The 41,087-nt window shown below is 42.1% G+C and carries 35 protein-coding genes, 1 tRNA gene and 1 rRNA gene (1 of these 37 only partly in view); 30 read left to right on the top strand and 7 right to left on the bottom strand.

The features are described from left to right. Positions 1–219, top strand: a 23S ribosomal RNA gene (locus tag G613_RS0113815); the annotation flags it as partial. 122 nt (positions 220–341) lie between these two features. Beyond that, a tRNA-Asp gene (locus G613_RS0113810) sits at positions 342–415 on the top strand. Between the two features lie 49 nt (positions 416–464). Here G613_RS0113810 and G613_RS0113805 read toward each other — a convergent pair. Beyond that, complete coding sequence (locus G613_RS0113805) at positions 465–1,382, bottom strand: magnesium transporter CorA family protein (RefSeq protein ID WP_029233180.1); 918 nt, start codon at positions 1,380–1,382, stop codon at positions 465–467. 164 nt (positions 1,383–1,546) lie between these two features. On the opposite strand from G613_RS0113805, the gene G613_RS0113800 reads away from it, so the two are divergent. Together G613_RS0113800 and G613_RS0113795 are read left to right on the top strand one after the other, a co-directional pair. Beyond that, positions 1,547–3,280, top strand: a complete 1,734-nt coding sequence (locus G613_RS0113800; protein WP_155828094.1) for a GGDEF domain-containing protein — start codon at positions 1,547–1,549, stop codon at positions 3,278–3,280. 121 nt (positions 3,281–3,401) lie between these two features. Beyond that, positions 3,402–4,880: an alpha-L-fucosidase gene (locus G613_RS0113795; RefSeq protein ID WP_029233178.1), complete on the top strand. Its 1,479-nt coding sequence runs from the start codon at positions 3,402–3,404 to the stop codon at positions 4,878–4,880. Positions 4,881–4,946: 66 nt separating this feature from the next. On the opposite strand, the gene G613_RS0113790 is transcribed toward G613_RS0113795, so the two are convergent. Beyond that, positions 4,947–5,516, bottom strand: a complete 570-nt coding sequence (locus G613_RS0113790) for a hypothetical protein (protein ID WP_029233177.1) — start codon at positions 5,514–5,516, stop codon at positions 4,947–4,949. A 76-nt stretch (positions 5,517–5,592) separates the two neighbouring features. On the opposite strand from G613_RS0113790, the gene G613_RS18790 reads away from it, so the two are divergent. The 3 genes from G613_RS18790 (at position 5,593) to G613_RS0113775 (ending at position 11,307) form a co-directional block, all read left to right on the top strand. Then, entirely contained in the window at positions 5,593–6,294 is a 702-nt protein-coding gene (locus G613_RS18790; protein ID WP_029233176.1) for a hypothetical protein, read from the top strand. Then, entirely contained in the window at positions 6,287–9,382 is a 3,096-nt protein-coding gene (locus G613_RS0113780) for an alpha-mannosidase (RefSeq protein ID WP_029233175.1), read from the top strand. The genes G613_RS18790 and G613_RS0113780 overlap by 8 nt, the downstream gene beginning before the upstream one ends. Before the next feature lie 197 nt (positions 9,383–9,579). Beyond that, on the top strand, positions 9,580–11,307 hold the full coding sequence (locus G613_RS0113775; protein WP_029233174.1) for a CehA/McbA family metallohydrolase: 1,728 nt from the start codon (positions 9,580–9,582) through the stop codon (positions 11,305–11,307). 19 nt (positions 11,308–11,326) lie between these two features. On the opposite strand, the gene G613_RS0113770 is transcribed toward G613_RS0113775, so the two are convergent. After that, positions 11,327–12,229 (bottom strand): helix-turn-helix domain-containing protein, encoded by a 903-nt coding sequence (locus tag G613_RS0113770; protein ID WP_029233173.1) that lies wholly within the window; start codon positions 12,227–12,229, stop codon positions 11,327–11,329. Positions 12,230–12,264: 35 nt separating this feature from the next. On the opposite strand from G613_RS0113770, the gene bglB reads away from it, so the two are divergent. The 12 genes from bglB to G613_RS0113710 all read left to right on the top strand — a co-directional run bounded on the left by bglB (position 12,265) and on the right by G613_RS0113710 (position 24,808). Next, positions 12,265–13,356, top strand: a complete 1,092-nt coding sequence (gene bglB / locus G613_RS0113765; RefSeq protein WP_029233172.1) for a beta-galactosidase BglB — start codon at positions 12,265–12,267, stop codon at positions 13,354–13,356. Positions 13,357–13,365: 9 nt separating this feature from the next. Next, positions 13,366–14,337, top strand: a complete 972-nt coding sequence (locus tag G613_RS0113760) for an ROK family protein (protein WP_029233171.1) — start codon at positions 13,366–13,368, stop codon at positions 14,335–14,337. A gap of 12 nt (positions 14,338–14,349) precedes the next feature. Further along, entirely contained in the window at positions 14,350–16,020 is a 1,671-nt protein-coding gene (locus tag G613_RS0113755; RefSeq protein WP_029233170.1) for a hypothetical protein, read from the top strand. Positions 16,021–16,134: 114 nt separating this feature from the next. Continuing rightward, complete coding sequence (locus G613_RS0113750) at positions 16,135–18,222, top strand: ABC transporter substrate-binding protein (RefSeq protein WP_029233169.1); 2,088 nt, start codon at positions 16,135–16,137, stop codon at positions 18,220–18,222. A gap of 136 nt (positions 18,223–18,358) precedes the next feature. Continuing rightward, positions 18,359–19,459, top strand: a complete 1,101-nt coding sequence (locus G613_RS0113745) for an ABC transporter permease (protein WP_029233168.1) — start codon at positions 18,359–18,361, stop codon at positions 19,457–19,459. Continuing rightward, positions 19,459–20,577, top strand: coding sequence for an ABC transporter permease (locus G613_RS0113740; RefSeq protein ID WP_029233167.1), 1,119 nt, complete (start codon positions 19,459–19,461; stop codon positions 20,575–20,577). Before G613_RS0113745 ends, G613_RS0113740 begins: the two co-directional genes overlap by 1 nt. Positions 20,578–20,596: 19 nt before the next feature. Next, complete coding sequence (locus G613_RS0113735) at positions 20,597–21,691, top strand: ABC transporter ATP-binding protein (RefSeq protein ID WP_029233166.1); 1,095 nt, start codon at positions 20,597–20,599, stop codon at positions 21,689–21,691. Continuing rightward, the gene (locus G613_RS0113730) at positions 21,678–22,679 is read left to right on the top strand and encodes an ABC transporter ATP-binding protein (RefSeq protein WP_029233165.1); all 1,002 of its coding nucleotides are present in this window, start codon (positions 21,678–21,680) and stop codon (positions 22,677–22,679) included. Before G613_RS0113735 ends, G613_RS0113730 begins: the two co-directional genes overlap by 14 nt. A gap of 86 nt (positions 22,680–22,765) precedes the next feature. Then, entirely contained in the window at positions 22,766–23,491 is a 726-nt protein-coding gene (gene nagB, locus G613_RS0113725; RefSeq protein ID WP_029233164.1) for a glucosamine-6-phosphate deaminase, read from the top strand. 111 nt (positions 23,492–23,602) lie between these two features. Beyond that, positions 23,603–23,827: a hypothetical protein gene (locus G613_RS0113720; RefSeq protein ID WP_029233163.1), complete on the top strand. Its 225-nt coding sequence runs from the start codon at positions 23,603–23,605 to the stop codon at positions 23,825–23,827. Then, positions 23,824–24,099, top strand: a complete 276-nt coding sequence (locus G613_RS0113715) for a beta-L-arabinofuranosidase domain-containing protein (protein ID WP_029233162.1) — start codon at positions 23,824–23,826, stop codon at positions 24,097–24,099. The genes G613_RS0113720 and G613_RS0113715 overlap by 4 nt, the downstream gene beginning before the upstream one ends. Positions 24,100–24,112: 13 nt before the next feature. Next, positions 24,113–24,808 carry a biotin operon repressor gene (locus tag G613_RS0113710; protein ID WP_029233161.1) on the top strand — a complete coding sequence of 232 codons (696 nt, stop codon included), beginning with the start codon at positions 24,113–24,115 and terminating at the stop codon, positions 24,806–24,808. A 1-nt stretch (position 24,809) separates the two neighbouring features. On the opposite strand, the gene G613_RS0113705 is transcribed toward G613_RS0113710, so the two are convergent. Continuing rightward, a complete protein-coding gene (locus G613_RS0113705; RefSeq protein ID WP_029233160.1) occupies positions 24,810–25,370 on the bottom strand; it encodes a biotin transporter BioY in 561 nt (186 codons plus the stop codon). 142 nt (positions 25,371–25,512) lie between these two features. Next, positions 25,513–27,270 carry a penicillin binding protein PBP4B gene (gene pbp4b, locus G613_RS0113700; protein ID WP_029233159.1) on the bottom strand — a complete coding sequence of 586 codons (1,758 nt, stop codon included), beginning with the start codon at positions 27,268–27,270 and terminating at the stop codon, positions 25,513–25,515. A 119-nt stretch (positions 27,271–27,389) separates the two neighbouring features. Here pbp4b and G613_RS0113695 point away from each other — a divergent pair, with 119 nt between their 5' ends. Together G613_RS0113695 and G613_RS0113690 are read left to right on the top strand one after the other, a co-directional pair. After that, entirely contained in the window at positions 27,390–28,082 is a 693-nt protein-coding gene (locus G613_RS0113695) for an anaerobic ribonucleoside-triphosphate reductase activating protein (RefSeq protein ID WP_029233158.1), read from the top strand. Between the two features lie 160 nt (positions 28,083–28,242). Next, complete coding sequence (locus G613_RS0113690; protein ID WP_029233157.1) at positions 28,243–30,639, top strand: ribonucleoside triphosphate reductase; 2,397 nt, start codon at positions 28,243–28,245, stop codon at positions 30,637–30,639. 113 nt (positions 30,640–30,752) lie between these two features. Here the strand turns inward: G613_RS0113690 and G613_RS18785 are convergent, their stop codons facing one another. Continuing rightward, the gene (locus G613_RS18785; RefSeq protein ID WP_029233156.1) at positions 30,753–31,967 is read right to left on the bottom strand and encodes a GGDEF domain-containing protein; all 1,215 of its coding nucleotides are present in this window, start codon (positions 31,965–31,967) and stop codon (positions 30,753–30,755) included. A 158-nt stretch (positions 31,968–32,125) separates the two neighbouring features. Between G613_RS18785 and G613_RS0113680 the strand changes: the two genes are divergently transcribed. The 8 genes from G613_RS0113680 (at position 32,126) to G613_RS0113645 (ending at position 40,296) form a co-directional block, all read left to right on the top strand. Further along, a complete protein-coding gene (locus G613_RS0113680) occupies positions 32,126–32,635 on the top strand; it encodes a gamma carbonic anhydrase family protein (RefSeq protein ID WP_029233155.1) in 510 nt (169 codons plus the stop codon). 127 nt (positions 32,636–32,762) lie between these two features. Beyond that, positions 32,763–33,635, top strand: a complete 873-nt coding sequence (locus tag G613_RS0113675) for a hypothetical protein (RefSeq protein WP_029233154.1) — start codon at positions 32,763–32,765, stop codon at positions 33,633–33,635. Further along, positions 33,610–34,446, top strand: coding sequence for a response regulator (locus G613_RS0113670; protein WP_081647903.1), 837 nt, complete (start codon positions 33,610–33,612; stop codon positions 34,444–34,446). The genes G613_RS0113675 and G613_RS0113670 overlap by 26 nt, the downstream gene beginning before the upstream one ends. A gap of 15 nt (positions 34,447–34,461) precedes the next feature. Beyond that, on the top strand, positions 34,462–35,766 hold the full coding sequence (locus tag G613_RS0113665) for a GGDEF domain-containing response regulator (RefSeq protein ID WP_029233152.1): 1,305 nt from the start codon (positions 34,462–34,464) through the stop codon (positions 35,764–35,766). 80 nt (positions 35,767–35,846) lie between these two features. After that, a complete protein-coding gene (gene glmS, locus G613_RS0113660; protein ID WP_029233151.1) occupies positions 35,847–37,718 on the top strand; it encodes a glutamine--fructose-6-phosphate transaminase (isomerizing) in 1,872 nt (623 codons plus the stop codon). Between the two features lie 191 nt (positions 37,719–37,909). Next, entirely contained in the window at positions 37,910–38,890 is a 981-nt protein-coding gene (locus G613_RS0113655) for an NAD-dependent epimerase/dehydratase family protein (protein WP_029233150.1), read from the top strand. 12 nt (positions 38,891–38,902) lie between these two features. Further along, complete coding sequence (locus tag G613_RS0113650; RefSeq protein ID WP_029233149.1) at positions 38,903–39,628, top strand: polyphosphate polymerase domain-containing protein; 726 nt, start codon at positions 38,903–38,905, stop codon at positions 39,626–39,628. Further along, complete coding sequence (locus tag G613_RS0113645; RefSeq protein ID WP_029233148.1) at positions 39,625–40,296, top strand: DUF4956 domain-containing protein; 672 nt, start codon at positions 39,625–39,627, stop codon at positions 40,294–40,296. Before G613_RS0113650 ends, G613_RS0113645 begins: the two co-directional genes overlap by 4 nt. 40 nt (positions 40,297–40,336) lie before the next feature. Here the strand turns inward: G613_RS0113645 and G613_RS0113640 are convergent, their stop codons facing one another. Next, on the bottom strand, positions 40,337–40,522 hold the full coding sequence (locus G613_RS0113640) for a bacteriocin (RefSeq protein ID WP_029233147.1): 186 nt from the start codon (positions 40,520–40,522) through the stop codon (positions 40,337–40,339). Between the two features lie 157 nt (positions 40,523–40,679). On the opposite strand from G613_RS0113640, the gene pnuC reads away from it, so the two are divergent. Further along, positions 40,680–41,087, top strand: the 5' portion of a protein-coding gene (pnuC, locus tag G613_RS0113635; protein ID WP_029233146.1) for a nicotinamide riboside transporter PnuC. The gene runs 303 nt beyond the window's last position; only the first 408 of its 711 coding nucleotides appear in the window; the start codon lies at positions 40,680–40,682; its stop codon lies off the right edge, out of view.

Here is a 41,087-nt window from a genome sequence, read left to right as displayed (position 1 = left end):
GCTGGTGTATCAGCTGCATCGCCAGATGCATAAGGCTGGGTAGCCACGTCCGGAAGGGATAAACGCTGAAGGCATCTAAGCGTGAAGCCCCCCTCAAGATGAGATATCCCTGGCTTGTCCAGTAAGACCCCTTAGAGAGTATGAGGTTAGATAGGCACAAGGTGTAAGCACGGTAACGTGTTCAGCTGATGTGTACTAATAGGTCGAGGGCTTATCCAAAAAGGTTAGGAACAAAAGAAGAGGTTAGGATTTAGATAATCAGTGTTCGGTTTTGAAGGCACAAAGAAAATAGAACCCATGCATTTGACAGTGCATGGTTTTTATGTATAATGATATATGTTGGCCCGGTGGCTCAGCTGGTTAGAGCGCCGCCCTGTCACGGCGGAGGTCAGGGGTTCGAACCCCCTTCGGGTCGCTTTTATATTAAGAAAGCTCGCGTTTAACATGCGAGCTTTTTTCTTGTATTATAGAATTTTCTTGATTTTAAAGAAGATGAGGCTTCCTACAACTATGAAAATACTAAGTATTATTACGATAGGATAGCCTATGCGGGATTCAAGTTCCGGCATATATTTGAAGTTCATTCCATACCAGCCAACTATCAGTGTCAAAGGCATGAAGATTGTTGTTACCACTGTAAGGACTGTCATAATTCTGTTTTGCTTAACATCAAGCTGTGATTGATATAGGTCATTAAGCTGAATGGTGTAATCTCTAAGGTGTGTAGCAGAGTTGTAGAGTCTGTCTACGCGGCTTGAGAACATATGGAAATATCTAAGGTTCTCCTCTTTAAAGAAGCCGTTTTCATTCTCCTCAAGCTCCTGGCCAAGATCAAGAAGCTGCTCGTAATGGATACGAAGATCTCTGATGTCACCACGGATTTCGTTGTTGCGTCCCATGTGAGCGGTTTCTGCATTTGTCATTATCTCTTTTTCCAAGCTATCAAGTTCTAATTCGTAGCCTTGCATAAGGCGCAGATCATTATGAATAATTAATTCAAGGAAATCATATAAAAAGCGCTCCAAACAGGGCTTTTTCCACTTTTTGTAGTGCTGAATCCGCTTTACAAGCCTAAGAGCGGCATCGCCTTCATCGATAAAAACAATTCCGGTTTCATCCAGAACAAATGAAAATTTTGGGGGCTCAGAGTCATGAGATGACTGAGTTGGAATATAAAATGTGCCTGTCAGGGAATCATAGTTAACTTCAGCCTTTGTAGTATAAATTTCTTCACTGCTTAGATCGAAGTCTATTCCCATATCAAAGTTCTCATTCTGTGCAGCCCATTGTGATGGTGTAAGTACGGCTACATAAGGCTCTGCCGCATCGTGACACTGCTCTGCGCTACATTCTTCAAGTGAGTTTTTTATCAGGAAAAACATTTGATACCTCCAACGACAATAACTACTAGTGACATGATAGCACAGTTGTGGGCTCTCTGCAGAATTTATTTCTTTTTATAGGAAGGAAAAGAAAACTTTCATACATAGAAGCGAAAGAATATGATAGCATTAAATGGGATGCTATAAAAAGAGAGGAAAAACTTATGAAAGATGTAAGCTTTTATGAAATAATCCTGTCTAAAGAAGATCAGAGGATAGTATCAGCAGATGCTTCTGTTTATGATGCGTTGGGTATTAATGCTTCCAAGCCAATGAATGAGCTGATTGCTATCGAAGATATAGATATCTACGAAAATAATATCAAAAATTGTGATGGTAAGTGGTATCCAAGCAAGATAATAAGCCCGGATACAATGTACTACACTTATATTAGTGCGCAAAATTATAATGATAAATTGATAAGAATCACAGTAGTAAATGCTCGAGATCTTTTGAATGCGCATTCTTCGCTGATGAAGACGATAAGCGCATCTAATGCTCAACTTAGTCTGTATGAAGATGTCTTTTTTGAATATACCCCTAAGACGGATATTGTAAACGTATATAACACGGAAATTGCTGATTTTGAGGCCGGAAACTATTCTCTTTCTGAATTTGAAGAGCTTCTTTTGGCAAGGACTGATGATGAGCAGAAACAGTCAGTCAGAAGCTTTATTGCACAGGTAAAGTCGGGTGTTGGAAGAAGTACGACGATACTTGAAGGAAATATTTTAAATGATGATGATGGTGTAACAAGCACGGTACTTGAAGAGACCTTTGTTTTCTACGACAGGGAAAGTGAAGGCGTAGTTGGTCATATACAGCTTCAAAGAGGCGGAGAATCGATAAAGTCGAATTTTATCAAGCATGATTCACTTACCGGTCTTATCGATAAGACAGATATCATTAAGATGGGAAGGGAAAGAATAGATGATAAGAGACTCTCGGGAACAGCTCTGGTTATCATCGATGTAGACTTTTTTAAGAACATAAACGACAGCTTTGGCCATCAGTTTGGTGATGATGTCATTAAAAAGGTCGCTGATATTATTTCGGGTGAAGTGGGCAAAAACGGAGTGGCCGGTAGATTTGGCGGCGATGAATTCTTCCTTGTACTCTATAATATTCAATCTGAGGGGCAGATAAGGCCTATCCTGAAGGGAATAAAGAACAAGGTAAGTGCCACATTTCCGGATAAGGGACCGGATAAAGGCAATCCGCTTTCAGTATCTATCGGAGCTGCAGTTTTCCCGAATGATGCGGATAGCTTTGATGATCTGTTTATGTTGGCAGACCATTGTCTGTATCTTGCTAAGGAAAAGGGCAGGAACAGGTACATCATTTATACGAAAAATAAGCATGGTGACCCAGAAGATATTAGACGTAAGCATAAGACTTCCAAGATGATAAATGAAAGGGAGAACTCTTACGGAGATGTTATTGTAAAGCTACTAGATCAGGCACTCCATGAAAAAGACACTACGGTAGAAGATTATATTAGTGAGTTTGCTGAGGCTTTTTCGCTTCAGACTGTAAATCTATACGTGGGCTCACCATTTGAGTTTAGATTTGCTGCAGGAAGCAATGTAATAAAGGATAAGGTTGCCGTAGATTTTGTAGTAAATGTTTTTAACAGTGATGTCAAAGAACGGTATTTTACACTGGGAGATTTTGTGGTTATCAACAGGCTTGAGATGTTGCCGCCATATGCCCATCATATAAAAGAATTTCTGGCTAAAAGAGATGTGTATTCTTTCATAATCATAAGATTTTATGATAAGGATCATAAGGAATGCATACTAACTTTTGGTAGCGTAGGCAAGCAAAATCAATGGAATCAGTCTCATTTTAAGTACTACAGAGCCTTTATAGATATTCTATCTCTCTTGTCTTTATAAAATATGCAATAGACAGACGCATATGACAAAAAATGCGAGGTAATTGGCATATTTGTGCGAGATATGAAATGAAACATTGGCAGTGGTCTGTATAATTAGATAGAGACGGAGGTTTGAGCACATGACGAGAGAAGAATACTTAAAGGAAATAGAGAAGGTTAACGAAAACGGATTTTACAAGGAGGATTGGGGATCATTATCTTCCCACGAGACTCCAAAGTGGTTTAAAGAGGCGAAGTTTGGAATTTTCATCCATTATGGAGTGTACAGTGTTCCTGCGTTTGGAAATGAGTGGTACTCAAGAAATATGTACAACAGGGATGAAAGAGAGTATAAACACCATGTAGAAACCTATGGACCTCAGAGTAAGTTTGGTTACAAGGATTTTATTCCTATGTTCAAGGCTGAAAACTTTGATGCCCACAGATGGATTGAAACATTCAAGAAGGCCGGAGCTAAATATGTTGTTCCTGTAATGGAGCATCATGACGGCTTTGCAATGTATGATACTGAGTTTAATAAGTGGAATGCGGCAAACATGGGACCTAAGAAGAATATTGTAGGTGAACTTAGAGAAGAGTGTGGCAAGCAGGGACTTACTTTCTGCGGATCATCTCATAGAGCAGAGCATTACTTCTTCATGAATCTTGGTCGCGAGTTTGACAGTGATGTTAATGATGATAATTACCGTGATTTCTACGGCCCGGCAGTTCTTTGCCCGGAGTGGCAGAATGAGCAGTTTACAAATAGTACGGAGAATCCTGATTCAAAGGGACCTGATCAGGATTGGCTTGAGGATTGGACAGTACGTACCGCTGAGATAATCGACAGATATCAGCCTGGAATGCTTTATTTTGACTGGTGGATCCAGAACAAGGCATTTAAGCCATATCTTAAGAAAATCTGCGCATATTACTATAATCGCGCCAAAGAGTGGGGAAGGGAAGTAACTATTTGTTACAAGCATCACGCATTCCCACCGGATGTTGCTACTTTTGATGTAGAAAGAGGAGCACTTTCAGAGATTTCCCCAAGATACTGGCAGACAGATACAGCAATAGGTAACAGATCCTGGTGCTATATTCAGGATAATGAGTATAAGAGCGGATATAAGCTGGTTTGCGATCTTGTGGATGCAGTTAGTAAGAACGGTAATTTCCTTCTAAATCTTGGACCTAAGTCAGACGGAACCTTCACTCCACAGGATGAAAAGGCACTTTCAGAGATTGGACAGTGGTTATCTGTTAACGGAGAGGGAATTTATGGCTCAACTTATTGGAGCCAGTACAAAGAGGGCGATACAGTAATTGCCAGCGGATCCTTTAATGATGGTGCAGAGGTTGCTTATACTGCATCAGATTTCAGATTTACCTATAAGGCCGGCTATGTATATGCTTACTGGATGCGTCCAAACGGACAGGATGTCAAGATCAAGGCTCTTAAGACAGAGCCAATCAGAGAGCTTTTGGTTGATAAGGTATCATTATTATCAACTGGAGAAGATCTTGAATTTACCAGAAACGAAGAGGGAATGACCATTAAGGCCAAGGATTCTTTTAAATCCGATATGCCTCTTTGCTTTAAGATTAAGCTTTTGTAATTTTTAATAAATAAAAACGGGTGCTATCTTATAACAGTAGCACCCGTGCTGTTTTTTATGTAGTAATTAGTCGAATTCTGTACCAAGACGGAAGATGTTGAACAGGAAAATTGAGAAGGAAATAAGTATTCCTATCAGCGGCAGTATTGATAAAAGGACGGTGCTTCTCATACCAGGGAATCCAAAGAAGAAAACCAAATAGAGAAGGGTTTCCAAGCTTACCAAAGCCATTGCGATGTAAACTGATCTTCTTTCATCAAGGTGCTGTGCTAAGAAAACGCTGTTGCAGGCCAGGATTGCAAGAAGTGCCTTAGCTGTAATTGAGGCCCAAGGCTGGATTCCGTTGGTTCCAAGAAGTGCAACCCTCATAACTTCAAGCATGGCGTAGGAGTATACGACTCGTTTGAAGTGAACCGCTTCATGCTTGTGAAAATGCATGATCGCGTAGATTATTATTGATATACAAGCAAAGGCCTGACAGATATAAACTACAAGTCTGAGAGGTGCCTTGATTGATGTATAGATTCCTACGCAGGATATGATCAGGGCCAATATATTAAGGCACACAAGGATAATAACGAGAAATCTGGTTCTTGCTCTAAATCCTGTACTAACATTTGACTCATTTTCACTCATAAATTAACACCTCCATGACAATATTATACAGTAATAGTTATTAATGTTTCCATTAATTTTTTCAGAGGAAGTTTCTATGGATAATGAAGTATATAAATATGCCCCAATTATCATGATGGATAAAAAAGAGCCTTTCGGTATAAAGAAGATTGGCTTTGCGGAGTATACAGAAAATGGCTGCAAAAGCACCTCTTTTAACAGGGTATTTGATTTGGAAAACTATCCAGGAGCAGTAAAAGTACTGGAGTACGTATACTATCTGGACTACGACATTCAGCATTTGTATGACCTTGAACACATCTGGGTTTATCTGGATGATAAGGGCGTTATTGTTGGCGCTGAGGGAAGTTTTCATGGAAGACTTTTAAATGCCTACAGACCGTGGAAAAGAGAAACCGACGGTGCTGCAGATTTTACCTGCGCGGAAATATGCGATGGGACTCATGTTGTGATGTTTTCGCAGCCGGGAAAGCACGCGATGGTTGCTTCCAAGGGACTTATGTATATATATTCGGAACTATTTGCTGCCTGTGACAGGCTTGCAGGTATTCATGGGTTGGATGCGCCGGACAGATACCTGGAGGATATTCATATTTCCGAGGAGGATAACCAAAGAATAGCGAGTTTTATTAAGGATAACTACAGCTTTGAGCCTTCCATGGAATTTACTAAGTGTGAGATCCCGGAGCAGGCTTACGTGGAGCTTGATGAATTACATGGGATGATACCTCAGTTTCTTAAGGCTGAGCTCGATAGATTGGGGATTGTTTATGGATAAAAGATTAGAGAGAATTGGCATAGTAATAGAGGATCTGAAAAATCAGATGTTTGGTGAAAAAGTTGATATTACCGAAGTAGCGACAGCCGATGGCATCAGATGCAAGAAGGTTCCCTATGGCCATAGAGATGAGCTTTTGTCAGACTGCTCAAAATGGGATAAATTCGAGGCTGGGGGCCTTTGGGGCGAGCCTGACGGACATGAGCTTTTCAGAGTGACGGTAGAGGTGCCTGAGAGATTTAGAGGCAAAGAGGTTTTCTTTTTCATGTCTACGGGTGCGGATGATATCTGGAATACGGATAATCCGCAGATGTTGGTGTACATAAACGGAGTAAGGCGCAGCGGAATGGATATGAACCACAATTGTGTCAGCATTTACACCCCTTCAGACTGGGAAAAAGAAACTGACAGGACGGTAGACATTGCAATCTACGCTTATTCTAATCTTTCGGAGAACGGAAACTACCTTAAAATGGAGCTGGCGGCCTGTGATGAGGCAGCTAAAGTGGCTTATTTCGATATGTGCGTTCCTTTTGATGGGGGCAGGGCTATGCTGGGGCAGGATTCCAGAAAGAATGCCATTGATCTATTGAGCGACAAGAAGGCAGTGAGCAGCGCAAAGCCTGTGGATGCAGAGAATGCGGAGATTATTCTTAATGTGCTGGATGCGGCGTGTGATATTCATGAAGCTTCTGAGATATCTTCTTATCTTGCAGAGAACCTGTATGGCAAGTACGATACAGGATTAACTGTAGCCAGCACAGGCCATACTCACATTGATGTTGCCTGGAAGTGGCCTGTAAGGCAGACAAGAGAGAAGGTAATCCGCAGCTATTCAACAGTTATGGAGCTTATGAAGCGCTATCCGGAATATCTTTTCATGGCAAGTACTCCACAGATGTACGAATTTGTAAGAGAGGATGAGCCGGAGCTATTTGAGGAAATACTTGAAAGAGTTAAAGAGGGCAGATTTGAGCCGGAAGGAGCCATGTGGCTGGAGGCAGACTGCAATCTTACAAGCGGAGAGAGTCTTGTTCGTCAGATTTTATATGGAAAAAGATATTTCAAGGAAACCTTCGGAGTAGACAGCGATATTCTCTGGCTTCCGGACGTGTTTGGATACAGCGGAGCGATGCCGCAGATTCTTAAAAAGAGCGGAATCAGGGCCTTTGTTACTACTAAGCTTGCCTGGAACGATACTAACAGGCTCCCTCATGATCTTTTTATGTGGCAGGGAATAGACGGAACCAGAATTCCCACATATCTGATCACAACCTGTGATCTCCCTAAGGCAGACGAAGTCATGAGGGAGGGCGGAATCCTGAACTACACCTACAATGGTAGACAGGATGCAAGCCAGATCATGGGGACATGGCGTGCTTTCAGGGAAAAAGACATAACAAAGGAGACACTGACTGTTTATGGCTTTGGAGATGGTGGCGGCGGTCCAACCTGGGAAATGCTGGAAATGGATAGACGGCTCAGACGTGGAATCCCGGGATGCCCTAAGACTGTGCAGAAGTCAGTTTCTGGATTTATGGATGAACTTCTTGAGAAGATATCGGGAAATAGCGATGTTCCTGTTTGGGATGATGAGCTGTACCTTGAGTTCCACAGAGGAACCTATACTTCCATGGGCATGAACAAGCGCTATAACAGGAAACTAGAGATTCTTATGCAGGAGGCGGAGGCTATCCGAACCTATGCATTTATAAACTATGGCCTTCCTTACCCGAGAAAAGAACTACTTGATGCATGGAAGATAATCATGCTAAATCAGTTCCACGATATTTTGCCGGGATCTTCTATTGAGGAAGTATATAAAGTCTCCGAAGAGGATTATAAAAAAGCAATTGATATTGTAAAAGATATTATAGATACTGGAGCCAAGGCGATTGCTAATTCGGGATCATGGGAGCATATTGTGGGCATTTCTTCCTGTGTGGTTAATAGTTCGGCTGATGGAATCCGGATTGAGACGGAAGTTTATAAAATCTCTTTTGATAAGAACGGTGAGATTGTAAGCCTATATGATAAAGAAGCAGGGCGGGAACTTCGTGATATGTCACAGGTGCCTCTTAACAGGCTCATTGCATTTAAGGATACGCCACAGGAGTACGATGCCTGGAATATTGATGCGGACTTTGCTGATGTTAGCTGGGATATCACGGACCTTAAGGAATTATCCGTATGTGGATACGATGAAAAAGGAAAATTATTATACGAGGGCGATGGCAAGCTAAAGAAGGTTTGCGTTAACATTGTAAGGGGATTTAGGAACTCCCAGATTAAGCAGAGCATTATTATCAGCTGTGATTCAAGACGCATAGATTTTAGAACTACCACAGATTGGCATGAGCACCAGGTTCTTCTGAAGGCAGCATTCCCTGTTGATATTGATGCCAAAGAGATTACCGCTGAGATTCAGCTTGGCAATATAAAGAGAAAGCTGAAAAAGGAAAACAGCTGGGATAAGGCCAAGTTCGAGTGCTGCATGCACAGATGGATTGATATTTCCGCTGATGATGGAAGCTATGGCTGTGCTGTTTTGAATGATTCCAAGTACGGCTACGATTCTGATCCAAAGCTCATGCGTATAACACTGATTAAATCAGGAATCTTCCCTAACCCTAACGCTGATCAGGGCTTACATGAATTTACGTATTCTCTTTTACCCCATAAGGGCGATTATAGGGAGGGTAGAGTAATAGAAGAAGCGCAAAAACTCAACCTGCGGGAGCATATGTACAATCCGGAAACAGTATTGGATATCTTCAATTCCATTATTGATGTTTGCAGTAGTGGGGTATATGTCAGTGCAATCAAGATGGCAGAAGATTCCGACGATATCATAATAAGACTTTATGAAGGCCATGGTCTGGAAAAAGATGTAGAAGTTTCTATATTAAAAGACCTTTCACTACCCGAGGGCAAGCAGATTAAGATCAGGGAATGTGATTTGCTTGAGAATGTCATTAGAGATGACGAAGATATCGAAGCAGAGACTCATAAACTCAGCGGCGAAAGAAAGCTGTCAATGCATTTTAAAGCCTTTGAAATTAAGTCACTCATAGTGTCTGTGATATAAAAACGCAATAGAAGGCACTTTTGCAAAAAATGCAATATTTTTACTGATTTGACATAAAAACCGCGTAGATAATGCATGTATAACAAAATAGAATGTATGATATAGGGTTATGTTCCTATGCTATGCATTCTTTTTGTTTGGAAAGAATCATAAATGATAATTTAAGTTGGTTTCATTATAAAAAGGAGAAAACTAGTATGAGTAAAGAAACCAAGTTTTTGAGTATAGCTATAGGTCTTTTGCAGGGAATTTATAAGGATGAAGGCATATCCGATAAGAGTGTAGCCTCCATGGATGCAGACAGACTCTATAAATATGTAAGAGTGGTGAATGAAAGTTATATTGATCCTGCCCATAAGAGAACTAATGAAGTGGACTTTGCAGGCAAAAACGATAGAAACAGATTCCACAATAACGGAATTATAGGCCCTGACGTGCCTCTTGGAAATGTATTTGTGGAAACACATTTTAGCGGCGCCGGAACACCGGCCCAGGTTAAGTTTTTTAAGCTCCTGGAGGGAGAAGATACAGGAAACTTTGACAGAGTAAATGGAAAGATCACCATGATCCGCGAAATGACGGGTTTTGATGGATGTCTTTTCAGAAAACTTCCGGTGGGAAGATATGTTGTTGAGGTTTCGAAGGGCTGCGAATGCGAAATAATAACAGATGATATGGAAATAGCAGAGGGTGGATTGACCCGTAAATCATATGAACTGAACCGATTTGTAAATCTTGAGGGTGAGGGCTGGATATCAGGAGAACTTCATCACCACTGCGTTTATTCAAGCCCTGTGTTTGGGGGAGATGACGATGTGGTTGAGACACCGGAGCAGGTTGCTAATTCCATGATGGCTATGGGCCTTGCCTATGGAGCTCTTTCCGATCACCATATCATTTTAAGCCATCCGGCATGGAAGGCCAATAAGAGATCCAACTTTGTTCCTATTATTTCCAAAGAGATATCTACAACCCGCGGACATGTTATGGCCATGGGAGTACCGATAGATGTGATATTCGACATTCCTGATGAAGATAAGCGTACAGATGAATACATGAGGAATGAGTTTGTAAGAATTACCGATGAGATCAAGGAAAATGGCGGCCTTGCTCAGATAAATCATCCAAGGGATCTGCAGAAATCAATCTCCTGGAATCCTGATTTTGAGGATATGCTTGATATCTTTGAAACCATGGAAATTTGGAATGGCTCCAATCCAATGATGACCGGATCTACCAATGATGCGGCTTTTGAACTTTGGAACAGATGCCTTCAAAGAGGCCTTTTCCTTCCGGCAACAACAGGAAGTGATACCCATAATATCTGTGCTGATGATTATCACATTCTATTTGATGAGATCATGGATGTTTTGGATGCCATTAAGGCCAATGAAAAAGAACTTTCCGAGAAGTTTGCCGATGAAACAAAGGTTATGTTGGAAATTGGAGACAAACTTCTTCCTATTCTTGAAAAGTGGGCAGAGACCAACCTCACGAGTGGCTGTGTTAGAACTTATATCAATTTTGATGTGGCAGAGCCAAGGGAAAACACCCACAATCCTGAATACATCATGGAAAGACTTCGCAAGGGCAGAAGCTTTTTGACCAACGGACCGATTCTTTTAACCAAGGTAAATGGCAAGATTCCTGGACATAATGTAAGACTTAGCGAGGGAAAAAAGAAAGTAGATAAGCTCAATATTGAGGTTAGACTTCTTGCGAACAGAAAGCTTAAGACCTTTGAAATCCGCACAGAAAACGGTCTGGTTAAAGAATTGCCGCTTCGCGGAAGCAAAAAGAATGGCTTCTATGACTATAGTATGGACATAGAGGAAACCATTCCTGATGGTAATTATCTGTATTTTATTGCTAAGGATGACTGTACAAACCTTGCAATTACTAATCCGGTGATACTGAATCGCTGATGGAGCCGGGCTTTACAGATTACTTGTTAATTACAGCGGAATGTCTGTACTCTCTCGGAGAAGTGCCGGAGATCTTGTTAAAGATCCTGTTGAACTGAGAGAAAGAGGAGAATCCGCATTCCTGGGCAATCGCAGAGATCTTTTTATTGCTGGATACCAGCTGATACTGAGCATTCTTGATCCTGGTGAGCTGGATGTAATTGGACAGGTTAAAGCCTGTAACCTGCTTAAACTCTCTGGAAAGGTAGCTTGAGCTGATAAAGAACTGCTCAGACAGTACATCCAGAGAAATATCTTCATCGTAGTGAGTATGAATATATGAAGAAACTTCGTACATCTTCTGCTCGATGGAATTGTAGCTCTGATCGTTGGTATAGGTGTTTTTATCCTTTAGCTCATAAAGAGTGTATAGGAACTCCTGAAATTTGCTGTGAATATAAAATTCATCTGCAGGATTTCCGTAGTATTTATGCTCTTTAGAAAAGATAAATAGGTTATTTAGAATATCAATTAGTTTCTGTTGATCCTGGAAACCGAAGCGGTAGATAGGATTGTCTACATGGAAAGGAGCCAAAATCTCCTTGTAGGCATCGGCGCTTTCAGGTTTATCCAAGGGGTACATGAAGTCTATAATAAGGCGCCTTGATGGATCGCCTTTGTAGTAAACGGATTTGTGCATAACAGAAGGCGCCAGCAGCACGAAATCACCCATGTGAATATTGTAGGGAACACCCTCAATAAGGTGAGTTGCACTTGGCGCAAGCAAAAACAAGATCTCATAATATGGATGCAAATGCTGGAATTCCATATTAACCGAGGCATCCCTCTTATCATAATCAAAATAATAATAGATGTTGTTAGGGATGTTGTTGATGATTATATAGTGGTTGTCTTCATAGTAAATGTTGTCATTTATCAGCATAAGACAAGTATAAATGAAATAGAAAGAGGTAGCAAATGTTAGTAAAAAAAAATCAGATCATGCCCATGCTTGAGGTTCTTGCAGAGAGCTTTCAGAAATTTCTGTATGAGGATGATGAACAGTTCCTTGAGAATATGAAAACCAAGAACCTGGCCGGGGATGATGTTTCGAGATATCAGCATTGGGAGTGGACTCAGGGCGTTGGATTATACGGCCTTTATCAGCTTGCCTATGAGCTCGACAGAAAAGACTATCTGGACTTCCTTAAGTCTTTTTATGACAAGGAAATATCCCTTGGGCTCCCAGCCAAGAATGTTAACACCTGCGCACCTCTTCTTACATTGGGATTTCTTTTAAGGGATACAGGAGATGCTAAATATAAGGAAGTATGTCATGAGTGGGCTGAGGCCATCATGCACGAATTTGCCAGAACAGAAGAGGGCGGAATTCAGCATAGAACTTCAGATAGCGAGAATACCGGAGAACTCTGGGATGACACTCTTTTCATGACAGTTATGTTCCTTGCTCTTATGGGTGAGATTGAGGATAACGACGAATACAGACAGGAAGCCAGATATCAGTTCCTTCTTCATATTAAATATCTTGTGGATCACAAGACAGGTCTTTTGTACCATGGATGGACCTTTGAGGGACATCACAACTTTGCAGAGGCGCTTTGGGGAAGAGGAAACTGCTGGTTTACAATAGCAATTCCTGAATACATCGAGATTTCAGGCGTTACAGGCGCTGACAGAAAGTTCCTTACAGAGGCTTTCCTTCAGCAGGTTAAGGCTCTTGAAAAATTCCAGGATAAGGGCGGAATGTGGCACACACTGGTGGATGATGAGTCATCTTATCTTGAGGCTTCAGCAACTTGTGGTTTTGCATATGGAATTCTAAAGGGTGTTCGCCTTGGCCTTATTGATGAGAAGTACAGAGAAGTTGGTACGAAGGCCTTAGGGCCAATGATGAAGCTCATTGATCCTGACGGAACAGTTAATCAGGTATCCTACGGAACACCAATGGGCAGAGAGTCCAAGGACTTCTATAAGGGAATTGAAATCAAGCCAATGCCTTACGGACAGGCCCTGGCTATGTTGTTCCTTCTTGAAATATTAAAGATTTGAGGGGTTGAGATGTTCAGAATCGGTATAGATATAGGCGGTACAAACATTGCCGCCGGAATAGTGGATGAATCCTACAAGATAGTGGAAAAGAAATCCATAAAAACTAAAGATGTTCAGGATCCGTCCCAGATGATAAAGGCTTTAGCAGAGCTCATAAAAAATCTCATGGAATCAGCTCTGGTTAAGCCTGAGATGGTTACAGCCATAGGAGTAGGGGTTCCGGGAACCCTTGATCCTGAGTCTGGCAAGGTTTTATATGCAAATAACCTTGGCTTTGAGGATGTTCCTTTTCTTAATGAGCTTAAGGCGGTTGTGGGAGAGGGCCTTGCAGACAAGATTTATTTCGACAATGACGCTAATGCGGCTGCTATTGGTGAGTATATAACAGGTGGCTACAGCGCCAAGAACTTCGTCATGATGACTATCGGAACCGGAATCGGGGGCGGAGTTATCATTAACGGCAAGGTGCTTAGGGGCTGCAACTATGCGGCAGCTGAGTTTGGCCACATGACAATCAACTTTGACGGAGTTGACTGTAACTGTGGAAGAAAGGGCTGCTTTGAGGATTACGCTTCAGCGGAAGGCCTCATGAATCTGGCCTGGGATGCAATGAACACTTCAGAGGGTGCAAAGAGCTGCCTTAGCAGTAAAGTTTCTTCCAGAGAAGAGCTTAATGGTGAGATATTCTTTGAGGCCGTCAGAAGTGGTGATAAGGTGGCAAAAGAGATTCTTTCGGAATATATTTTCTATTTATCAGAAGGAATCATTAATATAATCAATATTTTCCAGCCTGATGTGCTGACTCTTAGCGGCGGTATTACCAAGGCTGCGGATCTTTATCTTGATGATCTTAAGAAGCTTGTAGCTAAGGGAATTTATTCCAGAAACAGCAGTAAGAATACTGAGATCATGCTGTCAAAGGGTATCTCAGACAGCGGAGACATAGGAATAATCGGTGCTGCGCTTATTTACAAGATGTGACGGAGGACAGAAATGGAAAAGCATTACGAATTTATTCTGAAGGATACACAGGAACTGGTTTATGAGTCCATGTGCAGACAGATCATGGATGAAAAGAATGAGAACTGTGGCGCATTCCTGGATGACAATCATATCCTGGATGCCAAGTTCACAATATACAGAACCGCTTCAATGATAGCTCTTTTCTGCAACAGAGACAGTGAACTATACGGAGACGAGAGGCTTTATAAGAGAATTATTGCGGGCCTTCGTTTTACTGAGAAAATGCAGCTTGATAGCGGACTTTTTGACTATGTAACCTGCAACTTCAGCTCAGCACCTGATACAGCATTTTGTATCAAGAAGCTCATGCCATATTTCTTTTACCTAAGAGATATAAGAGGGGAAAAGAGAAATGACGGAGAGGAAGAAATCTTCCGAATCATCGACGGAATCATAGGCAGGGCCGCTAAAGGAATAATAACAGGTGGTTTCCATACACCAAACCACAGATGGGCAATTGCATCAACTCTTATGGAATGCTACAAGATCTACGGCGATGAAGAAATGAAAAAATGCGCCGAGAAGTATCTTGCTGAAGGCATTGATTGCAATGAAGACGGAGAATATGCAGAGAAATCTGCCGGAAATTATAACAGAGTCAACAACGATGCCATGATTACGCTGGCTGAGGCCACAGGGGATGCTTCCTATGAGCAGCATGTAATAAGAAATCTCAAGATGATGCTTCATTACTGGGAGCCTGACGACTCAGTATTTACCGCAAATTCCACACGTTTTGACAAGGACAGGCTCATGTACCCTACAGATTACTACACAGAGTACATGTTAATGGCACAAAGACACGGTATTTCTGAATTTTATGAGATGGCAAATTATATTATAGATATATGCCAGAGACGTAATCTTCATGGTCCGGACTGCCTTATCTACTTCATGTGGTATCCGGAATGGAGAAACATAGAGCACGCTGGCTTATACAAGAATCCTGATTATAAGGTCTTTTATAAAAATTCCGGTATCTCCAGAAATAAGACCGGAAGATACACTTATACAGTTATGAATGGAAAGTCCAATTTCCTTTATTTCCATAATGGCACGATCAAGCTGGAAATGAAGGTGGCAGGAAGCTTCTGCGAGCACAGAGCCTTTAAGTCGGAGACCATGGAAGAAGAGGATGGATCTCTTCATCTTCATCAGACCATGCACGGCTGGTATTATCTGCCCTGGAGTGCTGATAAAATCCCTGAGACCAATGACTGGTGGCAGATGGATAATGCAGCCAGAGACAAGAAGATGGGCCCTGACATGGATATTGATGTCTGGGTAAAAGAGAGCCCTGAAAAGGACGGAATTGATGTAAGAGTTAAGACCAGTGGCGTAGAGGGTGCACCTTGGAGAATCGAGATGTCACTTACCGGCGCAAACTTCATGGAAAACGGACATTTGGCAACAACTCTAAAGGGAAATGAGACAATCATCGCCAAGGATGATTATGTTGAGCTTTCAAACAGCAAGGATACTCTGATCGTGGGACCTGCTTTCGGTACTCACAGATTTATGGAGGGAAAAGAGGATTCCGAGCTTACCAATTCCGGATCTTCAACAGTGTATTTTACTGATTACACAGGTTTTGATCACACCATCACCATCAGAAATATGCGAAGTCAGTTTTCCAAATGACAAAAAATGCAATGTTTTTTGCAAATGAGCAAAAAAATCGGCTATTTAGCGGATTGGTGGTTTGATAAAATAATCATATCGTGAGGTATATGCAAAAGCGAAAAAGGAGGAATTATGAGAAGGAAAATTAACTCAAAAGCAGTATCACTGGTTTTGGCTACTGCAACCGCAATTACAATGCTTGCAGGTTGTGGCGGAGCAGCAACACCAACTAATACTGACGGCGACACAACAGCTACAGAGGCTACTGAACAGGCTACAGATGCAGCTCAGACAGGGGATATAGCTTCCAACACTGAGGAGGTTAAGGTAGAAGGCTATGCAGAAGCTCCTATCCTTGCAGATCAGGTTTCAGCCGGCAAACTTCCTGCAGTAGAAGAGAGAGTGCCTGATACAGATAATGTATTTGTAGAGACTGTAGACGCTACAGGCGCTCAGCTTGAGATCGGTACCTATGGCGGGGTTATCAACATGGGACCAGCAGGCGGAAGCTGGGGACTTTCAAGACCATCTCTTGAGTCAATCATCAGATACAACACAGATGGTTCTTACTATCCAAACGTTATCAAGTCATTTGAGCACAATGATGACTACACAGTTTGGACATTCAATCTTAGAGAAGGAATGAAGTGGTCAGACGGTGAGCCTTTCACAGCTGATGACATTACATTCTGGTATTACATGTGCCACCTTACCAACTACGACAGCAAGAAGAGCTGGGTAGCTCTTAAGGAAGAAGTTGACGGTGAGGACGCATGGGCAACACTTAAGAAGGTAGACGATTACACAGTAACATGGACATTCGTTAATCCTAAATATCCTGCAGACTTCATCGAGAACGGTGATTTCAAATGGTGCTGGGCTCCTGCTCATTACTTAAGCGATCTCATTCCTGATTCAGAGGATTATCCTTATGTAGAGAACGAGTATTGGCAGTCTACAGGACTTTCTGAAGAAGAAGTTCTTGCAAACGCTCAGAAGAAGAACATCGACGCAGCTACTGTTAAGGATCTTGGTAAGGCAGTATCTTACAACTTCTGGAATGTATCAGGAGTTCCTACAGTTAACGCATTTGTTCTTTCAACAGTTCCTGGAAACAGCTCCAAGGACGATACACTTTGCATCATGGACCGCAACCCTTACTTCTGGAAGGTTGACGCAGCTGGTAACCAGCTTCCATACGTTGATGCACTTCACTTTAATCAGACTTCAGAAGACGGACAGGATCTTCTTATGTTCCGTTCAGGAGAAATCGATGTTATTGCAGTTGCAATGAAAGATATTGCAGCAACACTTTCAGATCTTGGTGATTCTGCTTCTCTTCGTGAGTGGGGATCAACAAGCTGGGGTAGCTATCAGGTAACTTTCAACTATACAAATCCTGACAAGAATTATGCAGATCTTTTTGCTAACAAAGATTTTCGTGAGGCTATGTCAATTTGTGTTGACAGAGAACAGGTTTCTGAACTTCTTACAGACGGATTCCTTGAGCCTGGTCAGGCTTGCCCTGCAGAAGGAAACGTTGGATACGATGCTGAGTGGGAAGCAAAGTGGACTGAGTATGACGTAGAGAAGGCTAAGAGCCTCCTTGAGGGATGTGGTCTTGTAATGGGATCAGACGGATTCTACAAGTTTGCTGACGGTTCAGACCTTATGCTAACATTCCTTGCATATGACGGCGGTGCTGACGAGTCATATCCTGTATTTGAGCAGTACTACAAGGCAGTAGGTATCAACTGTGCACTTAAGAACCTTGAAGTTTCAGCATTTGACGAAGCAATCGATAACAATGACTGGACAGCAGTTATGGGTCCTCATACAGCTATCGGTGGAGCTTCACTTAAGGATAGAGCAGCTCCATTTGTACCTATCGCACAGGCAGCTGAGTGGTATGGCGAATATGGTACATACTATGCAACTAAGGGTGCTCAGGGTGTTGAGCCTACTGGAGATCTTGCTAAGCTTGTAGAACTCTATGACAAGTGGAGACTTACATCAGACGAGACAGAGAGAGACAATTACCAGGCTGAGATCTACAAGATCCACAAGGAAAACCTCTGGTCAATTGCTTACCTCAAGGCAGAAGGTTACTTCGAGCTTATTACATCCAAGCTTCACAATTATGCAGACAACCTTGTATCTGCTGACTGCTATCAGTATGCAAACATGACACACTATGAAGTTCTTTTTAAGGCAGAGTAATTAAAAATAACGCAAGTTATATAATTTATTGAATTATTATTGCCGGAGACGTGAGGGGGTTTCCACGTCTTCGGCATTTTTAAGAAAAAGAATCTTCTTTTTCTTAAAATCTAACGCAATAGGAAGGGATTTATCGATGGAGGAAAAATTAAGCAAAAACAGCTTTGTAGAGAACGTTAAAGAGTTCTTTAGAAGAGATCTTGTGCAGTACATCGTTAAGCGAGTACTGTGGTTTATTCCTACGCTGCTGCTCATCTCAATACTTGTTTTCTTCGTAATACAGCTTCCTCCGGGGGATTATGTTTCTGCGCATATTGCTGCGTTGGCAACAGAAGGAGAGCTGGTTGATGCGGATTATGCTGCGTCAATGAGAGAGGACTACGGACTGGATCTGCCGGTTTGGCAGCAATATATTAAGTGGGTTAAGGATATTATCTGGACACCTTCAGATACTGCTTATTACAGACTGTATCATTCACATCACAACTGGAAGTATTCATTTGCCTATGGCCGTGATGTTTGGAGCGTTGTTAACGACAGGCTCGGTCTTACCATAGGTGTTACGGCAATTATCATGTTGTTCCAATATCTGGTATCAATTCCAATAGCGGTTTACGCTAGTACACACCAGTATTCGGTTGGAGATTACATCTCAGCTATTATTGGTTTCCTTGGAACTGCAATACCTAACTTTATTTTGGCTATTGTGCTGATGTATCTATCCTATAAATGGACCGGAAATGCTAACGTAGGTCTTTTTACACAGGAGATGCTTAAAAACGGCGTTCATTTATACAATTTCGGTGATTTCTTAAAGAGAATGATCATTCCTATCATAGTTATCGGTACCAGCGGAACTTGCGGAATTATTCGTTCCGTGCGTGCACAGATGCTTGATGAGGTTGCCAAGCAGTATACACTTACAGCAAGAGCTAAGGGTGTTTCTGAGGGCAAGATCATTATGAAATACTGCTTCAGAGCAGCTATCAACCCTACAGTTTCAGGACTTGGCGGAGTCCTTTCAAGTCTTTTCTCAGGATCAACTGTTACAGCTATGGTTCTGAACATGCAGATTCAGGGACCGGTGCTCTATAAGGCTCTTCAGTCACAGGACATGTACCTTGCAGGTGCCATCGTTATGGTTCAGGCAGTGCTGGTTGTTATCGGTGTTCTGTTCTCTGATATTGCCCTTGCATTCCTTGATCCTAGAATTCGTTACTCAGGAGGTGGCAGATAATGGCTAAGAAGCTCAAATCAAAAGAAGATTATTATCTTGCCTCCCAGTGGACACTGATGGCAAGAAAGCTGAAAAAGCATAAGCTGGCTCAGGTTTCATTTATCATTCTGGCAGTACTTTACATTTCAGCTTTGTTTGCAGATTTTCTTGCACCATACGGACTGGATGAGTTCGATGGCCTTTACAGAAACTCTGCACCAACCAAGATTTACACAATATTTGAAGATCAGCATGTAGGACCACATGTCTACAAGCTTGAGAAAACTATCAATAAAAAGACCTTTGAAGTAAGCCTTGAGCCTGATCTTTCCGAGTATTATAAGATTGAATTCTTTGTACATGGCTCAGAATACAAGGTTTTAGGTCTTTTCCCCTGTGATCTTCACCTCTTTGGTGTAAGCGAAGGTTCTAAGGGCGGAACAGGAGCCAAGATATTCCTGTTTGGAGCAGATTCTCTTGGACGAGATATCTTTTCCAGAGTATTACTGGGAGCGAGAATTTCGCTTTCAATCCCATTTGCCAGCGCCATTATCAGTTTCTTCCTGGGCGTAGCGATTGGATCAATTTCAGGATATTTCGGTGGCTGGATCGATATGATAATTCAGAGAATTATCGAGGTTATCGGTGCTGTTCCTCAGATTCCTCTTTGGATGGCTCTTTCAGCAGCTATTCCTGCCGGAATCTCTACTGTAAAGATGTATTTCTACATGACAATTATCCTGTCCTTCATTAACTGGACCGGAATGGCCAGAGTTGTACGTGGTAAGTTCCTGTCCCTCAAGAATGAGGACTATGTAATGGCTGCCAGAATTTCAGGCGTTTCTACTTGGAAGATTATCTGGAAGCATTTGGTACCGGGCTTTATGAGTTACCTTATCGTATCTCTTACCCTTGGTATTCCTGGATCAATCGTTGGTGAGACATCAATGTCCTACCTTGGACTTGGAATTAAGTCACCTGCAACCAGCTGGGGAGTACTTCTCCAGGAGGCAAGCTCAGTTACAGACGTAGCTGCCAACCCACACAAGCTGATTCCAATTATCTTTGTAACAATAACTGTTTTGGCATTCAACTTCCTGGGCGATGGAATGAGAGATGCAGCAGATCCTTACAAGTAATTATTATTAGGAGTTTTCTATGGAAAAAGACAATATTTTGGAAGTTAAGGACCTTCATATAGACATCAAGATGATGGAAGGAACACTGACTCCGGTTAGAGGCGTAAATTTTGAAATAAAGCGCGGTGAGACCCTGGGACTTGTAGGAGAATCAGGCTGCGGTAAGTCAATTACATGTAAGTCTATTCTTGCAATCAACGACAAGAAGTGCATTCCTCATGGAGAGATTATGTTCAGAAATGAGGATGATACTGAGGTTGATATCATCAAGATGGATCCTAAGGGAAAAGAAATCCGTAATATTAGGGGTAAACAGATTTCCATGATCTTCCAGGAGCCAATGGTAGCTTTTTCTCCAATGTATACCATCGGTAACCAGATTACAGAGGCAACTCTTCTTCACATTACCAAGGACAAGAAGAAGGCCAAAGAGATCTCGCTGGAAGTTATGAGAAAGGTTGGTATTGCCAACGTTGAAAAGAGATACAATCAGTATCCGCATGAATTCTCAGGCGGTATGCTTCAGAGAGCACTGATTGCCATGGCTCTTGTATGCAACCCAAAGCTTCTTATTGCAGATGAGCCTACAACAGCGCTTGATGTTACAATTCAGGCTCAGATCCTTGAGCTTATGCAGGAACTCCAGAAGGAGTTCAACATGGCTATTTTGTTCATCACACATGACCTTGGCGTTGTTGCCAAGATGTGCGACAGAGTAGCGGTTATGTACCTTGGAAGAATCGTAGAAACCGGCGATTCCAAGACAATTTATGCAAATCCTCAGCACCCATACACAAGGGGACTGATTGGTTCTGTACACAAGATTGGTGGCAGAAAGGACGAAAGACTCTTCTCTATCGAGGGAACAGTACCTCTTGCCATGAATCTGCCCAAGCAGTGCGGCTTCTATGACAGATGCGACTGCAGAATTGAAGGCCTTTGCGATAAGGCAGAGCCTGAGCTTGTAGAAATCGAGCCGGGCCACAAGATTGCATGCTTTAACTGCAGTAATCCTGCTTGTCAGGCTCACAGACAGGAAGTTGAGAAGAGACTTGCAGAAGAGGCAGCAAGAGGCCCTGTAGAGGAAGGAGGTAAGAAACGTGGAAAAAGATAATATTCTTGAAGTAAGACATCTCCACAAGCGTTTTACCTCTAAAAATGTAACAGTTAAGGCTGTTACCGATGTTTCTTTTACCGTAAGAGAGGGTGAAACCATCGGAATCGTAGGTGAGTCCGGATGTGGTAAGACTACTCTTGGTAGATGCATTGTTCGTGCCTACGACGCTTCTGAGGGAGAGGTATTCTATAGGACTGAAGCCGGAGAGGAAGTGGACTTCCTCAAGGTTGATAAAAAGAAAATGAAGGGCATCCGTAAGGAAATTCAGATGATTTTCCAGGATCCCTATTCATCTCTTGATCCAAGAATGACCGTTTTGGACATCATTAAGGAGCCTCTTAAGGCGAACTATCCCAAGATGCCCAAGGAAGAAATGGACAATCTTGCCAAAGAGATGGCTGAAAAGGTAGGACTTAACCCTGCGTATCTTATGAGGTATCCACACGCCTTCTCCGGTGGTCAGAGACAGCGCATCGGAATAGCAAGGGCTCTTGTACTTAAGCCCAAGATTATTGTTTGCGACGAGGCCGTATCAGCTCTTGACGTATCAATTCAGGCCCAGGTTATCAACCTGCTCAAAGACCTTCAGAAGGAGATGAAGCTTACATATATCTTCATTTCTCATGATCTTTCTGTTGTTGAGCACATCTCCGACAGAGTAGGTGTTATGTACCTTGGTAAGATGGTGGAATATGGCGATACAGAACAGATTTTCACAAGGCCCAAGCATCCATATACTGAGGCCCTTATGTCTGCTGTACCTGTAGCTGATCCTACTTATCAGCAGGAGAGAATTCCTCTTAGAGGAGAGATTCCTAACCCTGCTAACCCGCCAAGTGGCTGCTATTTCCACACAAGATGCAGATACTGCAATGAGAAGTGTAAAGAGCTTACTCCTGAGTACAAGGAACTTGAGCCTGGACACTTTGCGTCCTGCATTTATGCAGAAGAATTAAAGCTCAAGGGCTTTACATTAAATAATTAAATGAAATAGGCGTAGATGGCTGAAATGGCCGTTTGCGCCTTTACTACTATCTGCGGTTAAAAAATGATAGAGGAGAGTTTATCATGATGAAAATATACAGAGCCCACGATTACTATGACATGAGCCGAAAGGCAGCAAACATCATATCTGCGCAGATTATTATTAAGCCAACTTGCGTTCTTGGGCTGGCAACAGGGTCAACTCCGCTTGGAATCTATTCTCAGCTTGTTGAGTGGTACAAAAAAGCTGATCTGGATTTCGCTGGAGTAAAGAGCTTCAATCTTGATGAGTACGTGGGCTTAGATGAGGATAATCCCCAGAGCTACCACTATTTTATGAATGAGAATCTCTTTTCCAAGGTTAATATAGACAGGAACAACGTCCATGTACCGGATGGAACAAATTTGGATATAGAAGGTGAGTGCCTTAGCTATGAAAGAGCTATTGATGCCCTGGGTGGCATAGATATGCAGCTTCTTGGCCTTGGCCCCAACGGACATATCGGATTTAATGAGCCTGCGGACTGTTTTACCAGAAAGACTCACATAGTTGATCTGTCTGAGAGCACAATAGAGGCCAACAAGAGGTTTTTTGACGATGTATCCATGGTTCCAAGACAGGCTATAACTATGGGCATTGGCACCATTATGAAGGCCAAAAAGATCCTTATGGTAGTGGATGGCGAGAAAAAGGCGGAAGTGCTAAAGAGAGCCCTGACAGGAGAGGTAACTCCGGAAGTTCCGGCTTCAATTTTGCAGCTGCATCCCGATTTCACACTAGTTGCGGATGATGCGGCTCTCAAATATATGTAAAAAAATATCTAAATTAGAGAAATAGTTCTTTTAACCGGAAATCATTAGTGATAGACTTTATATAGCTGAATCTAAATTACTTTAGAAAAGCATATAAGGAGATTTGGGGAAATGAGTGGTAGCTGGATTGAGGCAAAGCCTAGCGCAGTTAAGGTTACTGACAAATACTATGACGAAGCGCTTCACATCGATGTTAAGAATTTGCTTATGCTTGACGCTGACAGATTTCTTGCAGGTTTCAGAGAGACTGCAGGAATTCTTGCAGGAATGGATGAGGCAGCTATAGAGAGCTTTATGAAGGGCAAAAAGCGCTATCCGGTAAAAAGAATGTTATGAACAATGTTCATGCCAATACCACTATTCCTAAGTTTATCGGCGCTTTGGCAAGGTATGAGGCTGATAACAGCCAGGTACGATATCTTGACTATGCCAAGGCCTTCTGGGATATGGTTATAGATAAACACACCTATGTTACCGGCGGAAACAGTGAAAATGAGCATTTCGGAGAGGACTATGTCCTTGATAAAGAGCGTGCTATGGTATTTACTGGACACTTGAGGCATAATGATATTGAGTCCCGCCCTAACGGACGGGATTTATTCGTATAAAAGGGGATTATCCGTGGGAACAAGAGAGAGCTTACTGGAACTTTTGGAACAGAATAAGGGAGACTTCGTTTCAAGCAGGGTTATCACAGATTCACTTAAGGTAACCAGAAACGCTGTATGGAAGGCTGTTAATGAGCTGAAGGAAGCAGGTTACGAGATAGATTCAATCCCTAATAAGGGATATATGCTTTCAAAGGACAGCGATATCATTTCTCTTCAGGGAATAGCTGCATATTTATCGGATAAATCCAAGATTCAGAACGTGACAGTATTTGATGAGCTTGGCTCCACAAACATGTCTGCCTTGCTAAGTCTTATTCCCGGAATATCTGAGCAAACTGTCATCGTAGCAAAGCGCCAGACGAGAGGGGTAGGCCATGGCAAAACCGATTATGCTTCACCGGAAGGCGGAGTATATATTAGCATTATATGCAGCGCAAGAGACGAGAACGGCGAATACCTGACAGCTTCTGATATAGGAAGCAGAGTTTCCGGACAGATAGAAAAAGAAATAGGAAAGAAAGTAACTCTCGATGAGAAGACCAACGGGATTTTCGTTGGAAAGAAAAAGGTGTGCGGAATACTGACTGAATACATTGCTGACCTGGAGACAGGGCAGCGTTCCAGCTACATAATAGGCATAGGTATTCAGCCAGGAAGCTATATTAAGAACAGACTTATCGCACACCTCATAGAAGAGTTCTGCTGATTTACTTAATCACAAAAGATACTCTTGTTGCTATTACTACAGCAAGTATCAGCTTGATAAGATCAGGTATGATAAAGGGAATTACGCACCAGGCAAGTGCAGCGGAAAGGCCGATTGCACCGCTGTTTCTGGAATACACTTCCATAAACCAGAAGGTTCCGAAAGCGTAGCAGGCTGCAAGGCCTAAAACGGAGGCCAGAACCTGCATCCACAACTTACGTGATATAAACTGTGTAAATGCCCAGTATACGAGTCCCATCAGTATAAAACCTATAATATATCCGCCTGTAGTTCCAAGCAGAACGCCAAATCCTGAGGAAAACTGCGCGAATACAGGAATACCGATGGCTCCGAGAAGAATGTATATTACGATGGATATTGTTCCTCGTTTGCCACCTAGGGCCAGCAGAACAAAGGCTACTGCAAAGGTCTGTAATGTAAAGGGAACTGTTGCCGGGATACTGATCCAGGAACATATTGCGATGAGGACAGCGCCTAAGGCAATATAGGTAAGATCCAGAGTCTTTCTGGAAGTGTTGGTTTGAGCGATACTTTTATTCATGTCAAATCTCCTGTTGTAATGTATCTGATTGTAAAACTCACGAATAGTGCTGTAGATGCGTGTTTTACAATTCCAACTCATAATACACATCAAAAAAGCAAATGTCAACCTAATTGTTTAATTAGGTTGACATTTGCTTGCTTTAGTGGAATCCCTCATTGTGATATAACTCCCACAAAAACTCCTTAGCCTCTGCATTTTTTCTTGCGGGATGATCCTCGGGCATGTCGTCTGTGATGGCCTCTTTGCTGGTTTCAACCAGCCCGTCTATATATTCCAGAAGCTCATCTTCAATATCTTCGTCGCTGTCCATTCCCATGTAGATCAGCTCAGGAACAAAGCCGAGGGTAGCGGAGGTGTACCAGTTTCCGTTGAATTTATTGGGATTTGCATCCTTATCTGTGACAGGAGAGTTTATCTTGTTAGTCAGATAGGCAATCACCAGGTCTTTTTCCGGATCAATCATAAGGAGCGTTCCGGTCCAGCCCTGATGGCCGAAGGTATTAGAAGAGGCGTAGGAGCCAAAATAGTTGGTCCTTTGCATGTCTCCCTGACGCCACCAGCCAAGGCCCCAGTTCTTGTAATCATCGGATTTGGGAGCGGTGAACTGATCAATAACTTCCTGTGAAAAGAATCTGGTATCGCCGTAGGTTCCATCAAGCATCAGAGTTCCCAGCTTGGCCAGATCCACGCTGTTTGCAAAAAGACCTGCGTGTCCGGACATTCCACCCATGCAGTAGTAGGCCATTTCGTCGTGGACCTGTCCCTGAATTGTCTGGGTTCTTATGCCGTCGAACTCAATAAAACCGTCTCTTGTATTGCCGTTAAGCTCTGTGGCAGCGCAGTCATCCTTGGAAAAGCCGTTTTCAAGCGGATTATAGGTGACATGAGTAAGCCCCATTGGCTCGCAGAAGGTCTCTTTGAGGTAGGTATCCAGGTCTTTTCCCGTCTTGGCTTCTACAATCAGGCCAAGAATCATGTAGTCTACATCAGAATAAAGCACTTTGGTTCCGGACTCAAACATAAGAGGAGTCTTGCAAATGGCCTGCGTCGTAGCCTGTTTGGCAGCCTTATCAGCAGAAACCGCGGAATAAAGAGGATTCTCTATCTCGGGATCATATTCCAGAGTTTGTGGATTGATTGTTGGATTGTGATACTTGGGACTTGGTGGAAATCCGCCCTGGTGGCTGAGAAGATCAGCAATGGTAAGGTTTGCTTTCCACTCTTTTATGGTTTCCAGGGGCTCGTGAGACCCTTCTTCGTAATCAATGTAGATTGTATCGTCAACAAAGTGCTGTCCCAGGTAACTTACAACCTTATCGTTTATATCGATTTCCCCGTCTGTAACCAGCTTTTGAAGGGCATAGTTAACACCAATCATTTTGCTGACAGAAGCCAGGTCATAGAGAGTGTTCGTTGTAACGCGGGCTGAATCTGTCTTGGGCGTACCATCAGGGTTGTAGGAATTCACATAGCCATGAGTCCCTTCATATACAATCTTTCCGTTTCGAATAACGGTAAGCTGCGCGCTGGTGAAGCCGTGCATAACATCACACTCTATAATATCGTCGATAAGAGTAAGACATTCTCTGCGAATTCCGGAATCTTCAATTGCGACGAACGGGAAAGCCGGATCCTCAGCGGGATTTGAAGATGAGCTGGAGTCTTGACCAGATTCAGAGGTGTCTGATGTATTAGTCTCCGGGGATGACGCTGAATTGTCCGCATTTGCCGCTGACTGAGCATTATGAACGGAAGAATTGTCGGAGAAATTAATTCCTTCATCACCGCTATTTCCGGCATTACCGGTGCCTCCTGCGCATCCTGTAATCAGGCATGAGCATAGGAGTAGAACGATAATTCTTGATTTATGTTTTAGAATTGTTGTGTTTGAGGTCATTTTGTCTCCGATAGATTATTGTTTTATTAAATAACACCAATAATTATAATACATAAACACATCCATTTGGTGGTATCATAGTAAATGCGGCTAAAATGTATTGAGTAAGTAGGGGGCATATGAAAATACACGGTCTTCAGAAAATGACATTATTAGACTATCCGGGGCTTGTGGCCTGTACGGTATTCCTGGGGGGATGCGATTTCAGGTGTCAGTTCTGCCACAATTATGAGCTGGTGGATGGAAGCGCGGAGCCTGTTATGGAGGAAGAGGAGTTCTACAGCTTTTTGTCAAAAAGAGTAGGAGTCCTTGATGGGGTGTGCGTTACAGGAGGAGAGCCATGCCTTCGCCCTGAACTACCTGAATTTATCAGACGCATCAAGGATATGGGATTCAAGGTCAAGCTGGATACCAACGGTGGTCATCCTGACATGGTAAAAGAGCTGCTGGATGCGGGACTGATCGACTATGTTGCCATGGATATCAAGAATTCTCCGGACAAGTATGCCATGACTATTGGTTGTGAGTTTTTCAATCTCAATCCAATTAATCGCACAGTATCACTTCTCTTGGAAAACCGCATAGATTACGAGTTTCGCACTACTGTGGTGGAGCAATACCACGCGGAGACTGATTTCCACGAGATTGGTAAGTGGATTAGCGGTGCGAAAAATTATTTTTTACAGCAATATGTACCCAGAGACACAGTACCGGACTGCACTTTAGAGGCTCCAAGCCGTGAAACTATGGAGAATTATGTGAATATTGCAAGGGAGTATGTTCCAACCGCCAAGATAAGGGGAGTTGAATAAACCACAATATATTGTGGTCGTTTTTTTGGACATATCTATATATTGACGTGATATTGTATTAATGTTATCTTTATCATAGTTAATTTTCTTATGTATTTAACTGTTTGGTATTTCGTTTTATGTATTAAATTTCTACGTATTTCTATTTTAGGGGGTTCTTATGTATCAAGTTGTAAAGCGCGATGGTACAATCGCAGAGTTTAACATTTCCAAGATTTCAGCAGCTATAACCAAGGCTTTTGTGGCACTTGAGAAGGATTATCATTCAAGTGTTATAGATCTTATTGCCCTTAGAGTTGCTTCAGACTTTGAGAGCAAGGTAGTAGATGGCAAAATCACAGTGGAAGAGATTCAGGACAGCGTAGAGAAGGTGCTGTCTGAAGCTGGCTACACTGATGTTGCCAAGGCCTATATCCTCTATCGTAAGCAGCGTGAGAAGGTTCGTAACGTCAATTCTGCGCTCCTTAACTACAAGGATATTGTCAACAATTATCTCAAGATTAATGACTGGCGAGTAAAAGAGAACTCTACAGTTACATACTCTATCGGCGGACTTATTCTGTCTAACTCCGGAGCAATCACAGCTAATTACTGGCTGTCTGAGGTGTATGATGACGAGATTGCATCAGCACACAGAAGCGCAGCTATCCATATTCATGACCTGGCTATGCTCAGTGGTTATTGTGCAGGCTGGAGTCTCAAACAGCTGATCCAGGAGGGACTTGGCGGAGTTCCGGGTAAGATTACATCTTCTCCAGCATGCCATTTGTCAACTCTTTGCAATCAGATGGTTAATTTCCTTGGAATTATGCAGAATGAGTGGGCAGGAGCACAGGCTTTCTCATCATTTGATACCTATCTGGCACCATTTGTTAAGATTGATAATCTGTCTCAGAAAGAGGTTAAGCAGTGCATCCAGTCATTTGTTTATGGCGTTAACACACCTAGCAGATGGGGAACACAGGCACCATTCTCCAACATCACTCTGGACTGGACAGTTCCTAATGACCTGCGCAACTTAAATGCTATTGTTGGCGGCAAAGAGATGGACTTCACCTATGGTGATTGCCAGAAAGAAATGGATATGGTCAACAAGGCATTTATCGAGATCATGATCGAGGGAGATGCCAACGGCCGCGGATTCCAGTATCCTATCCCTACATATTCAATAACACGTGATTTCGATTTCAGTGAGACAGAGAACAACAAGCTTCTCTTCGAGATGACAGCTAAATACGGAACACCTTACTTCTCCAACTACATTAACTCAGATATGGAGCCAAGTGACGTGCGTTCAATGTGCTGCAGACTTCGTCTTGACCTTAGAGAACTTAGGAAAAAATCCGGTGGCTTCTTTGGATCAGGTGAATCAACAGGTTCTATCGGTGTTGTTACTATCAACATGCCTAGAATCGCTTATCTTGCCAAGGATAAGGAAGACTTCTACAAGAGACTTGATCATCTCATGGACATTGCAGCCCGTTCGCTCAAGACCAAGAGAACAGTTATAACCAAGCTTCTTGATCAGGGATTATACCCATACACCAAGAGATATCTTGGAACCTTTGCTAATCACTTCTCAACAATCGGCCTTATCGGTATGAACGAGGTTGGTCTTAATGCCAACTGGATCAAGGCAGATATGACCGATGAGCGCACTCAGAACTTTACCAAGGAAGTTCTGACACATATGAGAGAAAGACTTTCTGATTACCAGGAGAAATACGGCGATCTCTATAACCTTGAGGCTACTCCTGCAGAGTCAACAACATACCGCTTTGCTAAGCATGACAAGGAAGAGTATCCGGATATCGTTACAGCTAATATGGATGGAACACCTTACTACACCAACTCATCACACCTTCCTGTTGGCTATACAGAGGATATTTTCTCAGCTCTTGATATTCAGGATGAGCTCCAGACCCTTTACACTTCAGGAACCGTATTCCATGCATTCCTTGGAGAAAAGCTCCCTGACTGGAAGGCAGCTGCAAGCCTTGTTCGCAAGATAGCTCAGAACTACAAGCTTCCATATTACACCATGTCTCCTACATACTCAGTATGTAAGAACCACGGATACCTTGTAGGAGAGCAGACAGTATGTCCTCATTGCGGTGAAAAGACAGAAGTTTACAGCCGTATTACAGGCTATTACAGACCTGTTGCCAACTGGAACGATGGTAAAGCACAGGAATATAAGGATAGAAAGGTTTACGATATCAGCCATTCTACTCTTAAGCACAGCCACACAGAGGCAAACTTTGTAGAAGCAGCTGTTAAGAAATCCAATAAGGAAGCAAACAGCAATGCTCTTAATGTAGATGACGCAATCATGCTGTTCAAGACTCAGACCTGTCCTAACTGTAAGATTGCAGGAATGATGCTTGATAAGGCAGGCGTTAACTATAAGATTTTGGATGCGGATGAGAATCCCGAACTTGTTGCTAAGTACAACGTAATGCAGGCACCGACTTTGATCGTTCAGAGCGCAGACGGCTTCCAGAAGCTTAATGGCGTTTCAGATATCAAGGGATGGCTCGGAGAGAGAATATCATAAGCTCCATACGTTATACTCCTAATAAAAAGCCGGATGACAAGAGGTATTTCCTCATGTTATCCGGCTTTTTCTGGTAACAATGAATTAGTAATTTTGTAATCTACAATCAACTCCTATTTGTACTGGTATGTATTCTTAAGCGTTGTCAATTTATCAATAAAATCTCCCGCAACCTTGTGATGCTCATCTTTTTCCTTATATAGGTCGGCATCAGCGTTAACCAGGGCCTGTTCCAGGGTTATATCAGATGAAGTACAGCTATATGCTCCTATACTAAACATTGGTACATATTCCAGTTCTTTATCATCTTCAAAGGCCTTGGCCAGTCCGCCACGAAATTCGTCTGTAAGAGCAATATCTTTTCCTGCCACAACAAATTCGTCGCCGCCCCATCTGGCAGCTACAGCGCTGCTGGAACGAAGAACCTTTTTGAGAGCGTTGGAGAAAGCTACAAGCGCCTTATCACCTTCATCGTGCCCCAGAATGTCATTGATATTCTTAAAGAAATCCAGGTCGATCATCATGATAGTCAGGGGATTTTCTGCACTACAGCCTGATAACTCTCCGTTGATAAAATCAGTCATTCTCCTTCTGTTATAGAGCCTAGTGAGAGCGTCGGTATATATCTGGGAGTCCTGAAGCTCCACAAACAGCTCAAGTACAACGGGAATAACACATAGTTCTATGGCCGGGAGATTTAGCAAAAAGCCAATCAAAATTCCGCTGATTGTAAAGAAAATGATAAAGATGGACTGGCTTCCATATTTCCTTTTCTCGTGCCTGGTCTTGGCCCGTCGTCTGTTGTAAAAAGAGATTCCGGTAGCAGCGATCAGATAAATATAATCCATCAAAAGTAGCAGCATTATACCGGGCCTAAACTCAGCAATTGTATCTGTCAGGACATAGATAATTACATGCAGAGGGGTAAACAATATAAGAATAGCAACAAAAAGCGGTATGTGGAACAGTATATTCCACAGGGGGATAGCTTTTTTGCCAATAATAACTGGTGTTATTCTTAACTTCGCACTTACATGCATAAACCAGAAGAAACAGGAAAAAGACATGGTGCCAAACCCAATGGATATAATAAGACTTACCAAAGGTCGTGGAAGAGAAGTATAGAAAGCATCTCCCACAAGGAGCCTCAGGTCTACAAGTGCATATACCATAAAGGAGACGAGCATGCCCTTAAAGGCACGAACTTCCCTTTTGTTACCAATATTTTCACTGGTTTTGGAGAATATAATATTAAGAGATACCAGATTAACAATCAGTATCAGCAGAATAAAGGGCTTTATTTGAAATTCAAGTGGGACCATTGTCATACAAATTTCCTCTAAACTGATTACCAATAAACCATTTCCCATTAATTATATTAACATCTAAAAAGATTATATGCGATAAGTCATTTTCAAGTCTTTTTTTTAATTATTTTAATATTAAAATAGTACATGAAAACAAAGTTGGGGGGGGAGCCACACAGATGAGAAAAATAGATAAAAGCGTATTTATTGCACCGGGAGCACAGGTAATTGGGGATGTTACCATAGGAAGCGACAGTGGAATCTGGTATAACGCTGTTATAAGAGGCGATTCCAAGGAAATCAATATAGGAAAGCGCACCAATATCCAGGATCTGGCGGTCCTTCATGTTGACAAGGAGTACAAACTCTCAGTGGGTGATAATGTAACCATAGGACACAGCGCAGTAGTCCATGGATGCAGCGTTGGAGACAACGTACTCATAGGTATGGGTGCAATTATCATGAATGGCGCCCAGGTTGGCAATAACTGTATTGTCGGAGCAGGAGCTCTTGTTACAGAGAACACCGTTATTCCTGACGGAATGATGGCCTATGGCAATCCAGCCAAGGTAATAAGGCCTTTGGAGGACATAGACAAGCAGAGAATCATGGAAAATGCCGACATTTATGTTCAGCATGCTACCGAAGCCAAGATGGGACTAGGTCGTCGCAGAGCTATGCCGCTATAATTTCATCTCATCTAACGACAATCTTAAAAGAAACTAAATTAATCATAAATACGAAAAAAGCATATCCTTGTAGTGTAATATAGAATATGGTGGAGTATTGTCTGTTTTTATAAGTAGGGGAAATACTATGAACGGGTTAGAGCTATATGTCTATGGTTACACTCCAATCGGTGATGTACTGGTCCTTGGTACAGCAATGATTTTTGCGCTCCTTTTAGGACTTGTATATATAAGGCCCAGAAGGGAAATCAGGGACTTTAAGGGTGCCATTATTTGTATTTCTCTTGCTGCCGTTGTTAATCTTTTTCGCCACATATTTACTGTGGACTATCAGGGAGTTCCTTCCTTTGTTATTTATGCCCTCAGAAGTTTGTATTTTCTGGCGTTATTTCTAAGCCTGTTTTTCTATATCAGATATATTGAAAATCTTTTCAAAGTAGACAAGAAAAAGGAGATGACTATATCCAAGATTGCTCTTGTCTGCGTAATAGCCGGCTGGGCGTTGGATATTGTTGCTTCTCTGACTCGCGTTGGCTTCTATTTTGATGTAAATATGGACATCCATAGTGGCAATAACCTCATTTTTGCCATGGAATACGTCATTCTGGTATCACTTATCCTCTACATGATAAGAAAATACGGAGAGCGCATTTACAAACCGGTGGTAACGGCCTTTTTATGCACTTCCTTTATATCTATTCTGATAATTGTAATTCAGGGATTCTATAATCAGAGGTCCTATACAACGGCGACCTTTGTTTTTCCTGCGTTTGCCATTCTTTATATTCTGCATTCCAACCCATATGAGCCTGAGCTGGGCGCTTTGCGTATTGATGCCTTTGACGAAATCATTGAAGATGCTCAGAGAAAGAATAGACAGTTTGTTATCCTTAGTTATTACCTTCATGATTATGATCTTCCGGGCAAAGTATACCCTGCAGACATCCAGGAAGGAATAAGGATAAAAAGAAGCTATAGAAAACGCCATAAAAGAAAATGATGTTTATACGCCTAAATTTGTAGCTCCTACAGCTAATATCCTGGCTGTTGATGATACAGAGATTAATCTTACTGTACTTCAGGGACTCCTCAAGCAGACTAAGGTCAACCTGGTGTGCTGCACTAGCGGCAGACAGGCCCTGGAAGAAATCAACAAAGAGCATTTTGATGTAATGCTGATAGATCACAGAATGCCTGAAATGGACGGAATTGAGCTCCTTAAGTTTATCAGACAGAATAAAGATAACAGCAACTTCTCAAGTATCTGCATAGCACTGACAGCCAATGTCATAGAAGGCGCGGCAGAGAATTACCTGAAGGTGGGCTTTGACGACTATATGGCTAAGCCTGTGGATGGTACAAGGCTTGAGGAGACACTTCTTAAATACATACCAAAAGAAAAGCTTCAGGAGTCAGATACTTCAGAAACAGAGGAAGTTGTCATAGACGAGAAATTAAGGGATGCTATCAAAAAACTTGGGGACAAAAATATCCTGGATGTTGAAAGCGGCATAGGCTATGCGGGAAGTATGGCGATGTTTGCGGATACCCTTAAAGTGTTCAAGGAATCTATAGACAGTAAAGCCGACGAGATTGAGGAACTGTATTTTAAAGACGACATCGAGAACTATGGCATCAAGGTCCATGCCCTTAAGAGCACTGCCAAGCTGATAGGAGCCATGGAATTATCCGACAAGGCGAAGGCCCTTGAAGAAGCCGCCAAAAACGGCGATATCGAATACATAAAAGATAATAACTACGAACTCATTTCTCAGTACAGGTCTTTTAAAGACACACTTACAGATATCTGATATTTGAGGTGAATGATGGATAAAAGAAGAATTCTTGTGGTGGATGATGATTCCATGTTTTGTAAACAGACAGAAAGAATATTGTCCGGAAAGTATGAGGTCATAACAGCTGACTCAGGTAAAGCTGCAATTGACCTGTATGAAAGTGCCAAGCCGGATATGATTCTTTCTGATCTTATGATGCCCGGAATGGATGGCTTTGAGATGATGGACGCACTGCGGGAAAAATATAACTTCGTCATTCCGGTAATGTACATGACAGGCCTTGCCGGCGATGATAGTGAGGAAAAGAGCCTTACCACCGGTGCTGTAGACTACATCAGAAAGCCCTTTAAGGCGGATGTGCTCCTTAGGCGTGTCGATAATATCATGGACAATTTGGGGCGCATTCAGGGACTTAGACAGGCTGCTGAAAATGACCCTATGACCGGGCTTTATAATAAGACTACCAGTGCCTCCAAGATTGATGAACTTGTTAAAAAGGGAAACGGAATCCTTATGATGATCGATCTTGACAGCTTTAAGCTGGTAAACGATATTTACGGTCATGAAAAGGGAGATATGATACTGATCAAGTTCGCTGAAATGCTAAGAAGCGTAATGAGATCAACAGATATTATCGGAAGAATAGGCGGAGACGAGTTCATAGCTTTTTGCCAGAACACAAGAGATGAGAGAATGCTCCGTGAAAGATGCGAATTCCTCAACAGGAAGATTTTAAGCTACGCTAAAGAGTGCCTTGCAGAGGATATGAATATTCCTCTTGGATGCTCAATTGGTGCCAGCATATGCCCTGATGAGGGAACAGATTATACTACCTTGTTTAAAAAGGCAGATCAGGCTCTTTATGAGGTTAAACAAAACGGCAAGCATGGCTTTTTCATTTTCAAAAAGGTGGAAGAGGATAATTCGGAAAAAGAATCTGCCGGAAGTTTCGAGATCAGAAAAATCCTGGGAGAAAGAGAAGGACAAAAGGGAGCCTATGTTATTCCTTTAGACATGTTTACCAATATATACAGATTTCTTATGCGTTTTGAAAGAAACTACGCCTATGGCATGTACTTTTTGATTTTCACTTTAAAAAGCAGCCAAAGGCCGGTGAATGAATGTGTTGATGAGTTTGTGGAAACATTGGCCTCCTGTCTTAGAGGAAGTGATGTTATTACCAAATATGGAAATGACAAGGTGCTGACACTTCTCATGAAGGCTTCTGAAGAGGATTATCAGGTTCCTGTAGACAGAATAATGGGTAAATGGAATGATACTCAAACCTCCAAGGAAGTAGAAGTTAAAATTGATGCTGAAAAACTATTTATTTAATGGTATGGTAATATAGATGTAAAATGTGCTAAAGTAGTGTGTGACATTTTTAGACTTAATTTAGGATAGGAGCATAATGTATGTGTGGAATAGTTGGATACATAGGACATAAGCAGGCAGCACCAATACTGCTGGATGGCCTTTCTAAACTTGAATATAGAGGCTATGACTCAGCAGGTCTTGCCGTTAGAAACGGAGAAGAGGATACAGTTGTAGTTAAATCTGTTGGTAAACTTGTAAATCTCTCCAACAAGACTAATAACGGCAAAGCTATTTTAGGAAGCTGCGGAATTGGTCATACAAGATGGGCAACTCACGGAGAACCTACTGAGGTTAACGCTCATCCTCATGTGAGCGGAAGCTATGAGCATTCAGGACATGGCCAGGTAGATTCTGAGGTTGTAGGTGTACATAACGGAATTATCGAGAACTTCCAGGAGATGAAGGCTAAGCTCATCAGAAAGGGCTATAGCTTCTATTCTGAGACTGATACAGAGGTTCTCATTAAGCTTGTTGATTACTACTACAACAAATATAAGATGGGACCAATTGATGCCATTGCCAAGACTCTTGTAAGAGTTCGTGGTTCTTTTGCTCTTGAGGTAATGTTCAAGGATTATCCGGGAGAAATCTATGTTGCAAGAAAAGATTCTCCTATGATCATCGGTGTTAGCGACGACGAAGCTTATATTGCATCTGATGTACCTGCAATCCTTAAGTATACAAGGGATGTTTACTACATCGACAACATGGAAATGGCCAAGATCACTGCAGGTCAGGTTACATTCTATAACCTTGACGGCGATGAGATTGAAAAAGAGCTTACAACAGTTACCTTCTCTGCAGAAGCAGCAGAAAAAGGCGGCTTTGAGCACTTCATGATGAAGGAGATCCATGAGCAGCCTAAGGTGGTTTCTGATACTATCAACAAGTACATCAAGGATAACAAGATTGATCTTACTGAGGTTGGTATTACCGACGAGGATATCAAGAACATTGATCAGATATATATCGTGGCCTGCGGATCTGCATGGCACGTTGGAATGGAAGCTCAGTATGTAATCGAAGAGTTTACAGATGTTAACGTACGATGCGAGCTTGCTTCCGAGTTTAGATACAGAAAGCTTAAGCTTGATCCTAATGCCCTTGTAGTAGTAATTTCCCAGTCCGGTGAGACAGCAGATTCTCTCGCAGCTCTTCGTATGGCCAAGGAAAAGGGCCTTAAGACCCTGGCTATTGTAAATGTGGTTGGATCCTCAATTGCAAGAGAGGCTGATTATGTAATGTACACTTTGGCCGGACCTGAGATTTCAGTTGCCACAACCAAGGCTTACAGTTGCCAGCTTATTTGCGGATATCTCCTTGCCCTTAAGTTTGCTCAGGTAAGGGAAACTATGGAAGATCCTGGCAAGATGGATTACTATCTTGAGGAGATCAGAAGCATCCCTGAAAAGATATCCAAAATCCTTGAGGAAAAAGAGCGTCTGCAGTGGTTCTCAGCCAAGTATGCCAATGCTCAGAACATTTTCTTCATAGGAAGAGGTATAGACTATGCGATTTCTCTTGAGGGAAGCCTTAAGATGAAGGAAATCAGCTATATTCACTCAGAGGCTTATGCAGCAGGAGAGCTTAAACACGGCACAATTTCTCTTATTGAGAAAGGAACTCTTGTAATCGGTGTTCTGACACAGTCAGAGCTTTACGAGAAAACTGTTTCCAACATGGTCGAGTGTAAGAGCCGTGGAGCATACCTCATGGGACTTACAACCTATGGAAGATACGACGTTGAGGATCAGTGTGATTTCACTGTTTATGTGCCTAAGGTTGATGAGCACTTCATCGGAAGCCTTGCGATCATTCCTCTGCAGCTTCTTGGATATTACACCAGTGTTGCCAAGGGTCTTGATGTTGATAAGCCAAGAAACCTTGCTAAGAGTGTTACAGTAGAATAATATTTGTTATTTATAAAACTATTAAGCTGGGACTGTCAGTAGACAGCCCCAGCTTTTTTCTGTATTTCTCCGACATGTCAAGTCATATTTTATCACTTTTTTATAATTGTGATGTTCAAAATATAGTAAAATTTAATGTGAAAGTAAGTTGTCATTTTGATTAAAGGAGATATAAAAGATTTGCCACACATATGAGGCCCGGAGAGGGTGTTAAGGTATATAATTCCCACAATAGGAAGGAACTTGATAACCTTATGGTGGCGCATCATTTTGATGCAATCGTGTTCTTCGCCTACAATCTGGACAACAGTAATGATGTAAACATGGAATTTGAGCATCTTCAGGACATTTTGTCCACTGCCAAGAAGTATGATGTGAAGATGTTCTTCTACGTGCGCTCTAACGAGTCTGAAAGTTTAGATGAAGCAAGCGTTTTAGAGGCCAGAACCCGAAATATTGTAGACAATGCCTGTGAGGACCTTTGCGCTGCTTTCCAAAAGAGCAGTGACATTAAGATGCGTATCCTTCGTCTTCCTTATCTGTATTCCACAGAATTCGCCGAGAACAAAATCAGCTTCCTCATGAAAGCTGCCATACAGGGCCATGAAATAGTATTTCGTGCCAATCCTGAAAATGAAATTGATGCTATCTGTGACGAAGATCTGGGCTCATTTATCATGCGTGTACTGGACGATCCTATGGATGATGATGTCAGGACCATCAATCTAAGTGGTGGAAACCACATGACCTATGGGCAGTTGGGGGAGCTATACTCAACTATCATCAAGGGTCTTAGAATTTCCTGGATTACTTCTGATGAAAAAGCCTTCTTTACGTATCAGGAAGATGGTAGCGTTGAGGAGGACTTCGGATGGAGACCTTTCCATCGACTTTCCAACGACATGCTGGACATCTACGATGCAACTATAGAAGAAGTTCAGGATGATGAGAAGAGACAAAAAGAAGAAAGCGTTGAGAAAAAGAAATCAATTATTTCTTCACTTAAATTTCCTATAGATATCGCCTTTGTCATGGGTGTGGCAGAAATACTGACCCGTATAGCTCCGGACAGATCCTATTTTTCTAATTGGGATATCAGGCTTATAGCGGTTCTTTTGCTAGGTATGATAGATGGAACAATTACAAGGTACGTGGTTGTTGAAGGAGAATAACCAGGAGATAATATGAGTAAATTCAGACATGAGTGGAAGTACTTAATTAATTATGGTGACTTTGAAGCTTTAAAGACCCGGATGAGTCCGTACTTTAGCCTTGATCCCAATGCTGTAGATGGTCAATACCTGATAAGAAGCCTCTACTTCGATGATTACATGAACAGTGCCTACGAAGAAAAGAACATGGGTATTCAGTTCAGGAAAAAGTACAGGATAAGGATTTACAATTTTTCTGACAGATCAATTAAGCTGGAGCGGAAAATTAAGAATGGAAAATATATTTTTAAGGAGGCCGCAAAGCTCACCAAACAGCAGGTCTACGACATTCTGGATGGAAATTACGATTTTCTTTTACAGAGTGACAACAATTTCCTGAGGGAGTTTTATTATGAATGTGTCAGCAAGATGCTGCGGCCAAGGGTAATTGTAGACTACGACAGAGCACCATATATCCTGGATGCTGGAACGGTGCGAATCACCTTTGACATGAAGGTTAGGGCGGCAGTAGGCAGCTTTGATATATTTGACGGAACCCTTCCAACCTTGAGTGCACTACCCTCGGACAAGCTGATCATGGAGGTTAAATACACAGAGTTCTTACCTCAGATAGTCAGAGACCTGTGTCCGCCGGCATCAAGCGAATTTGTAGCCGCTTCAAAATTTGTTCTATGTTGTGATAAAACTGCGTATCTTTTTGGTAGCGAAAACTATATTGATGAGAGGTACATAATATGAGCGTAAAAGACATTGTTAAGAAATCGTTCCTGGAAAACTATTCGTCCGCCAGCTATGAAGTGATGGATATAGCTATAGCGCTTGTTCTGGCTCTTTTACTGGGAATACTCATCTACCTGGTTTATAGAAGATTCTACGCCGGGGTTATTTATTCCAAGAGCTTTGCTATTACGCTTATAGGTATGTGCGTCCTCACCTGCATGGTTACCTTGGCCATCAGTACCAATGTAGTTATTTCCCTTGGTATGGTCGGTGCCCTTTCAATCGTAAGATTCAGGACAGCCATCAAGGATCCCATGGACCTGTTATATCTGTTCTGGGCCATAACCACCGGTATCACAGCCGGAGCGGGGATGTATATCCTCACCATAGTGTCAGCCCTTATCATGATCATCATGATAGCTATTTTCTATGCTAGAGCCTCTAATAACAAGGTTTATATAGCTGTCGTTCACTATGAGGGAACTGAGACGGGAGATGAGGTTTTAAGAGCCTTTGGTAAAAAGAAATACTACGTTAAATCCAAGACTCTTAGAGGCGATATTACTGAGCTTGCAGTAGAAGTAAATGTAAAGGGTGATGACCTGTTCTTTGAAGAAAAGATCAGTAAGATTGATAAGGTTAAAGACGTAACTCTCATCCAGTACAACGGTGAATACAACTCATAAGAAGATATAAGACCTGGAAGAAAAAACACCTTTGCGGGAATCAGCCCGCAAAGGTGTTAATTTTTTTACAGAATGGACATTTTGCTTCAGAAACATCAACGTTAATACGGATGATCTTTTTACAGTGAGTACACGCAACTTTCATGAATTTGATCTTGCCGCCTGCACCACCAATTACGTTTTCAAGCTCTTTATCCGATAGAATCAAGTTTTTTTCCACGCTCATAATTATCTCCCTCCAAATCGAAATTTTCCTCATAAGTACAACATATATAATTATACGAATCATAAAAAAATATGGCAAACATTGTGGTATAATAGCCATGTTCTGCGGATACTCGCAGAAATAAATACTAGTTTTAACTGGGGAATAGAGGTTATTTATGGAAAAAGTTAAAGAGGCAATCAGAAAGGAATTTGCCGGTTGGAAGAAATGGGAGATTGCCTGGATTGTGCTGGCAACAGCAGTAATTCTAGGGCTTTCTATATATTGGAAGGATACGCTTATCGGCATTATGGCTGCAGTTACAGGAATCTGGTGCGTTATTTTGACCGGAAAAGGTAAGCTTTCAAGCTTCTGGTTTGGTACCATCAACACTATTCTTTATGCGATAGTGGCCTGGAGAGCAAGATATTGGGGCGAAGTAATGCTGAACCTTCTGTATTATGTTCCAATGAACTTTGTAGGTCTTTATACCTGGTCCAAGAACATGAACAACGAGACTGAAGAGGTTGTTAAAAAGAGAATGACCTTGAAGGGAAGTCTTCTTGCATATCTTTGTGTTGCAGTT

Origin of the sequence: Butyrivibrio sp. VCB2006 (assembly GCF_000420945.1) — a bacterium.
Lineage (GTDB): Bacteria > Bacillota > Clostridia > Lachnospirales > Lachnospiraceae > Butyrivibrio.
This window is presented reverse-complemented; position numbering and strand designations above follow the sequence as displayed.

What these genes read in the sequence shown, in the direction of transcription:
- G613_RS0113805 (WP_029233180.1), bottom strand. Translation starts at nt 1,382, where the DNA reads ATGTTTTTCCTGATAAAAAACTCACTTGAAGAATGTAGCGCAGAGCAG.
- G613_RS0113800 (WP_155828094.1), top strand. Translation starts at nt 1,547, where the DNA reads ATGAAAGATGTAAGCTTTTATGAAATAATCCTGTCTAAAGAAGATCAG.
- G613_RS0113795 (WP_029233178.1), top strand. Translation starts at nt 3,402, where the DNA reads ATGACGAGAGAAGAATACTTAAAGGAAATAGAGAAGGTTAACGAAAAC.
- G613_RS0113790 (WP_029233177.1), bottom strand. Translation starts at nt 5,516, where the DNA reads ATGAGTGAAAATGAGTCAAATGTTAGTACAGGATTTAGAGCAAGAACC.
- G613_RS18790 (WP_029233176.1), top strand. Translation starts at nt 5,593, where the DNA reads ATGGATAATGAAGTATATAAATATGCCCCAATTATCATGATGGATAAA.
- G613_RS0113780 (WP_029233175.1), top strand. Translation starts at nt 6,287, where the DNA reads ATGGATAAAAGATTAGAGAGAATTGGCATAGTAATAGAGGATCTGAAA.
- G613_RS0113775 (WP_029233174.1), top strand. Translation starts at nt 9,580, where the DNA reads ATGAGTAAAGAAACCAAGTTTTTGAGTATAGCTATAGGTCTTTTGCAG.
- G613_RS0113770 (WP_029233173.1), bottom strand. Translation starts at nt 12,229, where the DNA reads ATGCTGATAAATGACAACATTTACTATGAAGACAACCACTATATAATC.
- bglB (WP_029233172.1), top strand. Translation starts at nt 12,265, where the DNA reads ATGTTAGTAAAAAAAAATCAGATCATGCCCATGCTTGAGGTTCTTGCA.
- G613_RS0113760 (WP_029233171.1), top strand. Translation starts at nt 13,366, where the DNA reads ATGTTCAGAATCGGTATAGATATAGGCGGTACAAACATTGCCGCCGGA.
- G613_RS0113755 (WP_029233170.1), top strand. Translation starts at nt 14,350, where the DNA reads ATGGAAAAGCATTACGAATTTATTCTGAAGGATACACAGGAACTGGTT.
- G613_RS0113750 (WP_029233169.1), top strand. Translation starts at nt 16,135, where the DNA reads ATGAGAAGGAAAATTAACTCAAAAGCAGTATCACTGGTTTTGGCTACT.
- G613_RS0113745 (WP_029233168.1), top strand. Translation starts at nt 18,359, where the DNA reads ATGGAGGAAAAATTAAGCAAAAACAGCTTTGTAGAGAACGTTAAAGAG.
- G613_RS0113740 (WP_029233167.1), top strand. Translation starts at nt 19,459, where the DNA reads ATGGCTAAGAAGCTCAAATCAAAAGAAGATTATTATCTTGCCTCCCAG.
- G613_RS0113735 (WP_029233166.1), top strand. Translation starts at nt 20,597, where the DNA reads ATGGAAAAAGACAATATTTTGGAAGTTAAGGACCTTCATATAGACATC.
- nagB (WP_029233164.1), top strand. Translation starts at nt 22,766, where the DNA reads ATGAAAATATACAGAGCCCACGATTACTATGACATGAGCCGAAAGGCA.
- G613_RS0113720 (WP_029233163.1), top strand. Translation starts at nt 23,603, where the DNA reads ATGAGTGGTAGCTGGATTGAGGCAAAGCCTAGCGCAGTTAAGGTTACT.
- G613_RS0113715 (WP_029233162.1), top strand. Translation starts at nt 23,824, where the DNA reads ATGAACAATGTTCATGCCAATACCACTATTCCTAAGTTTATCGGCGCT.
- G613_RS0113705 (WP_029233160.1), bottom strand. Translation starts at nt 25,370, where the DNA reads ATGAATAAAAGTATCGCTCAAACCAACACTTCCAGAAAGACTCTGGAT.
- pbp4b (WP_029233159.1), bottom strand. Translation starts at nt 27,270, where the DNA reads ATGACCTCAAACACAACAATTCTAAAACATAAATCAAGAATTATCGTT.
- G613_RS0113695 (WP_029233158.1), top strand. Translation starts at nt 27,390, where the DNA reads ATGAAAATACACGGTCTTCAGAAAATGACATTATTAGACTATCCGGGG.
- G613_RS0113690 (WP_029233157.1), top strand. Translation starts at nt 28,243, where the DNA reads ATGTATCAAGTTGTAAAGCGCGATGGTACAATCGCAGAGTTTAACATT.
- G613_RS18785 (WP_029233156.1), bottom strand. Translation starts at nt 31,967, where the DNA reads ATGACAATGGTCCCACTTGAATTTCAAATAAAGCCCTTTATTCTGCTG.
- G613_RS0113680 (WP_029233155.1), top strand. Translation starts at nt 32,126, where the DNA reads ATGAGAAAAATAGATAAAAGCGTATTTATTGCACCGGGAGCACAGGTA.
- G613_RS0113675 (WP_029233154.1), top strand. Translation starts at nt 32,763, where the DNA reads ATGAACGGGTTAGAGCTATATGTCTATGGTTACACTCCAATCGGTGAT.
- G613_RS0113665 (WP_029233152.1), top strand. Translation starts at nt 34,462, where the DNA reads ATGGATAAAAGAAGAATTCTTGTGGTGGATGATGATTCCATGTTTTGT.
- glmS (WP_029233151.1), top strand. Translation starts at nt 35,847, where the DNA reads ATGTGTGGAATAGTTGGATACATAGGACATAAGCAGGCAGCACCAATA.
- G613_RS0113655 (WP_029233150.1), top strand. Translation starts at nt 37,910, where the DNA reads ATGAGGCCCGGAGAGGGTGTTAAGGTATATAATTCCCACAATAGGAAG.
- G613_RS0113650 (WP_029233149.1), top strand. Translation starts at nt 38,903, where the DNA reads ATGAGTAAATTCAGACATGAGTGGAAGTACTTAATTAATTATGGTGAC.
- G613_RS0113645 (WP_029233148.1), top strand. Translation starts at nt 39,625, where the DNA reads ATGAGCGTAAAAGACATTGTTAAGAAATCGTTCCTGGAAAACTATTCG.
- G613_RS0113640 (WP_029233147.1), bottom strand. Translation starts at nt 40,522, where the DNA reads ATGAGCGTGGAAAAAAACTTGATTCTATCGGATAAAGAGCTTGAAAAC.